Raw genomic sequence first — 54,493 nt, 5'->3', positions numbered from 1 at the left:
CCCACGAGCGGCGTGCGACCGACCGAGTCGATCAGGGAGTCAAAGCGCATGGTGTACAGCTTCCGCTTCGGCGTTCACAGGGATCTGGATGTGACATGACGAATCGTGCCACGAGGCTTCTGACGTCCGCCCGCCGGGCGGCGACCCGGCCGTCGTCCGGGACCGCACGGACCGCGCCGACCAACCAGGATCGGACGGCCGGCCCGCACCGATCTGACGTGGCCGGAAGGCTCGGTGGCCGGCGGCACCGATCTGACGGGGTCGGACGGCTCGGTGGCCGGGCCGGCTCGGGAGACTGATCGGCGTGCCGGCTCCGGGAGTGGGCGGCACGGCCTGACGGCCTGACCCGGCCGCCGCCCGAGCGCTTCCCCCGGAGGGAACGGGCCTCAGCAGGGTGCGCCGTTCCGTCAGGTGTGCCTACCGGTCGTTCCACCGGGTCGGCCGGGCGGAGCCCTCCGGCCCGGATCGGGAGGAACGGAGCCGGTTCGGCCCGGACCAGGCCGGACGAGACCGTTCGGCGCGAGCGAGAGGCGACCGGGCTGGCGCGGAGCGTTAGCGCGAGCCGCCCGCGACGGCCGGGAGCACGGTCACGGTGTCGCCGTCCGAGACGGGCGTCTCGAGCCCGCCGAGGAAGCGGACGTCCTCGTCGTTCAGGTACACGTTCACGAAACGGCGCAGCGCGCCCTGGTCGACCAGGCGCTCCTTGATGCCCGGGTGCCGGGCCTCCAGGTTGCTGATCAGCTCGTCGAGCGTGGCGCCCTCGGCGTCGACGGCCTTGGCGCCGTCGGTGTAGTTGCGCAGGATGGTCGGGATGCGAACCTCGATGGCCATCGCGGGTCAGTCTCCTCGTTCAAGTCGTCGTCCACCGGGCAAACACCGGTGCGGGATCTGGGATTCCGTGAAACCGCCGGTCAGCGACAGTCGTAGACGACGACGGACGGAGTGTGCGCGAAGAGGAAGCTCTGCACAGGCCGGACCGTCATGGACAGCAGTGTACCCACGGCGCGGATCGCCACGGTTCGCCGTCTCACGTGATGGTCACCTCTTCCTCGGTGATCACCCCGTCGACGATGCGGTACGAGCGGAGCTCGGGCTGGTCGCCGAGTTCCTCCCTGGTCGAGACGAGGACGTAGTGCGCGTTCGGCTCGGAGGCGTAGGACACGTCGGTGCGCGAGGGATAGGCCTCGGTGGAGGTGTGGGAGTGGTAGATCACGACGGGCTCCTCGTCGCGGTCGTCCATCTCCCGCCACACCTTCAGCTGCTCGATCGAGTCGAAGCGGTAGAAGGTGGGTGAGCGCTCGGCGTTCTCCATCGGGACGAACCGCTCAGGAACGCCGTCACGACCGGCGATCACCCCGCACGCCTCGTCGGGGTGATCGGCACGGGCGTGCGCAATGATCTTGTCGACAAGATCCTGCGAGATCGTCAGCATGCTGCAGAGATTACCCGGGCCGTCACGAGCCGCTCGACCCCGGAGGGGCGCTCCGGCGCGCGGTCCCGCCAGACGGGAAACAGGGGAGACGGGGTCAGCAGGAAGGCGGGAGGCGGACGGGAGTCACCAGAGCGCGCGGACGAGGGTGTCCTGGAGGTAGGTCAGCCAGTCGTAGGTCACGAACGCCGGGTACCGGGGATCGTCCTCCGACATCGCGGCGATCTCCTCGTGCACCTCCTCCGTCACCTCCAGCCGCGTGCCCAGCGCCAGCCGTAGGTCGTTGAGGGAGCGCAGCCACGCCTGCGCCTGCTCGGCCGTGAGCTCCGTGCGCCCGGGGCGGGCGGTGTCGAGCATGGTCTGCGCGTCGGCCCGCTTGCCCTCCCGCAACGTCGCCTCGGTGTAGCGGCGGAACTCCCCCGCCGCGGCGTCGTCGGCGTACGCCGAGGGGAACAGCCGGGCCAGCACCGGATCGGTGGGCTTCTCGGCCGCGCCGATGCCCAGCGCGCGCTCCAGCGGGTCGTCGCCGGTCTGACCGGGCGTGACCAGGCCGAGCACCTGCGTCACCATCGAGCGCAGGATCGAGACCTCGGCGGCCTCGAACTGCGCGATGACGCCGCCGCCGTGGCGGGATCTGAAACCCGAACTCACCCGTACCACCTCACGAGAGCGAGTCCGACTGGAGTGTCGCCCACAGGCCGTAGGAGTGAAGAATCTGCACATCGCGTTCCATCTCTTCACGCGTGCCACTCGACACGACGGCCTTGCCCTTGTGGTGGACGTCCATCATGAGCTTCTCGGCCTTCGTCTTGGAGTAGCCGAACACGGTCTGGAACACGTAGGTCACATAGGACATCAGGTTGACCGGGTCGTTCCAGACGATCGTGACCCATGGCAGATCGGGCCGGACGTCCGTTGAAGGACGCTCGACGGCGATTGGAGCGGTGCTACCCACATCCCCGAGTCTGCCCTATCTGGGCCGTAGTCTCGAACTCGTGAGTATGACCATGAGCACTGCGTTGCTTACAGATCACTATGAGCTGACGATGTTGCAGGCGGCCCTGCGGAGCGGGGCGGCGGGCCGGCGGGCGGTCTTCGAAGTGTTCGCCCGCCATTTGCCCGGAGGACGGCGGTATGGGGTGGTCGCCGGCACCGGCCGGGTGCTGGATGAGCTCGAGCACTTCCGTTTCGGTGAGGATGAACTCACCTTTCTCCGGGAGCACGGCATCGTGGACGAGCCGACTCTGGAGTTTCTCGCCGATTACCGATTTTCCGGGAGCGTGTACGGCTACCGCGAGGGCGACCTCTACTTCCCCGGCTCGCCGATCATGGTCGTGGAGGGCACCTTCGCCGAGGCCGTCGTGCTCGAGACGCTCATCCTGTCCGTCCTGAACCACGACTGCGCGATCGCCTCCGCGGCCTCCCGCATGGCCAACGCGGCGGGCACCAGGCCTCTCATCGAGATGGGCTCCCGCCGTACGCACGAGCGGGCCGCGGTCGCCGCCGCGCGCGCGGCCTACATCGCCGGGTTCTCCTCGACGTCGAACCTGATGGCGGGGCGCGAGTACGGCATCCCGACCAGGGGCACGGCCGCGCACGCCTTCACCCTGCTGCACGACAGCGAGCGGGCCGCCTTCGCGGCCCAGATCGCCTCGCTCGGCAAGGGCACGACGCTGCTGGTCGACACCTATGACGTCGCCGAGGCCGTGCGGACGGCGGTGGAGCTGGCGGGCACCGACCTCGGCGCGGTCCGCATCGACTCCGGCGACCTGGCGGCGGCCGCGCAGGAGGTGCGCGAGCAGCTCGACGCGCTCGGCGCCTTCAAGACCCGCATCCTGGTCACCTCCGACCTCGACGAGTACGCCATCGCGGCGCTCGCCGCGGCGCCCGTCGACGGCTACGGCGTGGGCACTTCGCTCGTGACGGGCTCGGGCGTGCCCACGGCCGCGCTCGTCTACAAGATGGTGTCCAGGGAGACGGCCGAGGGGACGCTGGAGCCCGTCGCCAAGCGGTCGGTCGGCAAGCCGTCGCGCGGCGGGCGCAAGCATGCCTTCCGCCTGCTCGACGAGCGCGGGCACTACGAGACCGAGCTGGTGACCACCTCCGGCTCGGTACCGGAGGACGGCGTCGCGCTGTTGCACCAGCTGGTGCGCGACGGCGAGATCGTCGGCAGGGAGCCGTTGGACGCGGCGCGCGACCGGCACCGCGGGGCCGTCGCGCGGCTGCCGCTGGAGGCGCTGCACCTCGGCAGGGGGTACGCGGCGATCCCGACCGAGTTCGCCTGAGCCCCCCTGATCTGGACAGGCCCCCGCCGCCCGGGCAGAAGCGGCACGTCGTGAGTAGGCTCGATAGTGTGAGCACCGCATTGATCATCGTGGACGTGCAGAACGACTTCTGCGAGGGCGGCAGCCTTCCGGTGCAGGGTGGCGCCGCAGTCGCCAAGGCGATCAGCGAGCACGTCGCAGCGCATCGTTACGACCACGTGGTGGCCACGCGCGACTACCACGTCGACCCCGGGGTCCACTTCGCGGACGAGCCCAACTACGCCACCACCTGGCCCCCGCACTGCGTCGCGGGCACGAGCGGCGCCGACTTCCACCCCAGCTTCGACACCTCGAAGGTGGAGGAGGTCTTCAGCAAGGGCGCGGGCGCGGCGGCCTACAGCGGTTTCGAGGGCGCCTCCGAGTCGGGTGTCCCGCTGGCCACGTGGCTGGCCGAGCGCGGCGTGCACGCGGTCGACGTCGTCGGCATCGCCACCGACCACTGCGTGCGCGCCACGGCGCTCGACGCGGTCGAGCACGGGCTGGCGGTGCGGGTGCTGCTGGGCCTGACGGCGGGCGTGTCCAGGAACACCACGCAGGCGGCGCTGGGACAGCTGAAGGACGCGGGCGCCGTGCTGAGCGGCGCCCCGATGGTCAGCTGACGCCACGCCGGGTAGACAGCGCGCAACCGCCCGATGATGTGATAGTCAAGGCGATGAGAACTCTCCGCTGCCGCGCTACTACGGAGAGCTAGCAAGCTCACCCGACGCGTAGAGGACGTCCCATGCTGTCCATCGCTCTCGGCCTCGCCTGGCTCGTGCTGTCGCCGCTGTGCCTATGGATCGTCTTCCGCGGCCGCGTCACGGCCAGGATCGGCGCCCTGCTCACGCTGGCCGCGCTGGAGGGGGCGACGGTGGTGCTGAGCCCCGGCCACGAGGTTTCCGACGTCGTCGCGCACGACGTCCCCGCTCCCCCGCGGCCGATCGCGGCGCAGTGCCCGGCGCGGGCGCCCGTCCCGCAGACGGCACGGCTGGCCAGGGACCACCAGCGCCTGGAGCTGTTCTGGTCGGCGCGGCCCGACGAGTGCCAGACCGCCAAGGTCGTCCTGCGCCCGAAGGGAGGCCAGTTGCGGGTCTGGGTGCACGAAGGTCCCTGGGACAGCCGGCCCAAGGGGGCGCGCACCGTCCCCGTCCACGTCGCGGGCGACACGGCATGGCTGCGGATGGCCATCGAGGTGCCGCAGCGCACCCGCTACCAGCCGGTCGACGGGCGCACCGGACGCGACATCGCCGATCGGCCGGATCCCTGACGCCCTCCCGGCAGGCTCCGCGCCGCGCGTCCGTACGGCCGCGCCACGGACTCCTCGCCGTCAGCGCCACGACGACGAAGCGGCCACCGGGTGCACCCTGGTGGCCGCTTCGTCGTCAGCGGGTCAGCGGGATCGTTGCGTCGCCCACTGGCGGATCTTGTCGATGCGCTCCTGCACCTGCTCGCCCGTCGCCTGCGCGATCGGCGGACCGCCGCACGAGCGGCGCAGCTCGGAGTGGATCACCCCGTGGGGCTGCCCGGTGCGGTGGTTCCAGGCACCCACCAGGCCGTTGAGCTCCTTGCGCAGCTCGGCCAGCCGCTCGTGGGGCGACAGCTCCGGCTCGGCGGGCTTGGCCGCGCGCCGCTTGGCGGCCTGCTGGTCGGCCTGGCGCTTGCGCAGCAGCGAGGCGACCTGGTCGGGCTCCAGCAGCCCCGGCAGGCCGAGGAAGTCCTCCTCCTCGGCCGAGCCGACCGCGGCGCCCGTGCCGAACTCGCCGCCGTCGAACAGCACCCGGTCGAAGGTCGCCGAGGTCTCCATCGTCTCGAACGGCAGCTCGTCGCCGAGGACGTCGGGGCTGTCCTTCCTGCGGTTGGCGTCGTCGAGCAGGCTGTCGTCGAGGCCGTCCTCCGGCGGGCGCTTGTTGAGGACGTGGTCGCGCTCGACCTCCATCTCGTTGGCCAGCCCCATGAGGGTCGGCACCGAGGGCAGGAAGACCGAGGCGGTCTCGCCGCGCTTGCGGGCCCGGACGAAGCGTCCGACCGCCTGGGCGAAGAACAGCGGGGTGGAGGTCGAGGTGGCGTAGACGCCGACGCACAGGCGCGGGATGTCGACGCCCTCGGAGACCATGCGGACGGCGACCAGCCAGCGGTCCTGGGAGGCGGCGAACTGCTTGATCTTCTTGGACGCGCCTGGGTCGTCGGAGAGCACGACCGTGGCGCCCTCGCCGGTGATGTTGCGCAGGTGGCGGGCGTAGGCGCGGGCCGCCTCATGGTCGGTGGCGATGACCAGGCCGCCCGCGTCGGGCACGCCGCGCCGTACCTCGGTCAGGCGGCGGTCGGCGGCCTGCATGACCTGCCGGATCCAGTCGCCCTTCGGGTCGAGGGCGGCCCGCCAGGCCTGGGAGAGCTGGTCCTTGGTCAGCGGGGTGCCGAGCGTGGCGGCGATCTCGTCGCCCGCGCGGGTGCGCCACTTCATCTCGCCCGAGTAGGCCAGGAAGATGACGGGGCGGACGACGCCGTCGGCGAGGGCAGGGCCGTAGCCGTAGGAGTAGTCGGAGACGCTGCGCTTGAAGCCCTCGGCGTCGTCGGCGTACTCGACGAAGGGGATCGGGCTGTCGTCGGAGCGGAACGGCGTGCCGGTCAGGTGCAGGCGCCGGGTGGCGGGCTCGAAGGCCTCACGGATGCCGTCGCCCCACGACTTGGCGTCACCTGCGTGGTGGACCTCGTCGAAGATGACGAGGGTCTTGCGCGCCTCGGTGCGGGCCCGGTGGAGCGCGGGGTGCATGGCGACCTGGGCGTAGGTGACCGCGACACCGGTGTAGTCGCGGGAGGTGGTGCCCTGGCTGTTCTTGAACTCGGGGTCGATCGCGATGCCGACCCGCCCGGCGGCGTCGGCCCACTGACGCTTCAGGTGCTCGGTCGGCGTGACGATGGTGATCGCCCTGATCACGTTCTGCGCGAGCAGTTCGCTGGCGATGCGCAGCGCGTAGGTCGTCTTGCCCGCCCCCGGGGTCGCCACGGTCATGAAGTCCCGTGGCTCGCGTCTGAAATAGAGGTCGAAGGCCTCCTGCTGCCACGCGCGCAGCTTGGTCGCCGTGCCCCATGCGGCCCGGTCGGGATAGGAGGGCGACAGGTGGGATGCCGCGAACGTACTCACGCCATCACCTCTGGGACTCGTGTGCTTCGCTCTCTCACAGTGACCCAAGGGTAATCGGGGGCACCGACAGGACGTGCCGTGCTAAGGGGATCCTGGCCAAGCTCACCTCTGCGTGCTAGGGGGTTTGTCGCACGCTCGTCATCACCGCGTCGAGCGCGTGCCTGCTGGCGGTTTCGTCGGGTTGTAGCAGGCCGACGACGACCACGCTGCTGCCCGGCTTCGTGAGAAGCATCACTCGAAGATACGCCGGTCGGTTCACCACGTCCTTGTACTCCGCGCGCAGCGAACGCGTGTGCCCATCGTACGGGCCGACGGTGATGCGCCGGTCATCGACGACGGTCACCGTGTCGCCGTGCAGCAGCAGGCGCGCGTAGAGCGTGGCCGCCTCGGCGGTCGCCTTCGCCGCGGGAGCCAGGGCCGACCCGGCGGCGGCGGGCGGGTCGCTGGGCCGCGCCATCACCAGCGCCCCGCCCGCCGAGCGCGCGGCCGACGTGAAGCCCGTCACCGGCGGCAGGGGGTCCTGCCGCCACCCCTCGGGCAGCGGGATCGCGACGCCGGCCGCCGCGTCGACCAGCCGCGCCGCCGGCGCCTGTTCGGGTACGGTCTGCCGCAGCGCCATCACGACGAGCCCGGTCCCCAGCCCGCCCGCGACCGCCAGCGCGAGCACCGCCCCCACCCTGGAACGCCACCGGCCGACGGCCCTCCGCGGCGCGGCGGGGGCGCCGTACAGGCGGGCCGACGGCGGCAGCGACTCGGGCCGCGGCTCCGGGTCCGATCGCCGCGCCGTGCGCCTGAGCTGAGGGTTCCAGGGCGGCTCCGGGTCGCGGGAGCCGGGGGGCCACACCCGGCGATCGTCGTCCATGGCGCCGTCTTACCACTCCTTCGCGCGGCCATCAGCGGATTCGTGATCGCTGGGGCGCGAGGGGGAAATGAGTTCAGGCCCTGATCCTGGGGGCGACGGTCAGGGCCGTCAGCGCGACGGCGCCCATGAGGAGCGCGATCACCACGAAGCCGGTGCTGATCTCGGCGGGCGCGTGGCCGATCAGGTTGATCAGCGCGCCGCCGACGCCGATGGCCAGCGCGGAGCCGAGGGTGTCCATGACCTGCAGGGCCGCGGAGTTCTTGCCCTGCTCGGCCTCCGGCGACTGCCGCATCATGGTCACGCTGACCGTGGTGACGGAGATGCCCATGCCGAGGCCGGCCATGATCCAGGCGGGCACGGCGATCCAGCCGCTGAAGGCGGGCAGCGCCGTCAGCATCGTGGCCAGCACGCCGAGCAGGACCGCCACGGCGCCGGTACGCAGCAGCTTCTCCGGAGGGAAGGCGCGCTTGCTCTGCAGGTAGGAGCCGGCCGACCAGCCGAGAGCGCCCGTGGTGAGCGCGATGCCCGCCTGGGCGGTGCCGAAGTGCTGGACCTGGGTGAGGACGAGCGGGATGAAGGAGTTGACGCCGAAGAAGGCCGCGGAGTACATGCCGCGCAGCATGATCGTGGTGGGCAGTCCGCGGGCCAGCCTGAGCGCGCCAGGCGGCAGCAGCCTCGGCAGCCCGAACGCCAGCAGGCCCGCGCCGCCCAGGGTCGCCAGCGCGCCGATGACGGCGGACCTGTGCATCTGGTCGACGCCGAACAGCAGCACTCCCGCGCCCGCCGCGGTGGCCCCGGCCGACAGGATCCGCAGCGCCGCGCCCGAGCCGGACTCGGCGCCGTCGTGGACGCTCTGCCTGAGCGCCGGCAGCAGCATGACCAGCGCGGGCACGACCAGCGGGCAGATGCCGTAGAAGACCCAGCGCCAGCCGACGGAGTCTGCCACCAGCCCCGCGACCGCGGGGCCCACCATCGCGGGCACCACCCACGCGGCCGAGAGCCCCGCGAAGACCCTGGGCCTGACCTCCGGCGGGTAGACACGGGCGATCATGACGTAGATGGCGACGATGGCGGCGCCGCCACCCAGCCCCTGCACCACCCTGGCCAGGACGAACAGCTCCTTGGTGGTCGCCGCGCCGGCCAGCGCCATGCCGACGACGAAGAGCGCGACACCGGCCACGAACGGCAGCGCGTGGCCCTTGCGGTCCGACCACAGCCCGGCCACGACGTTGGCGAACAGCCCCGCGATGAGGAAGGCGGAGAAGCTCATGCCGTACAGGTCGAGGGCGTCGAGCTCGCGTGAGATCGCGGGCATCACGACGCCGACGGACATCCCCTCGAAGGCGACGAGAGTCACGCAGAGCAGGATGCCGATGGTCGCCGTGCGGTACTCAGGACCGAAGATACGAGGAGGTGCGTATGGAGTGTCGAGACTCTTCGGTGCTGTCACCCCAACATCCTAGTTGCACCGGAATCACACCTTGTCGCCGCCTCAGCGGCCCCTGACGGGGGTGACCTTCCTCGGCTTGATGCGCACCGGCCTGCCCGCCATCGGCCCGTCGGGCAGGACGTCCATCATGACCGGCACGATCGGGAAGTCTTCGGAGTCAGGGCCGGGCTGAGCCGGGGAGCCGGCAGGCGCGCCGCCCGCGGCCGCCGTACCGGGCTGGGCACCGGGCTGGGCGCCCCCGGAAGCCGGAGCCCCCTGTTGGGCGCCCGCGGAAGCAGGGGCGGGCTGCTGGCCCGAGGGAGCCGCAGCGGGCGCCTGGGATCCCGCGGCGGCCGGTGCGGGTTGCTGGCCCCCTGAAGCGGGGGCGGGCTGCGGGGAGCCCGCCGAGGCCGGGGCCGGTTGCTGCCCCACGGCGGCCGGCGCCGGTTGCTGCCCCACGACTGCGGGCGGAGCAGGCTGCTGGGCGCCCGTGGCAGCCGGGGCCGGCTGGGCGGCAGTCCCGGCCGGGGTGACGGCCTGGGAGCCGGCCTGCGCCGGGGTGATGGTCTGGGAGCCGGCCTGCGCCGGGGCGAGCTGGGCGCCCGCCGAGGCCGCCTCCGACCGCAGCGCCCGGTAGGCCGCCCACATCTCGTGCATGCGGACCGCCTGTCCCTGGGTGAACTCCGTCATGCACCCGTCGTAGCTGTAATCCATGTAGTTGTGGATCGGGTCGAGACCCGGCTGGGCGCAGGTGTCCTTGCCCTCGGGGCAGCCCGCGGTCGGCTGCGCCTGCGGCGGCGTGTCGTCCACTCCGTCGCCGGTCCCCGTGCAGCCGTTCTCGAAGGTGTGGAACAGCCCGAGCCAGTGCCCGATCTCGTGGACGGCGGTGCGCCCGCCGTTGAAGTTGGCCAGCGAGCCGCCCGGCAGGCTGCGCCAGTCGACCACGACGCCGTCGGTGCGCGGCATGGTCTGGTACCAGAACGGATAGGTCGAGTAGCCGAGCATCAGGGGGGTGAGCTGGCCGATGTACAGGTTGAGCGTGTCGGACCCGCCCCGCCGGAGCTCCGTCTTGATCGCCGTGTCGTTGGCCAGCGGGTTGGCGAACCACTGCGGCCGGTTCGTGATGGTCACGCCGTCGAGACGGAAGCGTATGCCGGTGTCGGCGCCGCCGTACGAGCCCGCGTAGGCCGCGTTGATGATGGCCACCTGGCTGGCGACCGCCTCGTCGGTGGGCCGCAGGTTGCCGTCGGTCAGCACGTGCACCCACAGCGGCACGGTGACCGAGGCCGCCGGGCCCGCCGACCGCCCGCGCAGCCGCTCCTGAAGGTCGGCGAGCACGTCATCGACGGGTTCGTGGTGGTCGGGCTCGGCGCGGCCACCCGCGGCATGCCCGTGGGCGTCCTGTATGGCGGGCCGGCAGCCCTCAGGTGTGGTCGCGGAGGCTTCCGCGGGTGGTACGGCGACGTGCCCGACAGCGAGCAGGCACATCAGAGCAGCGGCAGACACGCGCCGAGCCATGCAATCCCCCGATACGGCATGAGCTGGTCAACATCGCGACCTTAGCTGCACCGTGGGGCGATCACCCGTGATCGACACTCACTATTTGTTACTGCTTGTTACTGCTTGTTGTCATCCCCGTCTCCGCCCTTGGGGAGACCCCCATAGATTTCCTTGCATTCAGGGCAGACGGGGTACTTCTTGGGGTCGCGGCTGGGCACCCATACCTTGCCGCACAGGGCGCGGATCGGCGTGCCGGTCACCATGCTTTCGGTGATCTTGTGCTTGTCGGCGTAGTGGGCGAACCGCTCGTGGTCGCCGTCGCCATGCGAGAGCCGCGGCGTGGTTTCCTGCTCAGGAAGGATCTTCGTGCTCACGCCAACGAGTCTATGCGGATCCGGGGCCCGTCCAGGAAAAGGCCCGGCTCCCGCCGCTCGGGGTCGGGAGCCGGGCTTTCGCGCACGGTGTGTCGTCAGCCGACGTGGACGGGCGCGCCCTCGGTCGACTGGCTGCCGCGCTTGACGAACAGCGCCAGGATCGCGGTGAGGATGGCGACGCAGGTGCTCACCAGGAAGGCCAGGTGCATGCCGTCCATGAACGAGCTGTGGACGGCGTTGGTGATCACCTGGGCGACCTGGTCCGGCAGGCCCTGGGTGGGTGCCGTGCCGAAGGCGGCCGCCTGCTCCAGCAGGTGCATCTTGTCCGCCGGGATGTCCTTGGCGACCGGGCCGAGGTAACCGGGCAGCCTGTCGGCGATCTCGCCGGCCATGACCGCGCCGAGGATCGCGGTGCCGAGCGCGCCGCCGACCTGCATGGCCGACTGCTGCACGCCACCGGCCACACCGGCGTACTGGGGTTCGACGTTGCCCACGATGATCTCGGTGGCGCCGACGAAGACCGGGGAGAGGCCGAAGGCCAGCACCAGGAACGGGATGCCGCTCTCGACGAAGGAGGCGTCGACACCCAGGCGGGACATCAGGAACATCGCCAGAGCGGTGATCACCAGACCGGCCGCCATCGTGATCTTCGGACCCAGCTTGCCGATCGCCATGCCCGCCAGCGGCGAGGCGATGATCATGCCGGCGCTCATCGGGAGCATCCGCAGGCCGGCCTCGAGCGGCGTCAGGCCGTGCACGCCCTGGAAGAAGAAGCCCAGGAAGAACATGGCGCCGAACATCGCGAAGGCGACCATCATCATCAGGCCGACACCGATGGAGACCGAGGGGTTCTTGAAGATCGACAGCGGCACCAGCGGCTGGCGCGCCATGGCCTGCCATGCGATGAACAGCCCCGCCAGCACCGCGAAGCCGATCAGGAAGCCGATGGTCTTGATGTCGCCCCAGCCCCACTCGGGAGCCTTGATGATCGACCAGACCAGCGCGAACATCGCCCCGGACAGCAGCACCACGCCCAGCCAGTCGACCTTCGACATCAGCTGGGACCTGTTCTCCTTGATGATCACCACGCCCATGATCAGCGCCAGCAGGCCGACGGGGCCGTTGATGAAGAACACCGACTGCCAGCTGACGTTCTCCACCAGCAGGCCGCCCACGATCGGGCCCGCCGCGCTGGACAGGCCGATGATGGCACCCCACGCGCCCATCGCCTGGTTCAGCTTCGGCCCCGGGAAGGCGCCGCGGAGCAGGGCGAGCGCGGCCGGCTGCAGCAGCGCGCCGAACAGGCCCTGGAGCACACGGAAGAAGATCAGCGCGGTGATCGAGCCGGTGAAGCCGATCGCCAGCGACGTCACGGTGAAGCCCGCGACACCGATCAGGAAGATCCGCTTGTGGCCGAAGAGGTCACCCAGCTTGCCCGCGGTGATCAGGAAGACCGCCAGCGCCAGCAGGTAGCCGCTGGTCACCCACTGCAGGTCGGACAGGGACGCGCGCAGTTCCGCGCCGATCACCGGGTTGGCGATGCCGACCACGGTGCCGTCGAGCATCACCATGATCACACCCAGCGACACCGCCAGAAGTGTCAGCCATGGACTGCCCTTCGCACCTCCCTCCGCCTCTGACGGCGTCGGCGCCGCCACCGTCTTGGCTTGAGCCATGGGAGCCCCCTCAGTACGGACGAATCGTTAGCCCGAGCAATTTATGACACAGACTGACAAATGACAAATGGTTTTGTTTGCCAGCACCTGACTTATGGCACACTGTGACAGGGAGGTTGCCATGGGCCTACGAGAACGTAAAAAGGAGAAGACGCGCCTGGCGATCATCGACGCGGCGGTCGACCTGTTCCTCGAACAAGGATACGAGGCGACCACCGTCGAGCAGATCGCGGGTGCGGTCGAGATCTCGGCTCGCACGTTCTTCCGCTACTTCACCAGCAAGGAGCACGTCGTCCTGTGGTTCCACGACCACAGCGAAGGGATCGTCAGCGAGGCGCTCGCGTGCCGTCCCGGTGATGAGCCCCCCTTCGTCTCGCTCCTGCAGGCGCTGCGGGTCATGTTGCACGAGTTCACCGGGGCAACGTCCGAGGACACCGCGAGGTTCCTGAAGATGCGGCAGCTCATGCAGGCCAACCCCGCACTCGCGGGCAAGAGCGTGGCCCGCGGGGTCGAGACCGAGCGGCGGCTGGCCGTCGAGATCGCCAGGCGCCAGGGCCGCGACGCCGAGACCGACCAGCTCCCCCACCTGGTCGTCGCCTACGCCATGGCGACGGTACGCGTCGGCTTCGAGTGCCCGCGCCCCCAGGAGATCGAGAACGACCTGCCGGCGATGTTCGAGCGCGTGGAGGAGGCGCTCGTCCTCGCCGAGCGGAGCTTCCGGCCCGGCTGGGACCTGGGCGGCTAGTTCAGGGTCGGATCGTCGGGGTGGGTGGCGACGAAGGCCAGCTCGCCGCGCTGCCTGCGCAGGACGGTCCGCCACAGGCCACTGGGATCGGCGTTGAAGGTGTCGCCCGCCTCCGAGTCGACGACGTACCACGCGCCTTCGGCGATCTCGCTCTCCAGCTGGCCCGACGTCCAGCCCGCGTAGCCCGCGAAGATCCGCATCTGGGCGATCTCGCCCGCCAGGATCTCCGGCGGCGCGTCCAGGTCGACGGTGCCGAGCCTGGCCACCGACGGCGTGCCGGCGTGGAGCCGCCGCCACCCCAGGGGCTCCTCCCCGCTGGGCACCGCGGCCAGCGCAAGCGCGCTGTCGGTCTGCACGGGACCACCCTCGAACAGGACGGCGGGCCCGCTCACCAGGGTGTCCCAGACCGGCAGCACCTGGGTGACGGCGATCTCGCTCGGCCGGTTCAGCACGACGCCGAGGGTGCCGCCGTCGACGTCGTGTTCGAGGATCAGCACCACGCTGCGCCGGAAGTTGGGGTCGTCGAGCAGTGGCGTCGCCACCAACAGCCCGCCGACGTAGATCGCCTCCGCCATGCCTCCATCATGACCGGTGTACACGGCATCTCGCGCCCCCAGGTTCGCGATGTTACGGAGCGCATACATATGGGCACTGTAGGTAGCAAAGATCGCTTTCTCGTGTGCTCAGGAGGAGCCATGACCGCCGGACGCCGACTCGCCCTTCTCGTGGCGACCGCACCGCTCGGGGCGATCCTCCTGCTGCCGTCGGCCGCCTCCGCGTGGAAGGCGGAGGAGGGCGAGCCGTTCACCATGTCGCTGCGCAGGACCTCCTGCGACACGAACATGGCCGCCGTGGTCCTGAGGAGCACCAGCGACCACCCGTCGGGGTACGCCGTCGCGAAGGACGACCGGCTGGTGGAGCAGGGCACGCTGCGGCCGCACAGGAGCACGACGGTCTACGTGCCGGTGCCGCGCGGCCGTTCGGCGGGGCTCGAGGTCAGCTACACCGCCGACGGCCAGGACGGCAAGGTGGTCGACACGCGGCGCCTGTTCAACGGCTGCCCCCAGCACGGCGACCAGGGCCGCGGACAGGGCGGCGAACACGGCGGCGAACAGGGCCAGGCCCGCTGGGCGCTGTTCGGCGACGACGACGGGCCCGGGGGGCTCTGGGACCGCGACAAGCCCCTGGGCGACTGGGGCGCCGACGGCCCCTGGTCGAACGGGGGCGACGACAGGCCCGGCGAGTGGGGCGGCGACGGGCCAGGCGCGGACGGGGACGACGACGGCCGCCTGGCGGGGTGGGGACAGGACTGGGGCCACGGCCGCTGGGCGAACTGGCATGACCGCGACGGGCGCCTGCCGCACACCGGGCCGCCCGCGGACCTGCTGGGCAAGCTGGCGACCGGGGCCGGGCTGGTGGTGATGGGCGCGATCGTGTGGTGGTACGGCTCCATCTGGCCGCGCCAGACGCCCGACGGGCCGCTGGTCACCACTCTCACGCCGCGCCGCCGCCACCCGGACCCCGAGCGGTAGGGCGCCGGGAGCTCACCGGACGAAGGCGCCCGCCCTCGCGGCGGCGAGGGCCGCCCTGACCGCCCGCTCGGCCACCCGCTCGTCCACCGGCTCGCGGGTGACCAGCAGCCGGTAGTAGATCGGGGCCGAGACCGCCCGCACCACGTCCATCCCGTCGGTCCCCTCGGGCAGCTCCCCCCTGGCCACGGCCAGGTCGACCACCGCCGCCCACTCCCGCACCCGCCGCAGGTAGAACTCCCGCAGCGCGACCTCCGCCTGCTCGTCGCAGGTGGCCGCCGCGATCACGGCCTGCAGTGTCGCCCCCAGCCGCTCGTCGGTGACCGCGCCCAGCACGCCGGTCGCGTTCGCCATCAGGTCGCCCTCCACCGACCCCGTGTCCGCGTGCGGCGCCGACTGGTCGGCCAGCTCCGTCATGAGGTCGATCACCAGCCCCGCCGGCCCGCCCCAGCGCCGGTAGACGGTGGTCTTGCCGACGCCCGCCCGGGCCGCCACCTGGTCCATGGCCAGTCCGTGGAAGCCCCGCTCCACCAGCTCGTCCTGGGTGGCCTCCAGCACCGCGGCGCGCACCCTCGCCGTACGGCCGCCGGGCCGTACCGTTCCCGCCAAATGGGTCTGCTGTTCCATTAAAGCCTCCCATCGTGCTACTGTCTGTCTCATCTTAAAGGAACTTGCGACCCATTAAGGGGCTGTCCATGACCGCGTTGGACGTGTCCGCGCCCGCCACCACCATGACGGGCCGGCAGAAACTGACCCTGACCCTCCTGCTCGGCGCCCAGTTCATGCTCGCCGTCGACTTCTCGATCCTGAACGTCGCCCTGCCCGTCATCGGCCAGGGCCTGGATTTCGCGCTGTCGGAGCTGCAGTGGATCGCCACCGCCTTCGCCCTGGCCGCCGCCGGCTTCACGCTGCTGTTCGGCCGCATCGCGGACCTGTTCGGCAGGCGCCGGCTCTTCCTGGCCGGCATGGCGCTGCTCGGCGTGTCGTCCCTGGCCGGCGGGCTGGCCACCTCGCCCGGCATGCTGCTGGTCGCCAGGGTCGCCCAGGGCCTGGCCACCGCGATCGTGACCCCCGCAGGCCTGTCGCTGCTGACCACCTCCTTCCCTGAGGGATCCCTGCGCGACCGGGCGCTCGGCCTGAACGGCGCGCTGATGTCGGCGGGCTTCACCTCGGGCGCCGTCCTGGGCGGCCTGCTGACCGATCTGCTGAGCTGGCGGTGGGCCTTCTTCGTCAACGTGCCCGTCGCGCTCGCCGTCCTGGTCGCGGCGCCCGCCGTCCTGGCCGAGAGCCGGCACGAGCGGCGGCCGGCGATGGACGTCCTCGGCGCGGTGACCGTGACCACGGGACTGCTCGCGCTGGTCTTCGGCCTCACCCAGGCCGGCGAGTACGGCTTCGCCGCGCCGGTCGCGCTCGGCGCGCTCGCCGCCGGGGCGGTGCTGCTGGTGGCGTTCTGGTTCGCCGAACGCAGGGCCGTCGCACCCCTCGTGCCCGTCGCCGTCCTCAAGCGGCCGAGCGTCAAGTGGGGCAACCTGGCCGGGCTGATCGCCTTCGCCACCGAGACGTCGCTGGTCTTCCTCATGACGCTCTACCTGCAGAAGGTGCTCGGTTACTCGGCGCTGGCCACGGGGCTCGCGTTCGGCGTGCTCGGCCTGGGCACGGTCGTGGGCGGCGTCGGCGCTTCCCGCGTCATCGCCCGCCTCGGCAGCCGCGCCACGCTGATCGCCGGCTTCGCCGTCCAGGCCGCCGCGACGGCCGCGCTGGCGCTGCTCGGCACCTCGCCCGGGTGGATCTGGCTGCTGCTGGTGGCCACCTTCATCGGCGGTGTCGGCAACATGCTGGCGATCGTCGGCTTCATGGTGACCGCCACCTCGGGCCTGCCCGACTCCGAGCAGGGCCTGGCCACCGGCCTGGCCACCGGCCTGGCCACGATGACGCAGCAGGTGGGGATCACGATGGGCATCCCGGTCATGAGCGCGGTCGTCACGGCGGCGATGGCGACGGGGGCCGACGTGCTGGGCGGGGTGCGGACCGCCGTTCTGGTCAACGCGGCGCTCGTCGTGCTGGGCGCCCTGGTGAGCGCCGTGCTGCGCCCGAAGCCCACCACGGAGTGACCGCCGCGCGACGCGACAGTGGCCGCTCTCCCGGACCCGTCGGGTCCGGGAGAGCGGCCACTGTCGCGAAGGGAGCCGCGCGGGTCAGGCCTCGGTGAAGCCGCGCGCCCGGCCACCGGCCGACTCGCGGACGGCCGCGGCGACGGCGGTCGAGACGTCGGGGTGGAAGACGCTGGGGATGATGTAGTTGGGGCCGAGCTCCTCCGGCGTCACCACCGCGGCCAGCGCGCCCGCCGCCGCCAGCAGCATCTGCTGGGTGACCTCCTTGGCCTGGGCGTCGAGCAGGCCGCGGAACACGCCGGGAAAGGCCAGCACGTTGTTGATCTGGTTGGGGTAGTCGGAGCGCCCCGTGGCCACGACGGCCGCGTGCTCGCGCGCGTCGTCGGGCGAGACCTCGGGCTCGGGGTTGGCCAGGGCGAACACCACCGCGTTCGGGGCCATGGTGGCGATGTCGTCGCCGTTGAGGATGCCGGGAGCCGACACGCCCACGAAGACGTCGGCGCCCTTGACCGCGCCGCGCAGGTCGCCGGAGTAGCCCTCGGCGTTGGTGTGCTCGGCGATCCAGCGCAGGGAGTCGTCGAGGTCGTCGCGGCCCTGGTGGACGGCGCCGAGATAGTCGCAGACGACCACGTTGCGCGCGCCCGCGGCCAGCAGCAGGCGCAGGACGGCGGTGCCGGCGGCGCCCGCGCCCGCCATCGTGATGCGCACGTCCTCGAGGCGCTTGTCGACGACGCGCAGGGCGTTGGTCAGCGCGGCCAGCACGCAGATGGCGGTGCCGTGCTGGTCGTCGTGGAAGACGGGGATGTCGAGCAGGTCGCGCAGGCGGGCCTCGACCTCGAAGCAGCGCGGCGCGGAGATGTCCTCCAGGTTGATGCCGCCGAAGCCGGGCGCGATGGCGCGGACGATGGAGACGATCTCGTCGACGTCCTGCGTGTCGAGGCAGATCGGCCAGGCGTCGATGCCCGCGAACCGTTTGAACAGCGCCGCCTTGCCCTCCATGACGGGCAGTGCGGCGGCGGGGCCGATGTTGCCGAGGCCGAGCACGGCCGAGCCGTCGGTGACGACCGCCACGCTGTTGCGCTTGATGGTGAGGCGGCGGGCGTCCTCGGGGTTGCGGGCGATGGCCATGGAGACGCGGGCGACGCCCGGCGTGTACGCCATGGACAGCTCGTCGCGGTTGCGCAGCGGCACCTTCGACTTCATCTCGATCTTGCCGCCGAGGTGCATGAGGAAGGTGCGGTCGGAGACCTTGTGGATGACGACGCCCTCGACCGCCTCCAGCTGGTCGACGATCTGCTGGGCGTGGTCGGTGTCCCTGGCCGCGCAGGTGACGTCGATGCGCAGCTTCTCATGACCCGCGTTGGTGACGTCGAGCGCGGTCACCACGCCACCCGCCGACTCTACGGCGTGGGTCAGCTGGCTGACCGCCTTGCCTCCGGCGGGCACCTCGAGCCGCACGGTGATGGAGTAGGACACGCTCGGGACGGTGGCCACGTCTATCGCTCCTTTGCGCCTGACCAAGGATGCATCCATGGTGCCACCTCCCACGAGTCCTCTCGACAGCCACCTTTACGGGCGTGTTTACGGACATTTCCGAAAAGGGAGAACTCTTTCTTGATCGGGTGTTCACCGCCTCCGGCGACCGTCGGAGGCGCCCCCACGAACCCCTCGAGGAGCCGCATGCCCCGCCTCACCGCCCTGCTCGCCGCGACCGCGCTGGCCGTCCTCACCTCGGCGGCACCGGCCGTCGGCACCACCGGCAGGTCCGACGTCAGGATCAACCAGATCCAGACGATCGCCACCCACAACAGCTACCACCGCGAGCTGACCGATGCCGAGAAGGACGTCCAGCGCAGGACCGACGCCAACTGGTGGAACCTGCAGTACTCCCATCCGGCCATCCCGCACCAGTTCGGCACGCAGCGGGTGCGCGGGATCGAGCTCGACGTCTTCCCCGACCCGCAGGGCGGCCTCTACACCAAGCCTCTGGTGCGCAGGGACGCCGGGCTGCCGCCGCTGCAGGACCCGGGCCTGGCCGCGCCGGGCTTCAAGGTGCTGCACTGGGCCGACCACGACTACGCCACCAACTGCTCGACGCTGGTGGCCTGCCTGCGCCAGGTGCGCGACTGGTCGGACGCCAACCCGGGTCACGTCCCGCTGACCATCCTGACCGAGCTCAAGCGCACCGACCCGGCCAAGGAGGCCATGGGCGGCGCCAAGAGCCCCACCTGGGACGCGGCCCTGCTCGACGCCCTCGACGCGGAGATCCGCGGCGTCTTCTCCGACGACCGGCTCATCACCGCCGACGACCTGCGCAGGCCCGGCCTCTCGCTGGAGCAGAGCGTGCTGAAGTACGGCTGGCCGCGCCTGGAGTCCGCGCGCGGCAAGGTGATGTTCTTCATGGACAACTCAGGGGCCGACGTCCAGACGCCCTACCTGACCGGCCACCCCAACCTGGAGGGCAGGGTGCTGTTCACCAACTCCAGGCCGGGCCGTCCCGACGCCGCCTTCATCGGCTGGAACGACCCGCTGGGCGCCAACACCGCCCAGATCCAGGACTTCGTGCGGCGCGGCTACTACGTCCGCACCCGCTCGGACGTGCCGTTCACCGAGGCCAGGTCGGGCGACACCACCCGGCTGAAGGCGGCGCTCGACAGCGGCGCCCAGATGATCAGCACCGACTTCCCCGTCGTCGGCCTGTCGGCGCGCAACGGCAGCGACTACGTGGCCGAGTTGCCCGGCGGCGCGACCGCGCGCTGCAACCCGGTCAGCGCGGAGCGCGGCTGCCGCGACCACACGCTGGAGCCTCGCCTCAGGACAGCGCCTCAGCAGCCGTGACGACGAGCTCGACACAGACCCGCACCGGGATCGTGGTGCTGTCGATGACGAGCTGGTAGTGCTGCGGATCGGCCGGGTCGGCCCGGTAGAAATGCCGGACATATGCCGACCTGGCCCGATCGTTGTCCTCGACCACCCTGCGCGCCTCGCGCTCGGACACCTCCGCGAGCGCCGCCGTCTGCAGCACCCGCCTGCGCAGCGGCGCGTCGAGGCGCACGTGCAGGGCGCCCGGATGGTCGGCCAGCACCAGCGCGCCCGCACGGCCGAGGAACACCCCGCCCGTGGCCCGCGCCGTCTCCTTGATCATGCGTTCGGTGCGGTTGACGAACTCCTCAGGCGCCAGGGGCATCGAGCCCGGCAGGTACATGTCGACTCCCCCGAAGGTGACCGTCGGCAGCCGCATCGCCCCTGAGAGCAGCCGTCCGAGGCCGTGTTCCGCCCTGTCGTCGTGGACCAGCGCCTCTTCCAGGGAGCAGCCGAGCTCCTGGGCCACGGCGCTGGGAATCGCCCGGTCGACGAAGGGGACGCCAAGGCGCTCGGCGACGGCCGGGCCGATGACGCTCCCAGCCGTGCCGTATGTCGCCGAAATGGTGACGACCCGCATGGCTCCAGGCTAGAACAGCGCGCTCGAAAGCGCCCTACGTCCTTTCACCAGAGCCGGGTCGTCGCCGGGCAGCGCCTCGAACAGACCGAGCAGGTGCTTGCGCACGGTGTCGCGCTCCTCGCCCGAGGTGCGCTTGACCACCCCGACCAGCCTGCTGAAGGCCTCGTCGACGTTGCCCGCGAGCATCTCGAGGTCGGCGGCGAGCAGCTGCGCCTCGATGTCGGCGGGATCCTGCATGCGGCGCTGCACCTCGGCGGGGTCGACCCCGGCGGTGCGCTTGATGAGGCCCACACCGGCCAGGCCCATCCGGGCGTCCTCGTCGCCGGGCGAGCGGGCCAGCAGGCGCTCGTAGGCGTCGGCGGCCGCGTCGAGGTCGCCCTCGTCGATGGCCTTCTCGGCGGCCGCGAGGTCGGGGTCGAGGGGCGCCGCCTCGGGCGCGGGAGCGCCGTCCTCGACGGCGGACGGCCTGGCGTCCGGGTTGGCCTGGTAGAACTGCTCGACCGCGCCCATCAGCTCGTCGAGCCAGCGGCGTACCTCGGGCTCGGGCAGCACCTGCTGGAACCCGGTCACCGCCTGGCCCTGGAAGATGGCCAGCACGGTCGGCACGGCCTGCACGCGCAGCGCCTGGGCGACCTGCGGGCTGGTGTCGACGTTGACCTTGGCCAGCGTGACCCTGCCGCCGAAGTCGGAGACGACCTTCTCCAGGACGGGGGTGAGCTGGGCGCTGCCGGGGGCGCGCGGAGACCACAGGTCGAGGATGACGGGCACGCTCATCGACCGGTCGATGACGTCGGTCGTGAACGTCTCGTCGGTGACGTCGACCACCGAGGCAGCCGCCTGGGGACCCGCGGCCTCCCGCCGGGCCTGTGCCTCGAGTGCCTGCTTCCTGGCGCCCAGATCCACCGCTCCGTAGAGCGATCCGGGCCGAGAGATGTCCGCCATGCTCCTCATCTTGCCGCATCTTGGTGACTGAAGGCGCAGGAGCCCGCCACGAGCCGGGCCGGGCGCGGCCCTCTGAGGCCGAGCCGCGGGAGCCCGCAACCGGCCGCGGGCGGGCGCGACCCTCAGCCGCCGAAGTCGCCCGAGGCCACCCTGAGCGTGCGGAGCAGGTCGAACATCTCGCGTAGTTCGTCCTCGCCGTACATGGTCATGCCGAAGTCAGCGTTCATCAGGTCGCCGGTCGCGGCGGCCACGATCTCCCTCCCCTTGTCGGTGATCTCGGCGAGGACCCCGCGGCCGTCGCGCGGATTGCGCAGACGAACGACCAGACCCGCCTTCTCCAGGCGATCGACGGTGTTGGTGACGCTGGTGGGATGCACCATCAGGCGCTCACCGATCTTGGACAGCGGGAGGGCGCCGGTTCTGCTGAAGGTCAACAACACGAGCGCTTCGTATCTGGCGAAGGTCAAGTCATACGGCTTGAGGAGCGAGTCCAGTTGCGACAGCAGGATCTGGTGCGCTCTCATGATCGAAGTGACCGCGGCCATGGCGGAGGACGGCCCGAAGTGAACGCGCCAGGTCTCAGCAGCGCGCTCGATCGGATCGAACGGCAGGTTGAGCGACACACCGTTACGTTAGCGTGCCCTCGTCCTGGTTCGTATGATTACTCAGCGCAACCAGATTCACCGCTTGACCAAGAACCCGGGCGCTAATCATCACGCTCAGTTATGGTTCTCGCACGAAACGGTGACGCGGAGCCCAGGGGACGGCCATGAGCCGGTGTTCCGCGGTCGCTGATGGGGCACGGGGGGTGCTTGATGTATTTCAGCGGGGGGTTTCGCCGTGCGTGAGCACGCCGGCGTCACGCGCGAGGAACTGAAGCAGAGCGCGGCCGTCACGACGGCCGTGCTCTTGGCGCTGGGCCTGGTGGCCGCCTGGAGCGTCCTGATCCCGGGCGTCGACGCGTGGGAGAACATCGTGGTCGCGGTGATCGGGTCGCTGAAGCTGACCGGTCCCGTGGCGGCTGCGTTCGCGGCGTGGGTGGCCGTGCGCAAGCGGCGCGCGCTGCGGGGCAGGACCGTGTCGACGTGGATCGCGCTGAAGGCGCCGCTGGCCATCGTGGTCGTGGTGGTGGGCTCGTTCGCGGCCACCGTGCTGGTGCTGGCGGTCAAGACGGTGCTGACCGAGCAGGCCGGGCGGCTCAACCTGGCGGGCCTGGGCATGGGCATGGCGGGGCTGGCGCTCTACGCCGTCATCGGCTGGGTGGCCGGCTGGCTCGTGCCGCGGGCGATGACGCCACTGGCGGCGGGGCTGGGCTGCTACGCGCTGTTCACCTGGCTGGCCGACGGCAAGACGTGGGTCGACAAGCTCGCTCCCGGCACCGGCGAGCCGTACGACCTGTTCCAGGGGCTGGCCGCCGCCGCCTTCCTCGACCAGACGCTGTGGCTGCTCGGCGTCGCACTGGCCCTGCTGCTCGGCTGGGCCGCGGTGGTGACCAGGCAGGCCCTGGTACTGGCCTTCGCGCTGATGGCGGTCCTCGCCGCCGGCACCGGGGTGGCCAGGCTGGTGACCGAGCCCAAGGCGGCCAGCGCGCTGCCCCTGGTCTACAGCTGTCAGGAGTGGCCGATCACGGTGTGCCTGCACCCCGGCATGCGGGGCGGGCTGACCGAGGTGGGCGACACGTTCACCAAGATCGCTTCGAAGCTGTCGGGCACTCCCGCCGCCTTCACCAGGGTCGAGCAGCGGCCGCTGGGCGAGAGCCTGCGCGCCTCGACGGGCATCGTGCCGATCCACGTGCCCGACCTGTCGACGGGCTTCGCCGACCAGGCCGCCTACGACTTCGTCGAGAGCCTGGCCGCCGACTGCTCGGGCACGACCGCCGACGGCTACCGGGAGATCGTGACGGCGTGGCTGCGCGGCGAGCCGCTGCCCGGCGGGCCGCTGCCGCAGCACCAGTACGCCGCGGCGTGGTTCTCCGGCCTGAGCGAGCACCAGCGCCGCGAGTGGCTGCGCATGTTCTACACCGACTTCCAGTCGTGCCAGCTGTCGGCCAGGCACTTCGGCGGCGGGCCTGCGCTCGCCTCGCCCGTCCCCAGCGTCAGCCAGAGCTATCCGGTCTATCCCACCTCGAGCGGCGCGAGCCAGGGTCCGGAGATGTCACCGCAGAGCTGGCGTTGATCATGTAGACACTGGTTGTATGAGGGCAGTGGTGTCTGCATGAATGTTCAGACGGCGGCCACGCGCAGGCGATGGCGATACGTGGCGGGACTGCTGGTGCTGGCGGTCCTGGTGGTGGTGGGCGCCCGGCTGGCCTGGACCTGGCTCAACCCCTTCGACGAGCGGACCGTGGACCGCAGCCAGCCGGTGCTGCTGCAGTCAATCCACGATCTGTCCAGGTTCGAGGCGGCCACCGGGTCCTTCCAGGTCGTCGTCGACCTGGAGAAGGACGCCCCGTTCCTGCCCGACGCGGTCAAGGGCTCGCGGACCCTGTTCGTCGGCGCCGGCAACGTCGACGCCTACGTCGACTTCGGGTCGCTGGCCAAGGACGCGGTGACCGTCAACGCCGACCGCACCGAGGTCACCGTACGCCTGCCCGCCGCCCAGCTGGAGAAGCCCAACCTCGACAACAGGCGCTCCTACGTCTTCGCCCACCAGCGCGGGCTGATCGACAGGGTGCAGGGCTTCCTGTCGTCGTCGCCGGACAACCAGCAGGAGCTGTACGTCCTGTCCGAGAAGAAGATCTCCGAGGCCGCGGTCGCCAGCGACCTGCGGACCCGCGCCGACGCCAACACCAAGGCGATGCTGGAGGGGCTGCTGAAGTCGCTCGGCTTCAGCAAGGTGACGGTGACCTCGACGGCCGCCTCCTAGCCCCGCTCCGCCAGGCGGTCGGCCTCCTCGAGGTGGTCGGTGAGGCCGAGCAGCTCCCAGCGCTGGAGGGCGAGCGGCACGTTGCCCTCCAGCCAGAGCCGGTCATGGAAGGCGCCGAGGTCGAACGCCTCGCCCCGGCGGCGCGACGCGGTGGCCAGCAGGTCGAGCACCTGCAGCTTGCCGATCTGGTAGCTCAGCCCCTGTCCCGGGTTGCCGGAGAAGAACACCGCCTCCTCCCACGCCGTCGCCCGGTCCATCGGCACCGCCTCGGCCAGCACGTCCGCCGCCTGGTCCAGCGTCAGGTCGCCGAGCGCGAGGGCGATGTCCACCTCGACGCGCAGCGCCCGCAACCGCATGGCGTTGGCCACGAACACGGCGCTGTGCGGGGCGTCGTCGAACAGCCCCGACTGCAGCATCAGCTCCTCGTGGTAGAAGGCGATGCCCTCGTTGGCCGCCGAGTCGTAGTAGCGGCGCCGTACGGGATCAGGGTGCCGCCACGACAGCGCCAGCTGCTGGGCGTGCACGCCCTCGTGGGCGAGCTGGGCGCGCGGGTCGCGGGCGGCGGCCAGCTCGAAGTACGGCAGGCCCGGCCGGGGCGGCTCGACATACCTGACGGCGTCGGCGTCGGGACTCGACTCGACACCGATCTCGTGCGGGACGCCGAGCCACGCCAGAGGCGCCAGGTAGGCGGGCATCTCGGCGAAGCGGTAGTGGCGCAGGGTGGCGGGCTGGCCCAGCAGTCCCCTGTCCACGTAGAAGGCGCGCAGCGCGAGCTCGTCGGCCGCCTCCCGGGTGACGAGGGCCGCGGCGTCGGCCGGGAGGACGGGGTCGGGCGCGTCGCGGTGGCGGTGCCGCAGCGTCGCCTCCATCGCCACCGCCCTGTCCCATTCCTGGCGCCCCATGGCGCGCAGCCGCTCGGCCCCGTACGGCAGCAGCGCCACCCTGTGGAGGAAGAAGGCCAGCCCCTCGGGCCCGACGGCCGTCTCGTCGGCGAACGACGACATCCGCTCGTCCAGCCACGCGGCGAAGCCGTCGAGCGCCCGCACGGCCGCCTCCGTCGCCTCCCCCAGCCCCTCGTCGGACGGCAGCAGCGGCGCGAGGGCCGACATCGCGGTGCGCAGGGCCGTCCCCGCGCCGTCGAGCAGCGTCATCGCCGAGCGGGCGAACGGCGCGGCGGCGTGGCCCTCCAGGTTCTCGCGGCCCTGGGCGAGCACCGAGGGGATCGCGCCCAGCACCGTGACGATCGAGGCGGCCCGCTCGGCGGTGAACGGCGGCGGGGGCAGCAGCCGGTTGTAGACGGCCACCAGGGCCTGGTCGACGTAGAAGCAGGGGTTGCGCCGCCACGAGCGCAGCACGTCCAGCTCCCACCGCACCCTGGCCAGCGCCGAGCCCAGCAGCCTGGCGTCGACCCTGACCTCGACGGGCGCTTCGGCCAGGTCGAGCGCGCGCAGCTCGGCGTCGAAGGCGCGCCACGCCTCCCGCCTGGCAGCCACCGCGGCGGCCGACCAGTCGGGGACCCAGCCGGGCGGACGCTCCACCCTGGTGATGTCGTCGGAGGTGTCGGGAGCGGTCGCCATCCGCCACTCCCACAAGCGCTCCGCCAGCTCCCCGAGCACGCCGCCCGCGTCCGCCATCCCGCACCTACCTCCCGATCCCCGCATGCCTAGGCATCGCTCACCCCGCCTTAGGCGTCCTGTGCCGCTACCTCAGGCAGGACATAGGGCATCCGTCCGATGTGGCGGGGCGGGCCTTAGCCCGAATCTAGAGAGTGTCAGGGAAAAACACGACATCACGGGAGACCCGGATGAACCCCGAAATCAACTACGAGATCATGCGGAGCCGGATCGGCGAGCTCCACACCGTGGCCGCGGAGGAGCGGCTGGCGAGGCAGGCGCGCAGGTCGCCGCATGCCGAGCGCCGGCACCGCTCGCTCTTCGCCCGCCTCCGCGCCGCATGATCCCCGTCCGACAGCCCGGCCGCCATCACCTCTGCGGCCGGGCTTTCTCGTCGTCCTGACCGATCCGTTTCCTGACCGATCCGCTTCTGGCCGATCCGTTCCCTGACCGATCCGCTTTCTGGCCGATCAGCCGTTCTGCGGCACGCGGATGATGAGGGCGTCGCCCTGGCCGCCGCCTCCGCACAGCCCCGCCGCGCCGAGCCCGCCGCCGCGCCGCTTCAGCTCGTGCGCCAGCGTCAGCACGATCCGCGCGCCCGAGGCGCCGATCGGGTGCCCCAGCGCGATGCCGCCGCCGTTGACGTTCACCTTCTCGTACGGCAGGCCGAGCTCCTTGGCCGACTGGATCACCACGCTGGCGAACGCCTCGTTGATCTCCACCAGGTCGAGGTCGTCCACCGACAGCCCCTGCTTGGCGAGCGCGTGCTTGATCGCGTTGGCCGGCTGCGACTGCAGCGAGGCGTCGGGCCCGGCGACGTTGCCGTGGCGGCCGATCTCGGCCAGCCAGGGCAGCCCCAGCTCCTCCGCCTTCGCCCTGGACATGACCACCACGGCGCACGCGCCGTCGGAGATCTGCGAGGCGGACCCGGCGGTGATGGTCCCGTCGGCGGCGAAGGCGGGCCGCAGCTTGGCCAGCGTCTCCACGGTCGTGTCGCCGCGCACGCCCTCGTCGTCCTTGACGACCACGGGCTCGCCGCGCCGCTGGGGGATCTCGACGGGGACGATCTCGTCGTCGAACACGCCGTTCTTGATGGCGGCGGCGGCCAGCTGGTGGGAGCGGGCCGAGAACTCGTCCTGCTCGGCCCTGCCGATGCCGAGCCCGGCGTTGTAGCGCTCGGTCGACTCGCCCATGGCGCACTGGTCGAAGGCGCAGAACAGGCCGTCGTGCGCCATCGAGTCGACGATCTGCGAGCCGCCGTACTTGACGCCCTTGCGCAGGGCGGGCAGCAGGTGCGGGGCGTTGGTCATGGACTCCATGCCGCCCGCGACGACGATGTCGAACTCGCCCGCGCGGATCAGCTGGTCGGCCATCGCGATGGCGTCCAGGCCCGACAGGCAGACCTTGTTGATGGTCACCGACGGCACGGTCATCGGGATGCCGGCCTTGACCGCGGCCTGGCGAGAGGGGATCTGCCCGGCGCCGGCCTGCAGCACCTGGCCCATGATGACGTACTCGACCTGCTCGGGGGAGACTCCGGCGCGCTCGAGCGCGGCCTTGATCGCCAGACCGCCCAGGTCGACGGCCTGCTGGCCGGACAGGGCGCCGAGCAGGCGTCCAATGGGAGTGCGAGCTCCGGCGACGATGACGGAACCAGACATGGCAGCGGGCCTCCTGTGCACGCGAGGGGACGTTTGACACGATACCCATCGGCGTGGAACGCATCCCAGGGGGCCACTCCCCCTGGGAAGTCCATTCCATCCGGCACAGCCGAGCGACCACCATGGAGGCGGATCACACGTGTTTATGCGCATCGACCACATCGGGATCGCCTGCCACGATCTGGAGGAGAAGATCGCGCTGTTCGAGCGGACGTTCGAGCTGACTGTCGTGGCGCGCGAGACGAACGAGGAGCAGGGCGTCAAGGAGGCGATGCTGCACATCGCCGACGGTGAGGGTGGCGGCTCCTACATTCAGCTGCTCGAGCCGCTGTCGCCGGACTCCCCGGTCGGGAAGTTTCTCGCCAAGCGCGGCGAAGGCGTCCATCACGTGGCATTCGGTGTCCCGGACGTAGCGGACGCCATGCAACAAATCAGCGCGAAAGGCGTCAGGCTGCTGGACGAGCGGCCTCGACATGGATCAATGGGTTCCTCGATCGCGTTTCTGCACCCCAAGGACGTGGGAGGAATGCTCACGGAGCTGGTTCAGGCAACTGGCTCCCGGTAAACGCAAAAAAGGTTCATATGTAACTAGTAACGCAGATAGTTGGACGGGGCCTCCAAGGCGGCAACAGCGGAGTACGCTGGCCTACCACCGGACATGGAGCCTGCTGCCAGGAGCAGGCTCCAGACTCGGATGTCCCGAACCCCCCGTCCGGCCCGTGTAGCCGTCTCGACAACCCAGGATCGAGCCTCCATGCAGTCCGACATCGACGCCCAGCTCAACAACTTCTTCGAGGACGCCCCAGCGCGCGAGTTCGACGTGGTGCTCCGTGGTTACGACCGGCACCAGGTCCACGACCACCTCAAGCAGCTCGACAACGAGCTGCGCCAGTCCCGCGAGCAGGTCACCAGCCTGCAGCGCGACCTGTCCGACTCCCAGCGGCAGCTGCAGGAGCAGGAGCGCCCCACCTACTCGGGTCTCGGCGCCCGCATCGAGCAGCTCCTGCGCCTTGCCGAGGAGCAGGCCACCGAGCTCGTCCAGGCCGCCAGGTCCGAGGCCAACGAGATCAAGGCCCACGCCAAGGTCGAGGCCGCCGACCTGCGCGCCGCCGCCGAGAGCGAGGCGGCCGAGAAGCGCGCCCAGGCCACCCGGGAGGCCGACGACCTGCGCACCACCGCCGAGCGCGAGGCCGAGGAGATCCGTTCGACGGCCCGCCGCGAGGCCGAGGAGCTGACCAACACCACCGAGCGCGAGGCCGCCAAGCTGCGTGCCACCGCCGACCACGAGGTGGCCGAGAAGCGCGCCGACGCCGAGCGCGAGATCGCCAAGCTGCGCACGACCACCGAGCGCGAGGTCGCCCAGCTGCGCGCCTCGACCAAGCGGGAGCGCGACGAGGTCCTCACCACCGCCAAGCGCCAGGCCGACGAGATGCGCGCCCAGGCCCAGCGGGTGCTGGAGGAGTCCGAGGCGAAGCGGGCCCAGGACGAAGCCGAGTTCGAGATCCAGCTCGCCTCCCGCCGCGAGGAGGCCGAGCGCCAGGAGGCCGAGCGCCACGCGACCGCGCAGGCCGCCACCCAGAAGCTGGTGGCCGAGGCCGAGCAGCGGGCGGCGACCGCCGAGTCCCGCGCCACCAAGGCCACCCAGCAGGCCGAGCAGACCCGCCGCGAGGCCGACACCCACGCCAAGCAGCTGGTCGCCAACGCCCGCAAGAACGCCGACCAGGTCGCGTCCGAGGCCAAGGCCAGCGCCGAGCACATCGTCAGCGAGGCCAAGGCCGAGGCCGAGCGCATCCGCACCAGCATGCAGCGCCAGGTCGACGAGCTGACCAGGCAGCGTGACAGCATCACCAGCCACCTCGCGCAGCTGCGCCAGCTTCTCGGCGGCGCGCCCCTTCCTGGCATGGACCCCGAGCCGGCCGTCACCGCCGCCCCGCCGAAGCCGGCCCTGGCGCCTTCGGCGTCCAACGGCAGCGAGAAGCCGGCGCCCGCGCCCGCGCCCGCACCCGCCGCTGCGGCCGCCAAGCCGCAGGCCGCGGACGACGACTCGGAGTGGTGGCAGGAGTAGCCCGATCCGGAGGCTGATCGACGGCTGAAGAGAGCCTGGTGACCTTGGGTCGCTAGGCTCTCTTGTTGTCCGTGTACGGCTTGACCGGATCCCCCCACTTCCCTGGAGCCATCGTGACCGCCGACGTCGAGGAACCCGCGTCCCCCGAGCAGGGCCCCCCGGCGGCGGAGCAGACCACGACGGTCGCGGGGGACCCGGCGGCGGAGCAGACCACGACAGCCGCGGCGAGCCCGGCGGCGGAACCGACCACAGCACCCGCGGCGAGCCCGGCCACGACGGTCGCGGGGGACCCGGGGGCGCCCCAGGCCGGGGGGTGGAGCCAGGTCGACGGCGCGCTGCCGTACGGGATGCCGGGCAAGCCGCTGGCCCGGGGACCCTTCCTGTTCGGTCTCGTGGGCGGGCTCGGCGTGCTGACCGCGATCGCCATCGGTCATCTGATCACCAACTCGCTGAGCGTGATCATTCTCATCGTGGTGGCGATGTTCCTGGCGGCGGGGCTCAATCCGGCCGTCGAGGCGCTGCAGCGGCGCCGCATGAAGCGGCGCACGTCCATCTCGATCGTCTTCGCCGGCGTCATCGTCCTGTTCGCGCTGTTCGGCCTGGCCATCGTGCCGCCGGTGAGCCAGGAGTCGGCCGACTTCATCGCCGCCGTGCCCGGCTACTTCGACCAGCTCATCGCCAACCCGACGCTCAGGCAGCTGGACGCCGACTACCAGCTCCTGCCGAAGCTGGCGGCGTTCGTCACCGACACGCTCGCGCCCTCGCTGGCCGGCGGGCTGGTCGGCGCGGGCCTGGTGGTCCTGGACGGGGTGTTCACCGGCGTGACGTTGCTGGTGCTGATGCTCTACTTCCTCGGCTCCCTGCACTCGATCAAGGAGTACCTGCTCAAGCTCGTGCCGGCCTCGCGCCGTACCAGGACCGCCGCCATCACCGAGGAGATCCTCGACGGCATCGGCGGCTACGTGGCGGGCAACATCCTCATCTCCGTCATCGCGGGCGTGCTGAGCTGGGCGTTCCTGACCGTCGCGGGGGCGCGCTACGCCCTGGCGCTGGCCCTGGTGATCGCGCTCACCGACCTGATCCCGCTGGTCGGCGCGACGATCGGCGCGGTGCTGGTGAGCGGCGTGGCGTTCCTGCAGTCGGTGCCGCTCGGCATCGCGTGCGCGATCTTCTTCCTCGTCTACCAGCAGGTCGAGAACTACCTCATCTACCCGCGCGTCATGAAGCGCTCGGTGGACGTGGCCCCCGCCGTGACCGTGATCGCGGCGCTGTTCGGCGGCGCCCTGCTGGGCATCGTCGGCGCCCTGCTGGCCATCCCGGTGGCCGCCGCGATCGCGCTGATCATCCGCGAGATCGTGCTGCCTCGCCAAGCTCGGAGCTGACGAACGCGGCCACGGCCGCGTTGAAGGCCTCCGGCTGCTCGACCGCGCTCAGGTGGCCGGCCCGCTCGATCACCGTCAACCGCCCGTCCGGTACGGCCCGCAGCATCGCCTCGGCGTCGTCGCGGGTGGTGAGCCGGTCCTCCTCACCGACGATCACCAGGGCGGGGGCCTTGAGCGCGGCCAGGGTGTCGAAGGAGTCGGGCCGTCCCGCCATGGCCCGCTGCGCCCACGCCACCGCGCCTGGCGGCGCCGACTGGACGAGCCCCCGGACCCTGCCGGAGACCATCGCCCTGCGCTCCTTCGTGGTCGAGCCGATGAGGCCGGGCAGGACCTCCTCGATCAGCACGCCCGTGCCGCCGGACTCCACCTGCCGCGCGATGCGCTCCCTGGTGTCCTTGGCCTGGTCGGTGTCCTGGCTCGCCTTGGTGTCGGCGAGGATCACGCCGAGCACGCGGTCGGGGTGACGCCTGCAGAAGGCCATCGTCACGTAGCCGCCCATCGACTGCCCGCCGATCACGGCCCGCTCGATCCCCTCGCCGTCGAGCATGGCGGCGACGTCGTCGGCCATGAGGTCGAGGGAGGGCTCGTCGTCGCCCAGCCTTGAGCCGCCGAACCCGCGCAGGTCGGGGGTGACGACCCGGCAGGTGGCGGCCAGGCCTTCGCGCTGGGCCAGCCACATCGCCGAGGAGAGCGGGAAGGCGTGGAGCAGGACGACGGGGACGCCGGTCCCCGCTGATCTCGTGTAGAGCTGCACGCACCTCACGGTAACCCGGTTCCCCCCGACAATCACCGTGCGGCATGTGCCGATATGCGGCCAAGGGTCTGACCGCTTCTCCTGTGGCGTCAGATCGTCCTCGCCGTGACCGAACGAGAGCGGGGCGCGCGGAAGCCTCAGTCCGCCAGATCGGTGGGCAGCGGGTAGGCCGCCGGGTTGACCCGCTTGACGATCTCGTTCAGCACGATCCGCACGTACGGCTCGCCGACCCACAGGTGCTTGGCCCCGTCGACCCCGATGACCTCGGCCCCCGGCACCCTGGCGAACCTCTCCTTGGCCTCCTCGGGACGCAGGTAGTCGTCGAACTCCGGCACCAGCGCCACCAGCGGACGCCCGAAGGCGGCCCAGGCGTCGAGATCGTCGTCCGTGGCCCGCTTGAGCGGCGGCGACAGCAGGATCGCGCCCTCCACCAGCGGATCGTGCGCCCACTTCAGCGTCAGCTCGGTGCCGAAGGACCAGCCGACCACCCACACGCGGGGCAGGTCGTGGAACTCGGCGTACTCCAGCGCCGCCGCCACGTCGTAGCGCTCCCCCTCGCCGCCGTCGAAGGCGCCCTGCGAGGTGCCGCGTTCGGAGGAGGTGCCCCTGGTGTTGAAGCGCAGGACCGCCAGGTCGGCCAGCGCGGGCAGCCGGTTGGCCGCCTTCTTGTAGACGTGGCTGTCCATGAACCCGCCGTGGGTGGGCAGCGGGTGCAGGGTCACCAGCGTCGCGACCGGCGGCCTGTCCGCGGGCAGGGCCAGCTCGCCGACCAGGGTCAGCCCGTCGGCGGTGTGCAGCTCGATCGGCTCGCGCCTGGCGGGCAGGACGGTGGCCGCGCGGATCTCCACAGCAGTTCTCCTCGATTCCCTCAGTACCTGCTGCGCCCCGGGCCCCGGTCGAGCCGCTTGCGCCAGCAGGTGGTGTGCCAATGGCGGCGTTCACTGTCGCCGCCCGTCCAGTTGGGCCAGCTCACGATATGCGCAAGACCCGGCCGGATCTCCTGGTCGCAGCCGGGACAGCGGTAGTTCTTGCCCGAGGAGGCGCCGCTGAGCATGCGGACCTTCCACTCCCCGTCGGGCCACTCCTCCACCCGGTCCGTCGAGCTGGCGAAGCCGATCGGGCGGGAGGACTCCTTCCGGCGGGCGCGTCGAGGGCTCATGGGCGGGGGAAGCGCGTCAACCCGGCGGTGACGAGGTGGTCGAGCAGCGGGGCGGGGGCGAGGGAGGGCGAGCGCCGCTCGGCGTAGAGGGCGCGCAGGCCGTCGCGTACCGTGGCCAGGCCGGCGGACTCCAGCAGCTCGAAGGGCCCCGCGGGGTAGCCGCAGCCCAGCCGCATCGCCGCGTCGATGTCACCGATGGCGGCGTAGCCGGACTCGTACATGCCGACCGCGTCGTTCAGGTGGGCGAACAGGAGGGCGTCGATCACCAGGCCGGCCCTGTCCCTGCACGGCACCGGCGTGTACCCGGCGATCTTCAGCAGGTCGCGGGCGCCGAGCACGGCCTCCTGCGCGGTCAGGACGGAGGTGGCCAGCTGCGCCACCTGCCCGGTCAGCTGGACGCGGACGGTCCTGGGCGAGCCGGGGTCGGCGCCGCCCGCCACGAGGATCACATCGGGGTCGTCGCTGTCCTTGAACCCGGCCGCGGCGAGCCGGTCGGCCAGCTCGGGCAGGCCGACGACGCGGACGGTCCGCGCGGCGGCCTTCTCGGGCTGACCGTCGGCAGGGCCGCCGTGAAAGCCCCTGCCCGACTTGCGCCCGAGCAGCCCGGCGTCGACGTAGGAGCGCAGCAGGGGCGAGGGCACGTGCCGGTCGGAGCGCGACTCCTCGAACAGCACTCCCATGATCTCGCAGGCGGTGTCGAGGCCGATCAGGTCGAGCAGCTCGAACGGCCCCATCGGCAGGCCGACGCCGAGCTTCATCGCGTTGTCGATGTCGTCGCGGCCGGCCACGCCGTGGTCCAGCAGGGTCACCGCGTGGTTGAGGTACGGCAGCAGCAGCCGGTTGACCACGAAGCCGGCCCGGTCGCCCACCGTGACCGGTGTCTTGCCCAGCCGTACGGCGAGGTCGGCGATCTCGGAGACGAGGCAGGGGGCGGTGACCACGGTGCCGACCACCTCGACCAGTCCCATGACCGGGGCGGGGTTGAAGAAGTGCATGCCGACCACCCGGTCGGGGCGTGAGGTGGCGGCGGCCAGCGCCGTGACCGACAGCGAGGAGGTGTTGGTGGCCAGGACGGTGGAGGGCTTGCAGAGACCGTCGAGCTCGGTGAACAGCGCGACCTTGACGTCCATGCGCTCCGGGACGGCCTCGATCACCAGGTCGGCGTCGCGCAGGCCGGCGCGCGAGGTGGTCAGCGTGACCCTGCCGAGAATCTCCGCACGCTCGGCCGGGGTCAGCTTCCCCTTCTGGAGCGCCCTTCCCGTGGACCTGTCCAGGTGGTCGCGCCCCCTGGCGAGCGCCTGCTCGTCGGCCTCGACGCCGGTCACCCGGATGCCCGCCCGGGCGAAGACCTCCGCTATCCCGGCCCCCATCGTGCCGAGGCCGACCACACCCACCATTTCGAACGCCATGCGACCAGTTTTCCAGAGCCGGTAGGGTTGGCCGTCATGCGGCTGGTCATCGCGCGATGCAGCGTGGATTACATGGGGCGGCTCACGGCACACCTGCCGATGGCGCCGCGGCTGGTGCTCATCAAGGCGGACGGAAGCGTGAGCATCCACGCCGACGACCGCGCGTTCAAGCCGCTCAACTGGATGAACCCGCCGTGCAAGCTCAAGGAGGACGGCGAGGTCTGGACCGTCACCCACGGCAAGACCGGCGAGAAGCTGGTGCTGACGATGGAGGAGATCCTGCACGACTCCTCCCACGAGCTGGGCGTCGACCCCGGGCTGATCAAGGACGGCGTCGAGGCGCACCTGCAGGAGCTGCTGGCCGAGCACATCAGCACGCTGGGCGAGGGCTACACGCTGATCCGCAGGGAGTACATGACGGCGATCGGGCCGGTCGACATCCTGTGCCGTGACGCGGCGGGCGCGACGGTCGCCGTGGAGATCAAGCGGCGCGGCGAGATCGACGGGGTCGAGCAGCTGACCCGCTACCTCGAACTCCTCAACCGCGACCCGCTCATCGCCCCGGTGCGGGGCGTCTTCGCCGCCCAGGAGATCAAACCGCAGGCCCGCGTGCTGGCGGGCGACCGCGGCATCGACTGCGTCACCCTCGACTACGACGCCCTCCGGGGCATCGAGCCCGAGAACCCGACCCTGTTCTAGTCCGTTCCAGTCCTGCTGTCCGGTCCTCCCGTACGGCAAGCCGGGCCGAGGCCACCGTGGTCACCGGTGGCCGCCCGTCCATCACGCGTGCTCCGGCAGGACTTCGGCGGGCCGCCGAACGCAGACGCCGGCCGCTCTGCACCTCAGGCCGCCGGCCGAGCCGTCCCACCGGGGGACCGGCAAGCCGGTGGACGACGCCGCCCGCCGACCCCGGGATGCGCGACGCCCGGGCGGGCTCATGCGCGGCGGCGCGACCGCGACCAACGCGGTGATCTCCCTCCGACCTCCTTCAGCCGCCACCCTGACGATCTTGAGCGACTGATCAGGATGATGACCTTTTTGCATGGCCGACGTAAGCGCTAATGTAAACGCTCTTTCCCGATTGCGATCATCCATCCATAATTGTGTGCTCTGGGGGCTCACGATCATGTAGGAATGGGTGAAAAGTGAACCGGTCTTACCGGGGAATGTCGGCCGAGCAAAGGCTGGCTGACAGACGGGAGCGGCTGATGGCGGCCGCGTACACGCTCTACGCGAAACCGGGGTTCGCCGCCACGACGATCGAAAGGCTGTGTACGGAGGCGCGCATCTCCAACCGCGCCTTCTACGAGTGTTTCGGCGGCAGGGAGGAACTCCTCCAAGCCCTGCACGAGCGCTGCGTCGACGAGGCCCTGGCCGCGGTCTCGAAGGCACTTCAGGACGCCCCGCCCCAGCTCGAGGCCCGCATCAGCGCCGGGATCACCACCTATATCGGCTTCGCCACGGCCGACTGGCGGCGAGCCCGCATCATGCATGTGGAGGTCCGGCGGTCGGGCGACGTTCTGACCGCCTCGCGACAACGGGCGATAGACTCCTTCGCGCGCATCGTCGAGGACGTGACGCAACCGTTTCCGGCTTCGGCTCCCCTCGATCGGCACCTGCTCGCGCTCGGGCTGATTGGAGCGCTGCAGGAGCTCCTCATCGAATGGGTGCTGGCCGATCAACCCCCCGAGACGGACGAGCTTGTGCGCACAGCTGTCCATATCTTCCAGCGATCGATTTCCGGTCTTTCCTAATCATTCATTGGCACCTTCCGGATTATCCGGAACGGCGGACATGAGGGAGGGCAGAGCGCGGCTGATCGCGCTCCACCCTCCGATATGGTGTGGCCTCCGGCGTACTCCCGATCCCGCCGGATGTCATCTCAGGCCACCGCGGCCGCCGGCGCTTCCACGCGGAGCACTCGATTCAGCCGAGTCACCGCAAGCACCCGCATGATCCGCGGCGGCACCCCCCGGAGAACGAGGCGGCGATCCGCGCTCAGCGCGCGGCGATGCGTGCCGACGAGAACGCCAAGGCCGGTGGCATCGATCATCTCCAACCGGGAGAGGTCGACGATCAGGTCACCGCGACCCGAGTCGACCGCGCCATGCAGACGCGGCCGGACCCCTGACACGGTCCCCACGTCGAGCCGCTGCCCGACGTACACCACCTGAGCTCCAGGCGTACCCTTGACCCGCATGCCACCTCCTCAGGTCACGCTGCCATCTAATCACGCAACGTGGTCATGCTCTCTCTCGGGGTGATAATCGGCACACCAACCATCAGTACGGTTACCCGGTCAGAGCCAACCCATGTCCCGAGCCATCCGAATTGCGGTGATTCGGTTGCTCGCACCGAGTTTGGTGATCGCGCTCGACAGGTAGTTGCGGACCGTTCCCTCCGTCAGGTGCATGGCCGCGGCGATCTCGCTGACCGGCGACCCGGCGGCCGCCAGCTCGAGCGCCCGGCGCTCCCGATCGGTCAGCGGGTTCCCCCCCGCCATCATCGCCGAGGCCGCCATCTCCGGGTCGAGGTAGCGCCCGCCGTCACGCACCTTCCTGATCGCCGCCGCCAGCTCGCTGGCCGAGGCGTCCTTGGGGATGAACCCGCGCACCCCCGCCGCCAGCGCCCTGCGCAGATAGCCGGGACGGCCGAAGCTGGTGAGGATCACGATGGCCTGCCCCGGCAGCGCCTCGGCGACGCTCAGGCCGTCCATGCCGGGCATCTCGATGTCGAGGACGATCACGTCGGGCCGGTGCGCGCGGACCGCGGTCACCACCTGGTCGCCCCTGCCGACCTGGGTGACCACCTCGATGTCCGGTTCGAGGCCGAGCAGCGTGGCCAGCGCCTCACGGATGAGGTGCTCGTCGTCGGCCAGCAGCACCTTGATCATGCGGGGATCCTCGCCCTCACCACGAACTCTCCCTTGCTCTCCCCTGCCGTCAGCACGCCGCCGAGCGCGGCCACCCGCTCGCTCATCCCGGTGAGGCCGGTGCCGGCCGTACCCCTGGACGGTTTGGGGTTGTCGTTGCTCACGGTCAGCTCCACCTCCCCGGCTCCGGCCGCCACCCTGATCCGGCAGGCGGTCGCGGCGCTGTGGCGCAGCACGTTCGTGCTGCTCTCGCGTACCAGCCAGGCCAGCAGCGTGCTGACCTCCTCGCTCAGGCCGTCCTGCGGCAGTTCGAGGGCGCAGCTGATGCCCGCCGCCTCCAGGACGGCTCTGACGCTGCGCAGCTCGGCGCCGAGATCGACCGTACGGTAGCCGCGCACCACCGCGCGGATCTCCTTGAGCGAGTCCCTGGCCAGCCGCCTGACCTCCATCATCTCCTTGGCCGCCTCCCCTGTGGCCAGTCGGGCGGCCAGCTCGCTCTTGACCGCGATGGCCGAGAGGCTGTGGCCGACGATGTCGTGCATGTCGCGCGAGAAGCGCAGCCGCTCCTCGGTGACGGCGAGCTTGGTCAGGGCCTCCCTGCCGTCATGGGCGGCCTTGACCACCGTCCAGAACCAGAACTGGAAGCGGCTCAGCCAGCCCACCACCCCGCCCATCAGCGCGTAGAAGAACACCCCCATCGGCACGATCGCACTGCAGACCGCGACCGCGCCCAGCCCGATCAGGACCGCCCGCAGCTTGGACACGCGCAGGACGGCCAGCGCCACCCACGCGACGGGAATCCCCGCGGCGGGGATGAACTGCTCGCGGATGAGCACGAAGGCGATCAGCCCGAGCACCGCGGTGATGAGCACCTCACGGCGGGGGTACTCACCCTGGACCACCGTCCTGGCGCCGCGCACGTAGCAGACGGTGAAGACGACCAGGAGGAGCGCGACCGCCACCAGCCGCCACACGGCGGGCCGGGCGGGATCACCCACCGCCCCCACCAGGCTCAACCAGGGCAGGGTGGCGCCCCCGGCGACGCTCCACAGGGTGGCTCGCCGGAGGCGCTGGTAGTCGGTGCTGATATCGGTCATCTCGCAGCAAACCTAGCTGTGCCGGGGATCCCATCGGAACAGCCACCTGACCAGCAGCACCGCGATGCCGAGCCAGACGACCAGCGCTCCGATCCACGGCAGCGCGTCCACCCACGATCCGCCGACGTAGCCCATCCGCATCATCTCGGTGATGGGCGTGGTCGGCACCAGCCGCGCGGCGAAGGGCATGTGCTCCAACGGCACCATGAGCGGCGCGCCCAGCAGCGCGACCAGCAGCACCGGCACCACCGCCACCTGGGCGAACTCCGCGTTCGGCGTGATCCCCGAGAACGCGGCGGCCAGCAGCGCGAACACCGCCGTCCCCAGGACGGCCGCCACCAGCATCATGGGCACGTTCCGCGGCAGCCCGCCGCCCGAGCGGTCGATCCACACGCTCAGCAACGCCACCTGGCCCGCGTACACCGCCAGCCCCGACAGCGCCGCGCCGCCGAAGATGGCCGCGGGCGAGCTCTGGCCGCCGCGCAGCCGCTTGAGCACCAGCTCCTCGCGACGCGCGGTGAAGGAGTTGACCAGGTTGATGAAGACCGCGAACACCACCATCAGCCCCGGCAGCCCGGTGAGCACGAACGTCTGGTCGCCGTTCTGCGAGAACATCAGGCCGAACAGGAACGGCAGCAGCACCACGTTGACCATCGCGGTCGTGTTGCGGCCCAGCAGCTTCAGATCCATCCTGGCCAGCCGTACGGCATGCAGAGCGTCGGTCCTCATCGCCTGTCTCCCACCACGCGCAGGAACGCGTCCTCGAGGGTGCCCCTGCGCACCTCGAGCCGCTCGAGAATGACACCGTGACCGTCGGCCCAGGCCAGCAGGGTCCGCAGGGCCGGGTGCGCCTCGCCCGCCAGGCTGTAGACGACCTGACTGCCGGTGACGACGGGAGCCGCGCCGGGCAGGAACGGCGGCTCGGCGGGCTCCGGCAGCCTGAAGGTGATCTGGTCGCCCGTGGTGCTCACGACCTCGTCGACCGTGCCGTAGGTGCGGATCACGCCCTCGTGCATGATGGCCAGCCGGTCGGCCAGGCGCTCGGCCTCCTCCAGGTAGTGCGTGGTCAGCAGCACCGTGGTCCCGGCGGCTCTGAGGCCCCTGATGACCTCCCAGGTGGCCTGCCGGGCCTCCGGGTCCATGCCGGTGGTGGGCTCGTCCAGGAAGAGCACCTCGGGGCGGGACAGCAGCGCCAGCGCCAGGTCCAGCCTGCGCTTCTGCCCTCCCGACAGCTGGCGGACCCTGGTCTTGGCCTTGGCGGCCAGGTCGACGGTCTCCAGCACGTCCGCCTCGAGGGGCGGACGGCCGGCGTCGGCGCTCATGCCCTTCCAGACCGCGACCGTCTCCGCGACGGTCAGGTCGCCGAGGAAACCGGCCTCCTGCAACATGATCCCGATGCGCGGGCGCAGCGCCCTGCGCTGGCGGACCGGGTCCAGGCCGAGGACCCGCACACGGCCCTCGCTCGCCCTGGTGAAGCCCTCCAGGACCTCCATCGTGGTGGTCTTGCCGGCGCCGTTGGTGCCGAGCAGCGCGAACAGCTCGGCCGGGTGCACCTCGAAGGAGATGCCGCGCACCGCCTCGAAGCTCCCGTACCGCTGCCGCAGACCCGCGACCTCGATCGCCGGTCCGTCCGCCGTCGTGGGGGCGACGGGGTCCCGCGTCTCTATCGTCCTCATGCCCATAAGGCTGTCGTTTCGGGATTCGCCGCTGTAGTCGCCGATATCACCGGCCTGCCATGAAGATCGCGCCGAACCCTCATGACATCTGTCACCTCCACCGGCGACCGTCCCGGCCGGCGCCTCGACCGGTCACCAGGAGATCAGCAGCGCCGGCCGTCGCGGCCGGGGCGTCTGCGATGCTGGGGGCATGACGCGCGCAGACAAGGACAAGCCAGTCGTCCTCTCCACGATCTACACCCGCACCGGCGACGACGGCACGACCGCGCTCAGCGACCTGAGCCGCACGTCCAAGACCGACCCCAGACTCGCCGCGTACGCCGACGCCGAGGAGGCCAACGCCGCCATCGGCCTCGCCCTCTCGTACGGCACGCTCGCCCCCGAGATCGCCGAGGTCCTGCGCCGGGTCCAGAACGAGCTGTTCGACCTGGGCGCCGACCTGGCCACCCCGCTCGTCGACAACCCCGAGTTCCCGCCGCTGCGCGTCGAGCCCTCCTACATCGAGTGGCTCGAATCTCAGTGCGACCGCTTCAACGCCGACCTCGAGCCGCTGCGCAGCTTCATCCTGCCCGGCGGCGACCCGGCCACGGCGCAGCTCCACGTGGCCCGGGTGACGGTGCGCCGCGCCGAGCGTTCGGCCTGGGCGGCCCTGGAGGCGCACGAGGACGTCAGCCCGCTGCCGGCCAAGTATCTCAACCGCCTGTCCGACCTGCTGTTCATCCTGTGCCGCACCTCGCACGACGGCGGCGAGATCCTGTGGAAGCCGGGAGGTACCCGGTAGACGTGACGGCGACCGGCCGGAGTCGCGCTGGAGTGGCGTGATGGACGGGCGGCCACCGGGTGACCGCAGTGGCCGTGACCCGGCTTGCCGTACCGGAGGCCCTTGAACGGCGGAGAACCGCAGCCCGGGGCAGGAAGCCCGCCGCCCGAAGCAGAGAGGCCCGGCGCAGGAAGCTCGAAGCGGGGCGCACGGAGCCCGAAGAAGACGGCGACCCGGAAGGAACCCGAGCCGGACGAACCGGTCGCGAAGCCGGGTGGGTCAGGCGACGTCGAGGTAGGCGCTGGGTGGGGCGGATTCGAGCCACGCCAGGAAACCCGTCAGCGCGTCCTCCGACATCGCCAGCGACACCTCGCCGCAGTCGACCGCCCACAGGCCGCCGCCGAGCTGCTGCCTGGCGGAAACAGTCAGGCCGCGCCTCGCGATCGCGTGGCGCGGCCTGAACAGCACACCCATGAGCGGGATCCAGTGGAGCTCCCCGTCGGCATAGCGGGCTACACCGCTGCGCCAGCCTCCGGGACCCGTGATGGACCCTACCTTGAGTCGACACGGCACGCTCCCGCGGGAACGTGCCAGCGCGAAACCGCGGATCATCATGAGAGCCGCGAGCAGCAGGGCAGCGAGCAGCGCGTCCGTGAGAATCGTCAGCATCGCCGCCCCCGCATGTTGTGAAAGATCAGACGTCCTCGCCGGCCGCGCGCAGCCGTGCCCGAGCCCGCTTGGCCTCGAGCGCCGCGTCGGCGTCCTCCTGGTCCGCCTCGATCGAGGCCTGGGCCCGCTCGAGAGCGTCGCGGGCAGCCGCGACGTCCACCTCGGACCCGAGCTCGGCCGCCTCGGCCAGCACGGACACCTCGTTGTCGGCCACGGAGATGAACCCGCCGTGCACCGCGGCGATGAGGTCCTCCTCGCCGCCGCCGCGCTTCACACGCAGGACCCCGCCCTCGACGAGCACGCCGAGCACCGGTGCGTGTTGAGGCATAATACCGATCTCGCCGTCCACGGTCTTGGCAATCACCATGTCGGCCTCGCCCGACCAGATCTCACGCTCCGGTGAGACGACCCCTACGCGTAGCTTCGCCACTTGTGTAGGTTCCTTTCCGATCAGATGCCAGGTGCGGCACTTGCGTCGCCGCACCTGGCACCGAAGGCGATTACTTGGAGAGTTCCTTGGCCTTGGCGATGGCCTGCTCGATGCCGCCGACCATGAAGAAGGCCTGCTCGGGCAGGTGGTCGTACTCACCCTCGCACAGCCCCTTGAACGAGGCGATCGTCTCGTCCAGCGGCACGAACTCACCCGGCTGGCCGGTGAACGCCTCGGCGGCGTACATCGGGTGCGACAGGAAGCGCTCGATGCGGCGGGCCCGGTTGACGGTCACCTTGTCCTCTTCGGACAGCTCGTCGATACCGAGGATCGCGATGATGTCCTGGAGCTCGCGGTACTTCTGCAGGATCCGCTTGGTCTCCTGGGCCACCCGGTAGTGCTCCTCGCCCACGATCTGCGGGTCGAGGATGCGGGAGGAGGAGTCGAGCGGGTCCACCGCGGGGTAGATGCCCTTCTCCGAGATCGGCCGCGAGAGAACGGTCTGCGCGTCGAGGTGCGCGAACGCGTTGTGCGGGGCCGGGTCGGTGATGTCGTCCGCGGGCACGTAGATCGCCTGCATGGAGGTGATCGAGTGGCCACGCGTCGAGGTGATGCGCTCCTGGAGCACACCCATCTCGTCGGCCAGCGTGGGCTGGTAACCCACGGCGGACGGCATACGGCCGAGCAGGGTGGAGACCTCGGAACCGGCCTGGGTGAAACGGAAGATGTTGTCGATGAACAGAAGCACGTCCTGCTTCTGCACGTCGCGGAAGTACTCCGCCATGGTCAGCGCGGAGAGCGCGACACGCAGACGGGTGCCCGGCGGCTCGTCCATCTGACCGAAGACGAGGGCGGTGTCCTTGAGAACGCCCGCCTCATCCATCTCCAGCCAGAGGTCGTTGCCCTCACGGGTACGCTCGCCGACGCCCGCGAACACCGAGGTGCCCGAGAACTTCAGCGCGACTCGGCGGATCATCTCCTGGATCAGAACGGTCTTGCCGACACCGGCGCCACCGAACAGACCGATCTTTCCACCCTTCACGTACGGCGTCAGCAGGTCGATGACCTTGATGCCGGTGGGCAGCATCTCGGTACGCGACTCGAGCTGGTCGAACGCGGGGGACGGACGGTGGATGCCCCACTTCTCGCTGACCTTGAGGGAGGCGGTCGGCACGTCGAGCGACTCGCCGAGCGCGTTCCACACGTGGCCCTTGACGATGTCGCCGACGGGCACCGAGATCGGGTTGCCGGAGTCGGCGACCGCCGCACCGCGGGTCAGGCCGTCGGTGGGCTGCATCGAGATGGCGCGGACCAGGTTGTCACCCAGGTGCTGGGCGACCTCGAGGGTCAGCGTCTTGGTCTCCTCGCCGAGGATCACCTCGACGGTGAGGGCGTTGTAGATGTCGGGCATCGCCTCGACGGGGAACTCCACGTCGACGACGGGACCCGTGACGCGAGCCACGCGGCCCGTGCCGGTCGTGGTCTCAACAGTCTCTGCAGTCATTTCACTCTTTCCCCGCTGCGGCGTCAGCCAGCGCGTTGGCGCCACCGACGATCTCGCTGATTTCCTGGGTGATCTCGGCCTGGCGAGCCTGGTTCATCTGCTGGGTCAGGACCCGCCTGAGCTCGGTGGCGTTGTCCGTCGCGGACTTCATGGCGCGGCGGCGCGCGGCCTCCTCGGAGGCCGCGGACTGGAGCAGCGCGCTGAAGATGCGCGACTCCACGTACCGCGGCAGCAGCGAGTCCAGAACGTCACCCGCGGTCGGCTCGAACTCGAAGTACGGCGGGATCGTCTCGGTCGCCGTCGCCTCCGACTCCTCGATCTCGAGCGGCAGGACGCGCTTGACCACCACGTTCTGGGTCAGCATCGAGACGAACTCGGTCGAGACGATGTGGATCTCGTCGATCCCGTTCTCGTCCTTGAACGCCTCGATCAGCTCGTTGGCGATCTCCTTGGCGTTGGCGTAGGACGGCCTGCGGGAGAACCCGACCCACTCGCCGGCCATCTCGCGACCGCGGAAGGAGTGCCAGGTGACACCCTTGCGCCCGCTGACGAACGGCTTGACCTGGAGACCCCGCCCTTCGAGGTGACCACGCAGCGCCTCGGCCTCACGCAGCACGTTGGCGTTGAAGCCGCCGCAGAAGCCGCTGTCGCTGGTGACGATGAGCACGCCCGCCGTCTGCGGCTGGTCCTTCTCCACGGTCAGCGGATGGTCGACGCTCGCCGCGTTGCTGACGACGCCCGTGACGGCGCGGGTGATCTCCCGCTCGTACGGCACCGCCGCCTGCATCCGCTGCTGCGCCCGCACGATCCGTGACGAGGCGATGAGCTCCTGGGCGCGCGTGATCTTGGCGGTCGACTCGACCGACTTGATCCGCCGCCGCAGCAGCCTTAGCTGGGCACCCATCGGCTACTTCTTCTCCGCCGGGCGGACGACCTTGCGGATCTTCTCCTGGCCGACCTCGTCGGCGTCCAGCGGCGCGACGGGCTCGTCCTTGACGAGCAGCTCACCCGAAGAGGTGGTGAAGCCCTTCTTGAACTCGGTGATGGCGTCCTTGAGGGCGGTCACCGTGTCGTCGCTGAGGTCCCTGGTCTCGGCGATGCTGGTGAAGACGCCCTTGTGGGAGCTCTGGATGTAGTCGAGGAACTCGCCCTCGAAGCGGCGGATGTCCTCGACCGGAACCTCGTCGAGCTCACCGGTGGTGCCGGCCCAGACCGAGACGACCTCGCGCTCCAGGGAGAACGGGCTGTACTGCGGCTGCTTGAGCAGCTCGACCAGGCGCAGACCACGCTCGAGCTGAGCCTTGGAGGCGGCGTCGAGGTCGGAGGCGAACGAGGCGAACGCCTCGAGGTCACGGTACTGCGACAGGGCCAGACGGAGCGTGCCCGCGACCTTGCGCATCGCCTTGGCCTGCGCCGAACCACCGACTCGGGAGACGGAGATACCGACGTTGATGGCGGGGCGCACACCGGCGTTGAACAGGTCGGTCTCGAGGAAGACCTGGCCGTCGGTGATGGAGATGACGTTGGTCGGGATGAAGGCCGACACGTCGTTGCCCTTGGTCTCGATGATCGGCAGACCGGTCATCGAGCCACCGCCCATCTCGTTGGAGAGCTTGGCGCAGCGCTCCAGCAGGCGGGAGTGGAGGTAGAAGACGTCGCCGGGGAAGGCCTCACGGCCCGGCGGGCGACGCAGCAGCAGGGAGACGGCGCGGTAGGCGTCGGCCTGCTTGGTCAGGTCGTCGAAGACGATCAGGACGTGCTTGCCCTGGTACATCCAGTGCTGCCCGATGGCGGAACCGGTGTAGGGGGCGATGTACTTGTAGCCGGCCGGGTCGGAGGCGGGGGCGGCGACGATGGTGGTGTACTCCATCGCGCCCGCCTCCTCGAGGCGGCCACGGACCTGCGCGATCGTCGAGCCCTTCTGGCCGACGGCGACGTAGATGCAGCGCACCTGCTTCGCCGGGTCGCCGGACAGCCAGTTGTCGCGCTGGTTGAGGATGGTGTCGACGGCGATCGCGGTCTTGCCGGTGCCACGGTCACCGATGATCAGCTGGCGCTGACCACGGCCGATCGCGGTCATGGCGTCGATCGCCTTGATGCCGGTGGCGAGGGACTCCTTCACCGGCTGGCGCTGCACGACGGAGGGGGCCTGCAGCTCGAGGGCACGCAGGCCCTCAGCCTCGATGGCGCCCTTGCCGTCGAGCGGGTTGCCCAGGGGGTCGACGACGCGACCGAGGAAGTTGTCGCCGACCGGCACCGACAGGACCTCGCCGGTCCTGCGGACCGACTGGCCCTCTTCGATCTTGCTGAAGTCGCCGAGGATAACGACACCGATCTCGCGGGTGTCGAGGTTCAGTGCCAGGCCGCGCGTGCCGTCCTCGAACTCGAGCAGCTCGTTCGCCATCGCCGAGGGAAGGCCGGAGACATGGGCGATGCCGTCGCCACAGTCGACGACGGTCCCGATCTCCTCGCGCGCGGCGCCTTCCGGTTCGTACGCCTGGACGAAGCGCTCAAGCGCGTCCCGGATCTCGTCCGGCCGGATCGTAAGCTCCGCCATCTCTTCTCTGTCTCCCTATTCGCCTAGCCGGCCAACCGGCGGCGGACTTCTTCGATTCGTCCCGCGATCGTGCTGTCGATGACCTCGTCGCCGATGCGAACCGAGAAACCACCCTGCACTCGCGGGTCCACCTCGACGTTCACGTGAACGTCACGGCCATAGGAGGTGCGCAGCCACGCACCCAGACGCTGCCGCTGCACGTCGGTCAGCGCCACTGCGCTGCGAACCACCGCCACCAGACGCTGGCGCTGCTCCGCGACGAGCCAGGAGTACTCCTCCAGGCCCGTCTCCAGGCTACGTCCTCTCGGACGAACTGCCAGCTGCGTGATGAGACGCTGGCTCGCAGCGGCGACCTTGTCACCGATCAGCTCCGTCAGCAGCCGCTCCTTGCCCTCGGCGGGCGCGGCCGGGTCGGCGAGCGCGCGTCGCAGGTCGGGGTTGGCGGCGATGATGCGGCTGAACCGGAAGAGCTCGTCCTCCACGTCGTCCAGCCGGCTCTCGGACTCGGCCTGAGCGGCCGAGGCGATCACGCTGAGCCGCTCGAGCGCGTCGGTCAGGTCACTGGCGCGCGACCACTTGGCCTCGACCGCCGCGGCGGCGGTCTCCAGCGCGGCCTCGCTGACCTTGCCCTCGAGCAGCGTGCGGATGACCTGGGCCTTCTGGGGTGCGGGCCGCGCCGGATCCGAAAGGTTCCGGCGCAGGCCGTGCTCGCGGTCGAGCAGGTCCACGATGGCGCTCAGGTCGTCGGCCAGGCGCCCCAAGTCCGCCGAGGCCGCCACCGTGTTGAAGCGCTCCTCAACAGCGGCCAGCGAACTCCTGCTCAAGCCTCTCATCAGCGCACCGCCTGCGCAGAGGAGCTCTCCAGCTCGTCAAGGAACCGGTCGACGATGCGGCGCTGACGCGCCTCGTCCTCGAGGGACTCGCCGACGATGCGGGCGGCGAGGTCGGTCGACAGCCGACCGATCTCGGTGCGCAGCTGACCGAACGCCTGCTGGCGGTCGGCCTCGATCTGCGCGTGCGCCGCCTCGACGATGCGGCGCGCTTCGACCTGAGCCTCCTCGCGGAGCTCGGCCTTGATCTGGGCGCCCTGCTCGCGAGCCTCCTCGCGCAGCCTGGCGGCCTCGTGCCTGGCCTCGGCCAGCTGGTCGCGGTACTGCTTGAGCAGCGCCTGCGCCTCGGCCTGGGCGTCCTCCGCCCTCTTGATGCCGCCCTCGATCGCGTCGGTCCGCTCGGCCAGAGTCTTCTGGATGCGCGGAGTGAGGATCTTACCGACGACGAGGAGGACGGCGAAGAACGCGAAGATGCCCACGACCAGCTCGTACACGTGCGGAATGAGCGGGTTGGCGCCGCCCTCCGACGCGAGGAGCGAAGCTGCCGTATTCATGGATGCAGCCTTTCAGTCAGGGTGGTCTTCGGTCTTACAGGTTCGCGAAAATGAACGGCGCGACCAGACCGATCAGGGCCAGAGCCTCGGTCAGAACGAAGCCGAGGAGCATGTTCTGGCGGATCAGGCCGTAAGCCTCGGGCTGACGCGCGATGGCCTGCACGCCCTGACCGAAGATGATGCCGACGCCGATGCCGGGGCCGATGGCGGCGAGACCGTAGCCGATGGCGGTGACGTTGCCGGAGACCTCAGCGAGAAGGCTCATTGATGTTTTCCTTTACTTGGTCGGCCGGTGATGCGGTGTATCACCGGTCTGGATATACCGCTAGGTGGTTCTAGTGCTCCGGGTGCAGGCTGTTGCCGATGTACATCGCAGCCAGCATCGCGAAGAGGAACGCCTGCAGGAACTGGATGAACATCTCGAAGCCGGTCATGATGACGGTCATCAGGACGCCGAGGACGCCGATCGGCGCACCGAGAGGGGTCAGTTTCTCGAAAAGGAACCAGAAGCCGACCGCGCTGAAGAAGGCAAGGAGCATGTGGCCGGCGAACATGTTGGCGAAGAGTCGCACCGCGTGCGTGAAGGGCGCGATGATCATGTTCGAGAGGAACTCGATCGGCGCCAGCAGCGCGTAGATGCCCTTCGGAAGCCCGGGCGGGAACATCATGTTCTTGAAGTAGCCGCCGACGCCCTGGGTCTTGAAGCCGAGGTAGAGCTTCAGCACGTAGATCGAGACGGCGAGCACGATCGGGAAGGCGATGTGCGAGGCGACGGGGAACTGGGCGAGCGGGATGACACCCATCACGTTCCAGACCCAGATCACGAAGAACATGCTGAGGAGCAGGCCCATGAACCGGTCGGCGTCCTTGCCCAGGAAGGGCCGGGCGACCTGGTCACGCACGAACATGTAGCCCATCTCGGCGATGTTCTGGATGCCCCTGGGCACGATCTTCGGATTGGAGAACGCCGCCCAGACGAAGGCGAGCACGATGATCGAGCTGAGGATCGCCAGCAGCACCGGCTTGGTGAACCAGTCGACCCCCGGAATGATCGGAGGAAGTTCGAACAGCTCTTCCGGCGTCGGAGCCTGGAACTGATCAGGATCGGCGAGGAGCGTCAGCGCGATCACGCGGCGTTCCCTTCAGCGTGGTAGGTGGTCACAACAAAGGTGCTTCGGCGGGTGGTACCGCCGCGCGGAGTTAGCGGCCGTGCTTCCGGTAGACCAGGTAGACGGCGAGCACTGTCCCCAGGACGATGCCTATGGGGAAGAACGCGGACGTGTCGAGGTACCGGTCCAGCAACCAGCCAGCACCGCCGTAGACAACCATCCCGGAGATCAGGGAGCTGGGAATCGACCACGCGGCGTTGGCGAAGTCGCGACCGTCGTCCTCGGGCCGGCGTTTCTCTTCGCTCATCGCGCGCCCGACGATAGCAGGCACAGGCAGGACTAGTCATATCGGGCCCGGTTACTTTACCGGGGTTCATGACAGGTCCCGCCCGGGCACCTTGGCCTCGGGGTCCACGTAAAGCATCTTGGTCTTGATGAAGGCGCGCACTTCACCGGCGGTCCACGCGATGGTGCCGAGCACGACGGTCCAGGCGAAGGCCTTCGGCTCCCACGCGGTCGTGTCGCCGAAGGCGTTCAGCATCGCGAGGATGACGAGCACCTTGACGACGTAGCTGAGCATGGCGGCGATGGCCATCATCTGCGGGGAGACGCGGGCGGCGTAGGACACCGCCACCACGCTGATGCTGAAGAAGACAGCCACCAGCGCGAGACCGACGAGGGCGCCGAGGACGCCCTTACCGCCGGCGAGAACGAAAGCCACGATGACAGCGACGGCACCCACCACCACCGTGGGTAGCGCGGCGCTCTTGAGGACGCGCACGTCGTTTGCCTGCATCGGTGCTCCATAAGTCAGTTAACAAGCGAGCGATTGCTACCCCATGAGCCGTACTCTATGAGGGCCTGCTCGTGAAAGATATCACAAGCTCGCCGACGACCGCCTTTACCTGCCCTTTCTAGTTCGCGATCAAGGCGAACGGGCGGGAAACGCGGGGAGAACGTGGGAGTCATCACTGACCTGGCTCATCGAGGTGACATCGGCGCTGATGGGAGGCATCGGACCGGTAGGCGGACCATCGTCCTCATCGTCCGGTTTGCCCTTACGTTTGGCGGAATGCGAGCCGCCCCTTCCGCGCCAGCGCGGCAGCGCCATCAGCACCAGCACACCGATCGCCAGCGCGATGACGATCGGGAAGAACACGACGGGCACACCGGTGACCGACATGCCGACCAGGCCGAGCGCGAACAGCGACGTCCACGCGTACATGATCAGTACGGTGCGCCGGTGCGAGTGGCCGATGTCGAGCAGGCGGTGGTGCAGGTGGCCCCGGTCGGGCGCGAACGGCGACAGGCCCATCGACGTGCGCCGGATGACCGCGCTTATCAGGTCGATGAGCGGCAGCACCATCACCGCGGCGGGCAGCAGGATCGGCATCAGCGCGCCGAACCTGTTCATGCCCTCGATCACGTCGGCGTCGACGGGCGTGACGGTGATCAGCGACGCGGCCAGGACCAGGCCGAGAAGCATCGCCCCGGTGTCGCCCATGAAGATCCTGGCGGGGTGGAAGTTGTGCGGCAGGAAGCCCAGGCACATGCCGATCAGGATCGCGGTGATGGCCGCCGTGGTGTTGATCCTGTTCTGCTCGATGTTCTGGTCGAGGAAGATGGCGTAGACCCAGGTGGCCGCGGCGGCGATGCCGACGATGCCGGCGGCCAGGCCGTCCAGGCCGTCGACGAAGTTGACCGCGTTGATGGAGATCACCACGACCAGGATCGTGATGATCGCGCTCAGATCCGGCGCGAGGCCGATGCTCTCGCCGCTGACCCAGGGGATCCACGGCAGGTACAGCCCGAAATAGACCAGCACGCCCGCCGCGCCGATCTGGCCGCCCAGCTTGATGAAGGCGTCCATGCCCCACCAGTCGTCGAGGAAGCCGGTCAGTGTGATGAGCCCGCCCGCGACGATGAGCGCGAGGACGGTGCTGTCCTGGGCGAGGACGCCGCCGGTCTTGTCGAGCTGGGTCGCCGTCAGCAGTCCTGCGACCAGCCCGCCGTACATCGCGAGCCCGCCGAGACGCGGAGTCGGAGTGGTGTGCACGTCGCGATCGCGAACCTCGGGCATGGCTCCGATACGGATGGCGAAACGCCGGACCAGCGGGACGAGCAGGTACGTCACCGCCGCTGCTGCCAGCGCCATGAAGAGGTATTCGCGCACGGACCTAGTTTCCCGGATACCCCGGCCAGCTGTGACCGGAAATCGACACAGATCACCTTATAATTCACTGAGATAAGGCTGATGTTCCGCCGCCAGCTCGGTGACGCGTTCCCGCACTTCATCCACTGTTTCGGGATATCTCACCGCGCGCGACACCAGCGTTCCCACCTCCTTCATGTGCTCGGTTCCCATGCCCTGCGCCGTGAGGCACGGCGTGCCCACCCGCAGCCCCGACGTGACAGCCGGTGGCTCAGGATCGTAAGGGATGGCGTTGCGGTTCAGCGTGATGCCGGCCGCGGCACACCGCCGCTCGGCCTCCACCCCCGTCACCCCGCACCCGCGCAGGTCCACCAGCGCCAGATGCGTGTCGGTGCCACCGGACACCGGCCGCATGCCCTCGAGCGCCTCGCACAGCGCGCGGGCGTTGTCGACCACCGCCCGCGCGTAGCCGGCGAACTCCGGCCGCGCCGCCTCGCCGAACGCCACCGCCTTCGCCGCGACCGCGTGCATGAGCGGACCGCCCTGTACGAACGGGAAGACCGCCCTGTCGACCCGTGCCGCCAGCTCCGCCGTGCACAGGATGGCGCCGCCGCGCGGCCCACGCAGCGTCTTGTGCGTGGTGAAGGTGACGACGTCCGCGTACGGCACGGCCGAGGGGATCGCGCCACCGGCCATCAGGCCGATCGTGTGCGCGACGTCGGCCAGCAACCACGCGCCCACCTCGTCGGCGATGCCGCGGAAGACACCGAAGTCGATCAGCCTCGGATAGGCCGTCGCCCCGCACACGATGAGCTTGGGCCGGCGCCGCAGCGCCAGATCGCGCACCTCGTCGTAGTCGATCAGCTCGGTGTCGCGGCGCACCCCGTACGACACCACGTCGAACCAGCGGCCGGAGAAGTTGACCCGCGAACCGTGGGTGAGGTGACCGCCGTGCGGCAGCGCCATGGCCAGCATCGTGTCGCCTGGCTGGAGCAGCGCGGCGTAGGCGGCCAGGTTCGCGCTGGCGCCCGAATGCGGCTGCACGTTGGCGTGCTCGGCGCCGAACAGCCGCTTGGCGCGCTCCGTCGCCAGCAGTTCGGCCCGGTCGACGACCTCGCAACCGCCGTAGTAGCGCCGGCCTGGGTAGCCCTCGGCGTACTTGTTGGTGAGCGTCGATCCCAGCGCGGCCAGCACCGCGGGAGAGGTGAAGTTCTCGCTGGCGATCAGCTGCAGGCCGCCCCGCACCCGATCCAGCTCGTCGAGCAGCACCTGCGCGATCTCAGGGTCCTCCCGCTGGAGAACCCCGAAGTCCGGGCCGTAATGGGGTGCGTAGCCCATCTCACCACTGTAAACCCACAATCACGAGAAGGCATGGGGAGCGCCGACCGCGGCCGGAACCCACCGCGGTGTGTCGGCCGCCTGGTCGCTGATCGCCGTGAGCACCGCCTGCCGGTACAACGCCAGCCTGTTCCGCCATTCACCCAGATCCTCGACATACCGGGCACCGACCGGCGCGTCCCACGTCTGGGGGCTGCGCGCCAGCCCGTACGCCTTGTCCAGGCTGGCCGTCAGCGTCTCCAGCATGGGCAGAACGGCCTGCCAGGCGGTCACCAGGCGCTGGTAGTCGGGATTGAACTCCCAGGCCCGCGGTTGGCCGTCCAGGGGGCTTCCCGAGCCGGTCGCGGGCGGCTGCTCGCCCGGCTGGCGCGGCTGCGGGGCCGGTGGATCGACGTACATGCGACACTTCCTCTCAGCTGCCCGGCATGCTCCTCGTTGCCCGGCGTGCGCTCAGCTCAGCTGCCCGGCATGCTCTTCGTTGCCCGGCGTGCGCTCAGCTGCCGGGCGGCACGATCGGCCTGCCGGGCGCGTTCGGCTCCACCCGGCCCGGCTCGCCGTCCGGCCCGACGTCATCGGCGACCCAGACCCCCTTGCCCCACTCCCCCGGCGGGACGTGCACGCCGGGCATCTCCATCGGCTCGATGTCGCTCGCGTTGTCCATCAACGCTTCCAGGGCCGCGGCCGACGGGGGCTTCGCGTCCACGGACACGACGTCGCTGCCGTCGTTCGCCCACTTTCCAGGCCCGTCGCCGTCCAGCACCGCGTCCGCACCGGCAGCCATAGAACTCGCGCCGGTCGTCGTCGGGCTCGTACTGGCCGCCGTGGGACCCGCGCCGGTCGCCGGACGCGGGTCGCCGGTGTGCGAGGAAGGCTGCCCGTTCCCGCCCTCGGCGGCCGCGGAGGGCCGGCCGCCGGGATCCTGCGCGTGCGGGGCCGGGCCGGCGGGTTCCACCGAGCCCGCGGGGCCGTCGGGCTGGATGCTCTCCGGAACCCAGACCCCCTTGCCCCACTCCCCCGGCGGGACGTGCACGCCGGGCATCTCCATCGGCTCGATGTCGCTCGCGTTGTCCATCAACGCTTCCAGGGCCGCGGCCGACGGGGGCTTCGCGTCCACGGACACGACGTCGCTACCGTCGTTCGCCCATCTCGCGACGCCGTCACCGACAGGTCCCATCGGTGACGGATCTTCCGCGTAGGCGGCCGGAGCACCGTGAACGGCCCCGGTCGTGCCTTCGGCAGGTCGTGGGCCGCCTGCTGGCGGCGGTTCAGACACCTGGGGGCCGGGCTCCGGCCGCCCTTCGGCATGGCGCGGCGCGGCGTCGTGGGCGGCTCCGGAGACCTGGCCGTTCGCTGCGCGGGCGTCCGCCGGAGGCTGACCGGTGGAGTCCTGACCCTGCGGCACCGGCCCGCCCGGATCCACCAAGCCCGTGGGGCCGTCGGGGCGGAAGTGCTCAGGAACCGCCGGTCTGCCCCACTCCCCCGTGGGCAGCTGCACGCCCGGCATCTCCTTCGGCGTGATCGTGCTCGCGTTGTCCACGAGCGACTTCACCGCCCCGTCCGACGGCGGCCTGGCCTGCGCCGACACGACGTCGCTGCCGTCGTTCGCCCAGGTGGCGTGGGTAGCGCCGGTGGCATCCGAGCTCCCCGTACGGCCTGCCGTACCCTCCGGCGCCCCGGCGGAGTCCCTCGCGCCCTCGACAGCGGGAAGATCGGCAGGCTGGACGGCGTCAGCGTGCTCCAGCAGGTCGGCGACCTCGCGAGCCGTCGGCGGGTCGAGCGGGATCTGCAGGACCTTGACCCCGTCCACCTCGACGACCTGCGGTTTGCCGGGGTCGGCCTGGTCGGCGTCGTCGGGGTGGTCCTTGCCCGGAGTGTCGAGGACGTGCTGGCCGGATCGGCCGGGATCGGTCACCCGGTCGTGACGGCTGTCCCTCCCGCCGTCCTTGGGGTCGTCCGCGCGGGGCTGCGGCTGCTCCGAGCCGTCCTTGGGGTCGTCCGTGCGAGGCTGCGGCTGCTCCGAGCCGTCCTTGGGGTCGTCCGCGCGGGGCTGCGGCTGCTCCGGGCCGTCCTTCGGCCGGTCAGACGTGGCGGAGTCGTCTCTCGGCTGGTCGGGCCGGGTGGCGTCTGGATGCCCGGACCTGGTGGAGTCGTCCCTTGGCTGGTCGGGCCTGCTCGGCGTCTCGTCCTTCGGCTGCTCCGGCCTGCGGGGGGTGTCGTCGTTGTTCGGCTCGTGCGCCCTGGCAGGGGGATGCGGCTGGTCGTTCCCGGGCGGGTCGGCGGGCGTCGTGTCCCGGGGCGTCTCGCTCCTCGGGGTGGGGTCCGGCGGAGCGGGGTCCCGCTTCGGCTGCGGTTCGGGGGGCGTCGTCTCGCGGGGGTTGGCCGTGCGCGAGGCCCTGTCGTCGTCACGCTGGTCCTTCGGCGTCTCCTTGGGCTCCTGGAAGAGCTCGCGCGACTCCTTCGAACTCTCCCGTGACTCCTTGGCGACGTCACGCGTCTCTTTCGGGTCCTCCCGCGGCTCCCTGCCGACGTCACGCGTCTCTTTCGGGTCCTCCC

58 protein-coding genes and 1 pseudogene (1 of these 59 cut by a window edge) are annotated in these 54,493 nt (G+C 70.5%); 16 read left to right on the top strand and 43 right to left on the bottom strand.

Going from position 1 to position 54,493, the window contains the following annotated elements; genetic code table 11:
* The 5 genes from ACWENQ_RS28265 to clpS form a co-directional block, all read right to left on the bottom strand.
* Nucleotides 1–50, bottom strand: the start of a protein-coding gene (locus ACWENQ_RS28265; RefSeq protein WP_452416947.1) for a PLP-dependent cysteine synthase family protein. It extends 898 nt beyond the left edge of the window; the window shows 50 of its 948 coding nt (coding positions 1–50); the start codon lies at nt 48–50; the stop codon falls past the left edge of the window.
* A 502-nt stretch (nt 51–552) separates the two neighbouring features.
* The gene (locus tag ACWENQ_RS28260; RefSeq protein ID WP_449926527.1) at nt 553–831 is read right to left on the bottom strand and encodes a MoaD/ThiS family protein; all 279 of its coding nucleotides are present in this window, start codon (nt 829–831) and stop codon (nt 553–555) included.
* Nucleotides 832–1,027: 196 nt separating this feature from the next.
* Nucleotides 1,028–1,432 carry a M67 family metallopeptidase gene (locus tag ACWENQ_RS28255; protein WP_354917387.1) on the bottom strand — a complete coding sequence of 135 codons (405 nt, stop codon included), beginning with the start codon at nt 1,430–1,432 and terminating at the stop codon, nt 1,028–1,030.
* 123 nt (nt 1,433–1,555) lie between these two features.
* Nucleotides 1,556–2,080, bottom strand: a complete 525-nt coding sequence (locus ACWENQ_RS28250; protein WP_449926531.1) for a DUF2017 domain-containing protein — start codon at nt 2,078–2,080, stop codon at nt 1,556–1,558.
* 10 nt (nt 2,081–2,090) lie between these two features.
* On the bottom strand, nt 2,091–2,384 hold the full coding sequence (clpS, locus tag ACWENQ_RS28245; RefSeq protein ID WP_354917382.1) for an ATP-dependent Clp protease adapter ClpS: 294 nt from the start codon (nt 2,382–2,384) through the stop codon (nt 2,091–2,093).
* Nucleotides 2,385–2,424: 40 nt separating this feature from the next.
* Between clpS and ACWENQ_RS28240 the strand changes: the two genes are divergently transcribed.
* The 3 genes from ACWENQ_RS28240 to ACWENQ_RS28230 all read left to right on the top strand — a co-directional run bounded on the left by ACWENQ_RS28240 (nt 2,425) and on the right by ACWENQ_RS28230 (nt 4,999).
* Complete coding sequence (locus ACWENQ_RS28240; RefSeq protein ID WP_452416946.1) at nt 2,425–3,714, top strand: nicotinate phosphoribosyltransferase; 1,290 nt, start codon at nt 2,425–2,427, stop codon at nt 3,712–3,714.
* A gap of 68 nt (nt 3,715–3,782) precedes the next feature.
* Nucleotides 3,783–4,352, top strand: a complete 570-nt coding sequence (locus tag ACWENQ_RS28235) for a nicotinamidase (RefSeq protein ID WP_354917376.1) — start codon at nt 3,783–3,785, stop codon at nt 4,350–4,352.
* Between the two features lie 122 nt (nt 4,353–4,474).
* Nucleotides 4,475–4,999 carry a hypothetical protein gene (locus tag ACWENQ_RS28230; RefSeq protein ID WP_452416944.1) on the top strand — a complete coding sequence of 175 codons (525 nt, stop codon included), beginning with the start codon at nt 4,475–4,477 and terminating at the stop codon, nt 4,997–4,999.
* A gap of 123 nt (nt 5,000–5,122) precedes the next feature.
* Here the strand turns inward: ACWENQ_RS28230 and ACWENQ_RS28225 are convergent, their stop codons facing one another.
* The 6 genes from ACWENQ_RS28225 to ACWENQ_RS28200 form a co-directional block, all read right to left on the bottom strand.
* Nucleotides 5,123–6,874, bottom strand: coding sequence for a DEAD/DEAH box helicase (locus ACWENQ_RS28225; protein ID WP_354917369.1), 1,752 nt, complete (start codon nt 6,872–6,874; stop codon nt 5,123–5,125).
* A 115-nt stretch (nt 6,875–6,989) separates the two neighbouring features.
* Complete coding sequence (locus tag ACWENQ_RS28220) at nt 6,990–7,736, bottom strand: hypothetical protein (protein WP_452416943.1); 747 nt, start codon at nt 7,734–7,736, stop codon at nt 6,990–6,992.
* A gap of 73 nt (nt 7,737–7,809) precedes the next feature.
* Complete coding sequence (locus ACWENQ_RS28215; protein ID WP_449926544.1) at nt 7,810–9,093, bottom strand: MFS transporter; 1,284 nt, start codon at nt 9,091–9,093, stop codon at nt 7,810–7,812.
* Between the two features lie 135 nt (nt 9,094–9,228).
* On the bottom strand, nt 9,229–10,671 hold the full coding sequence (locus ACWENQ_RS28210) for a M43 family zinc metalloprotease (RefSeq protein WP_452416941.1): 1,443 nt from the start codon (nt 10,669–10,671) through the stop codon (nt 9,229–9,231).
* A gap of 110 nt (nt 10,672–10,781) precedes the next feature.
* Complete coding sequence (locus tag ACWENQ_RS28205; RefSeq protein ID WP_354917359.1) at nt 10,782–11,039, bottom strand: DUF3039 domain-containing protein; 258 nt, start codon at nt 11,037–11,039, stop codon at nt 10,782–10,784.
* Nucleotides 11,040–11,134: 95 nt separating this feature from the next.
* Nucleotides 11,135–12,715 carry an MFS transporter gene (locus tag ACWENQ_RS28200; RefSeq protein ID WP_452416939.1) on the bottom strand — a complete coding sequence of 527 codons (1,581 nt, stop codon included), beginning with the start codon at nt 12,713–12,715 and terminating at the stop codon, nt 11,135–11,137.
* Between the two features lie 121 nt (nt 12,716–12,836).
* Here ACWENQ_RS28200 and ACWENQ_RS28195 point away from each other — a divergent pair, with 121 nt between their 5' ends.
* Nucleotides 12,837–13,460 (top strand): TetR family transcriptional regulator, encoded by a 624-nt coding sequence (locus ACWENQ_RS28195; protein WP_449926554.1) that lies wholly within the window; start codon nt 12,837–12,839, stop codon nt 13,458–13,460.
* Here the strand turns inward: ACWENQ_RS28195 and ACWENQ_RS28190 are convergent.
* Nucleotides 13,457–14,035, bottom strand: coding sequence for a YqgE/AlgH family protein (locus ACWENQ_RS28190; RefSeq protein WP_449926556.1), 579 nt, complete (start codon nt 14,033–14,035; stop codon nt 13,457–13,459). The genes ACWENQ_RS28195 and ACWENQ_RS28190 overlap by 4 nt on opposite strands.
* Nucleotides 14,036–14,155: 120 nt before the next feature.
* Between ACWENQ_RS28190 and ACWENQ_RS28185 the strand changes: the two genes are divergently transcribed.
* Entirely contained in the window at nt 14,156–14,992 is an 837-nt protein-coding gene (locus tag ACWENQ_RS28185) for a hypothetical protein (RefSeq protein ID WP_452416938.1), read from the top strand.
* 12 nt (nt 14,993–15,004) lie between these two features.
* On the opposite strand, the gene ACWENQ_RS28180 is transcribed toward ACWENQ_RS28185, so the two are convergent.
* On the bottom strand, nt 15,005–15,616 hold the full coding sequence (locus tag ACWENQ_RS28180; protein ID WP_449926562.1) for a TetR/AcrR family transcriptional regulator: 612 nt from the start codon (nt 15,614–15,616) through the stop codon (nt 15,005–15,007).
* A 68-nt stretch (nt 15,617–15,684) separates the two neighbouring features.
* Here ACWENQ_RS28180 and ACWENQ_RS28175 point away from each other — a divergent pair, with 68 nt between their 5' ends.
* Complete coding sequence (locus ACWENQ_RS28175) at nt 15,685–17,100, top strand: MFS transporter (RefSeq protein ID WP_452416937.1); 1,416 nt, start codon at nt 15,685–15,687, stop codon at nt 17,098–17,100.
* A gap of 84 nt (nt 17,101–17,184) precedes the next feature.
* Here ACWENQ_RS28175 and ACWENQ_RS28170 read toward each other — a convergent pair whose 3' ends face one another.
* Nucleotides 17,185–18,594 (bottom strand): malic enzyme-like NAD(P)-binding protein, encoded by a 1,410-nt coding sequence (locus tag ACWENQ_RS28170; RefSeq protein WP_449927074.1) that lies wholly within the window; start codon nt 18,592–18,594, stop codon nt 17,185–17,187.
* A 186-nt stretch (nt 18,595–18,780) separates the two neighbouring features.
* Between ACWENQ_RS28170 and ACWENQ_RS28165 the strand changes: the two genes are divergently transcribed.
* On the top strand, nt 18,781–19,938 hold the full coding sequence (locus tag ACWENQ_RS28165; protein WP_452416935.1) for a phosphatidylinositol-specific phospholipase C1-like protein: 1,158 nt from the start codon (nt 18,781–18,783) through the stop codon (nt 19,936–19,938).
* Here the strand turns inward: ACWENQ_RS28165 and ACWENQ_RS28160 are convergent.
* From ACWENQ_RS28160 to ACWENQ_RS28150, 3 genes are all read right to left on the bottom strand, one after another.
* Nucleotides 19,913–20,542 carry a cytidylate kinase-like family protein gene (locus ACWENQ_RS28160; RefSeq protein WP_449926570.1) on the bottom strand — a complete coding sequence of 210 codons (630 nt, stop codon included), beginning with the start codon at nt 20,540–20,542 and terminating at the stop codon, nt 19,913–19,915. The genes ACWENQ_RS28165 and ACWENQ_RS28160 overlap by 26 nt on opposite strands.
* A gap of 9 nt (nt 20,543–20,551) precedes the next feature.
* Nucleotides 20,552–21,484: a tetratricopeptide repeat protein gene (locus tag ACWENQ_RS28155; protein ID WP_449926573.1), complete on the bottom strand. Its 933-nt coding sequence runs from the start codon at nt 21,482–21,484 to the stop codon at nt 20,552–20,554.
* A 122-nt stretch (nt 21,485–21,606) separates the two neighbouring features.
* Nucleotides 21,607–22,107, bottom strand: a complete 501-nt coding sequence (locus ACWENQ_RS28150) for a MarR family winged helix-turn-helix transcriptional regulator (protein WP_354917329.1) — start codon at nt 22,105–22,107, stop codon at nt 21,607–21,609.
* Nucleotides 22,108–22,324: 217 nt separating this feature from the next.
* Between ACWENQ_RS28150 and ACWENQ_RS28145 the strand changes: the two genes are divergently transcribed.
* Together ACWENQ_RS28145 and ACWENQ_RS28140 are read left to right on the top strand one after the other, a co-directional pair.
* The gene (locus tag ACWENQ_RS28145; protein WP_449926577.1) at nt 22,325–23,659 is read left to right on the top strand and encodes a hypothetical protein; all 1,335 of its coding nucleotides are present in this window, start codon (nt 22,325–22,327) and stop codon (nt 23,657–23,659) included.
* 39 nt (nt 23,660–23,698) lie between these two features.
* Nucleotides 23,699–24,349, top strand: coding sequence for a DUF4230 domain-containing protein (locus ACWENQ_RS28140; RefSeq protein ID WP_452416933.1), 651 nt, complete (start codon nt 23,699–23,701; stop codon nt 24,347–24,349).
* On the opposite strand, the gene ACWENQ_RS28135 is transcribed toward ACWENQ_RS28140, so the two are convergent.
* Nucleotides 24,346–25,983 carry a DUF885 family protein gene (locus tag ACWENQ_RS28135; RefSeq protein ID WP_452416932.1) on the bottom strand — a complete coding sequence of 546 codons (1,638 nt, stop codon included), beginning with the start codon at nt 25,981–25,983 and terminating at the stop codon, nt 24,346–24,348. The two genes, ACWENQ_RS28140 and ACWENQ_RS28135, sit on opposite strands and share 4 nt — an antisense overlap.
* Nucleotides 25,984–26,153: 170 nt before the next feature.
* Here ACWENQ_RS28135 and ACWENQ_RS28130 point away from each other — a divergent pair, with 170 nt between their 5' ends.
* A complete protein-coding gene (locus ACWENQ_RS28130) occupies nt 26,154–26,306 on the top strand; it encodes a hypothetical protein (protein ID WP_354917317.1) in 153 nt (50 codons plus the stop codon).
* 126 nt (nt 26,307–26,432) lie between these two features.
* On the opposite strand, the gene ACWENQ_RS28125 is transcribed toward ACWENQ_RS28130, so the two are convergent.
* Complete coding sequence (locus ACWENQ_RS28125; RefSeq protein WP_354917314.1) at nt 26,433–27,623, bottom strand: acetyl-CoA C-acetyltransferase; 1,191 nt, start codon at nt 27,621–27,623, stop codon at nt 26,433–26,435.
* A 139-nt stretch (nt 27,624–27,762) separates the two neighbouring features.
* Here ACWENQ_RS28125 and mce point away from each other — a divergent pair, with 139 nt between their 5' ends.
* From mce to ACWENQ_RS28110, 3 genes are all read left to right on the top strand, one after another.
* Nucleotides 27,763–28,188, top strand: a complete 426-nt coding sequence (gene mce / locus ACWENQ_RS28120; protein WP_354917310.1) for a methylmalonyl-CoA epimerase — start codon at nt 27,763–27,765, stop codon at nt 28,186–28,188.
* A 189-nt stretch (nt 28,189–28,377) separates the two neighbouring features.
* Entirely contained in the window at nt 28,378–29,688 is a 1,311-nt protein-coding gene (locus tag ACWENQ_RS28115) for a DivIVA domain-containing protein (RefSeq protein ID WP_354917307.1), read from the top strand.
* 113 nt (nt 29,689–29,801) lie between these two features.
* A complete protein-coding gene (locus ACWENQ_RS28110; RefSeq protein ID WP_452416931.1) occupies nt 29,802–31,070 on the top strand; it encodes an AI-2E family transporter in 1,269 nt (422 codons plus the stop codon).
* Here the strand turns inward: ACWENQ_RS28110 and ACWENQ_RS28105 are convergent.
* The 4 genes from ACWENQ_RS28105 to ACWENQ_RS28090 form a co-directional block, all read right to left on the bottom strand.
* Nucleotides 31,030–31,824: an alpha/beta fold hydrolase gene (locus ACWENQ_RS28105; RefSeq protein ID WP_452416929.1), complete on the bottom strand. Its 795-nt coding sequence runs from the start codon at nt 31,822–31,824 to the stop codon at nt 31,030–31,032. The two genes, ACWENQ_RS28110 and ACWENQ_RS28105, sit on opposite strands and share 41 nt — an antisense overlap.
* A 137-nt stretch (nt 31,825–31,961) precedes the next feature.
* Entirely contained in the window at nt 31,962–32,672 is a 711-nt protein-coding gene (locus tag ACWENQ_RS28100; RefSeq protein WP_452416927.1) for an alpha/beta hydrolase, read from the bottom strand.
* 20 nt (nt 32,673–32,692) lie between these two features.
* On the bottom strand, nt 32,693–32,983 hold the full coding sequence (locus tag ACWENQ_RS28095) for an ATP/GTP-binding protein (RefSeq protein WP_449926599.1): 291 nt from the start codon (nt 32,981–32,983) through the stop codon (nt 32,693–32,695).
* The gene (locus ACWENQ_RS28090) at nt 32,980–34,392 is read right to left on the bottom strand and encodes a 3-hydroxyacyl-CoA dehydrogenase (protein WP_449926602.1); all 1,413 of its coding nucleotides are present in this window, start codon (nt 34,390–34,392) and stop codon (nt 32,980–32,982) included. Before ACWENQ_RS28090 ends, ACWENQ_RS28095 begins: the two co-directional genes overlap by 4 nt.
* A 36-nt stretch (nt 34,393–34,428) precedes the next feature.
* On the opposite strand from ACWENQ_RS28090, the gene nucS reads away from it, so the two are divergent.
* Both nucS and ACWENQ_RS28080 read left to right on the top strand, forming a co-directional pair.
* A complete protein-coding gene (nucS, locus tag ACWENQ_RS28085; RefSeq protein WP_449926605.1) occupies nt 34,429–35,091 on the top strand; it encodes an endonuclease NucS in 663 nt (220 codons plus the stop codon).
* Between the two features lie 509 nt (nt 35,092–35,600).
* A complete protein-coding gene (locus ACWENQ_RS28080) occupies nt 35,601–36,146 on the top strand; it encodes a TetR/AcrR family transcriptional regulator (RefSeq protein WP_354917287.1) in 546 nt (181 codons plus the stop codon).
* Between the two features lie 128 nt (nt 36,147–36,274).
* Here ACWENQ_RS28080 and ACWENQ_RS28075 read toward each other — a convergent pair whose 3' ends face one another.
* From ACWENQ_RS28075 to ACWENQ_RS28055, 5 genes are all read right to left on the bottom strand, one after another.
* Nucleotides 36,275–36,592, bottom strand: a complete 318-nt coding sequence (locus tag ACWENQ_RS28075) for an STAS domain-containing protein (RefSeq protein ID WP_452416926.1) — start codon at nt 36,590–36,592, stop codon at nt 36,275–36,277.
* Between the two features lie 99 nt (nt 36,593–36,691).
* Nucleotides 36,692–37,285 carry a response regulator transcription factor gene (locus ACWENQ_RS28070; protein ID WP_452416924.1) on the bottom strand — a complete coding sequence of 198 codons (594 nt, stop codon included), beginning with the start codon at nt 37,283–37,285 and terminating at the stop codon, nt 36,692–36,694.
* Nucleotides 37,282–38,361 carry a sensor histidine kinase gene (locus tag ACWENQ_RS28065; protein WP_449926612.1) on the bottom strand — a complete coding sequence of 360 codons (1,080 nt, stop codon included), beginning with the start codon at nt 38,359–38,361 and terminating at the stop codon, nt 37,282–37,284. Before ACWENQ_RS28065 ends, ACWENQ_RS28070 begins: the two co-directional genes overlap by 4 nt.
* 12 nt (nt 38,362–38,373) lie before the next feature.
* The gene (locus ACWENQ_RS28060; RefSeq protein WP_449926614.1) at nt 38,374–39,090 is read right to left on the bottom strand and encodes an ABC transporter permease; all 717 of its coding nucleotides are present in this window, start codon (nt 39,088–39,090) and stop codon (nt 38,374–38,376) included.
* A complete protein-coding gene (locus tag ACWENQ_RS28055) occupies nt 39,087–40,037 on the bottom strand; it encodes an ABC transporter ATP-binding protein (RefSeq protein WP_452416923.1) in 951 nt (316 codons plus the stop codon). Before ACWENQ_RS28055 ends, ACWENQ_RS28060 begins: the two co-directional genes overlap by 4 nt.
* A 190-nt stretch (nt 40,038–40,227) precedes the next feature.
* On the opposite strand from ACWENQ_RS28055, the gene ACWENQ_RS28050 reads away from it, so the two are divergent.
* Nucleotides 40,228–40,818: a cob(I)yrinic acid a,c-diamide adenosyltransferase gene (locus tag ACWENQ_RS28050; protein ID WP_452416922.1), complete on the top strand. Its 591-nt coding sequence runs from the start codon at nt 40,228–40,230 to the stop codon at nt 40,816–40,818.
* Between the two features lie 258 nt (nt 40,819–41,076).
* Here ACWENQ_RS28050 and ACWENQ_RS28045 read toward each other — a convergent pair whose 3' ends face one another.
* From ACWENQ_RS28045 to ACWENQ_RS27975, 15 genes and pseudogenes are all read right to left on the bottom strand, one after another.
* Entirely contained in the window at nt 41,077–41,466 is a 390-nt protein-coding gene (locus ACWENQ_RS28045) for a DUF2550 domain-containing protein (protein ID WP_354917265.1), read from the bottom strand.
* A gap of 25 nt (nt 41,467–41,491) precedes the next feature.
* Nucleotides 41,492–41,896, bottom strand: coding sequence for a F0F1 ATP synthase subunit epsilon (locus tag ACWENQ_RS28040; protein ID WP_354917262.1), 405 nt, complete (start codon nt 41,894–41,896; stop codon nt 41,492–41,494).
* A 70-nt stretch (nt 41,897–41,966) separates the two neighbouring features.
* Nucleotides 41,967–43,400, bottom strand: coding sequence for a F0F1 ATP synthase subunit beta (gene atpD, locus ACWENQ_RS28035; RefSeq protein ID WP_354917259.1), 1,434 nt, complete (start codon nt 43,398–43,400; stop codon nt 41,967–41,969).
* Between the two features lies 1 nt (nt 43,401).
* Nucleotides 43,402–44,304 carry a F0F1 ATP synthase subunit gamma gene (locus tag ACWENQ_RS28030; RefSeq protein ID WP_354917256.1) on the bottom strand — a complete coding sequence of 301 codons (903 nt, stop codon included), beginning with the start codon at nt 44,302–44,304 and terminating at the stop codon, nt 43,402–43,404.
* A 3-nt stretch (nt 44,305–44,307) separates the two neighbouring features.
* Nucleotides 44,308–45,957, bottom strand: a complete 1,650-nt coding sequence (atpA, locus tag ACWENQ_RS28025; RefSeq protein WP_354917253.1) for a F0F1 ATP synthase subunit alpha — start codon at nt 45,955–45,957, stop codon at nt 44,308–44,310.
* Between the two features lie 23 nt (nt 45,958–45,980).
* Nucleotides 45,981–46,790 carry a F0F1 ATP synthase subunit delta gene (locus tag ACWENQ_RS28020; RefSeq protein WP_449926627.1) on the bottom strand — a complete coding sequence of 270 codons (810 nt, stop codon included), beginning with the start codon at nt 46,788–46,790 and terminating at the stop codon, nt 45,981–45,983.
* On the bottom strand, nt 46,790–47,341 hold the full coding sequence (locus ACWENQ_RS28015; protein ID WP_354917247.1) for a F0F1 ATP synthase subunit B: 552 nt from the start codon (nt 47,339–47,341) through the stop codon (nt 46,790–46,792). The genes ACWENQ_RS28020 and ACWENQ_RS28015 overlap by 1 nt, the downstream gene beginning before the upstream one ends.
* Nucleotides 47,342–47,375: 34 nt before the next feature.
* Nucleotides 47,376–47,606, bottom strand: a complete 231-nt coding sequence (atpE, locus tag ACWENQ_RS28010; protein WP_354917244.1) for an ATP synthase F0 subunit C — start codon at nt 47,604–47,606, stop codon at nt 47,376–47,378.
* Between the two features lie 70 nt (nt 47,607–47,676).
* Nucleotides 47,677–48,471 carry a F0F1 ATP synthase subunit A gene (gene atpB / locus ACWENQ_RS28005; RefSeq protein ID WP_452416921.1) on the bottom strand — a complete coding sequence of 265 codons (795 nt, stop codon included), beginning with the start codon at nt 48,469–48,471 and terminating at the stop codon, nt 47,677–47,679.
* A 70-nt stretch (nt 48,472–48,541) separates the two neighbouring features.
* Nucleotides 48,542–48,757: an AtpZ/AtpI family protein gene (locus tag ACWENQ_RS28000; protein ID WP_354917238.1), complete on the bottom strand. Its 216-nt coding sequence runs from the start codon at nt 48,755–48,757 to the stop codon at nt 48,542–48,544.
* Nucleotides 48,758–48,823: 66 nt separating this feature from the next.
* Nucleotides 48,824–49,246, bottom strand: coding sequence for a hypothetical protein (locus ACWENQ_RS27995; protein WP_354917235.1), 423 nt, complete (start codon nt 49,244–49,246; stop codon nt 48,824–48,826).
* 129 nt (nt 49,247–49,375) lie between these two features.
* The gene (locus tag ACWENQ_RS27990; protein WP_354917233.1) at nt 49,376–50,623 is read right to left on the bottom strand and encodes a glycosyltransferase family 4 protein; all 1,248 of its coding nucleotides are present in this window, start codon (nt 50,621–50,623) and stop codon (nt 49,376–49,378) included.
* Between the two features lie 57 nt (nt 50,624–50,680).
* Complete coding sequence (locus ACWENQ_RS27985) at nt 50,681–51,940, bottom strand: serine hydroxymethyltransferase (protein ID WP_354917230.1); 1,260 nt, start codon at nt 51,938–51,940, stop codon at nt 50,681–50,683.
* 21 nt (nt 51,941–51,961) lie between these two features.
* Nucleotides 51,962–52,339 carry a hypothetical protein gene (locus ACWENQ_RS27980; protein ID WP_452416919.1) on the bottom strand — a complete coding sequence of 126 codons (378 nt, stop codon included), beginning with the start codon at nt 52,337–52,339 and terminating at the stop codon, nt 51,962–51,964.
* Nucleotides 52,340–52,433: 94 nt separating this feature from the next.
* Nucleotides 52,434–54,493 (bottom strand): annotated as a pseudogene (locus ACWENQ_RS27975) (hypothetical protein); the annotation flags it as partial.

It is taken from the genome of Nonomuraea sp. NPDC004354, from assembly GCF_053602555.1.
The sequence above is the reverse complement of the archived record's forward strand: the minus strand, read 5'-3'. Positions and strand labels throughout refer to the sequence as shown.

What these genes read in the sequence shown, in the direction of transcription:
- ACWENQ_RS28260 (WP_449926527.1), bottom strand. Translation starts at nt 831, where the DNA reads ATGGCCATCGAGGTTCGCATCCCGACCATCCTGCGCAACTACACCGAC.
- ACWENQ_RS28255 (WP_354917387.1), bottom strand. Translation starts at nt 1,432, where the DNA reads ATGCTGACGATCTCGCAGGATCTTGTCGACAAGATCATTGCGCACGCC.
- ACWENQ_RS28230 (WP_452416944.1), top strand. Translation starts at nt 4,475, where the DNA reads ATGCTGTCCATCGCTCTCGGCCTCGCCTGGCTCGTGCTGTCGCCGCTG.
- ACWENQ_RS28220 (WP_452416943.1), bottom strand. Translation starts at nt 7,736, where the DNA reads ATGGACGACGATCGCCGGGTGTGGCCCCCCGGCTCCCGCGACCCGGAG.
- ACWENQ_RS28200 (WP_452416939.1), bottom strand. Translation starts at nt 12,715, where the DNA reads ATGGCTCAAGCCAAGACGGTGGCGGCGCCGACGCCGTCAGAGGCGGAG.
- ACWENQ_RS28195 (WP_449926554.1), top strand. Translation starts at nt 12,837, where the DNA reads ATGGGCCTACGAGAACGTAAAAAGGAGAAGACGCGCCTGGCGATCATC.
- ACWENQ_RS28190 (WP_449926556.1), bottom strand. Translation starts at nt 14,035, where the DNA reads ATGGCGGAGGCGATCTACGTCGGCGGGCTGTTGGTGGCGACGCCACTG.
- ACWENQ_RS28185 (WP_452416938.1), top strand. Translation starts at nt 14,156, where the DNA reads ATGACCGCCGGACGCCGACTCGCCCTTCTCGTGGCGACCGCACCGCTC.
- ACWENQ_RS28180 (WP_449926562.1), bottom strand. Translation starts at nt 15,616, where the DNA reads ATGGAACAGCAGACCCATTTGGCGGGAACGGTACGGCCCGGCGGCCGT.
- ACWENQ_RS28175 (WP_452416937.1), top strand. Translation starts at nt 15,685, where the DNA reads ATGACCGCGTTGGACGTGTCCGCGCCCGCCACCACCATGACGGGCCGG.
- ACWENQ_RS28165 (WP_452416935.1), top strand. Translation starts at nt 18,781, where the DNA reads ATGCCCCGCCTCACCGCCCTGCTCGCCGCGACCGCGCTGGCCGTCCTC.
- ACWENQ_RS28160 (WP_449926570.1), bottom strand. Translation starts at nt 20,542, where the DNA reads ATGCGGGTCGTCACCATTTCGGCGACATACGGCACGGCTGGGAGCGTC.
- ACWENQ_RS28155 (WP_449926573.1), bottom strand. Translation starts at nt 21,484, where the DNA reads ATGGCGGACATCTCTCGGCCCGGATCGCTCTACGGAGCGGTGGATCTG.
- ACWENQ_RS28140 (WP_452416933.1), top strand. Translation starts at nt 23,699, where the DNA reads ATGAATGTTCAGACGGCGGCCACGCGCAGGCGATGGCGATACGTGGCG.
- ACWENQ_RS28135 (WP_452416932.1), bottom strand. Translation starts at nt 25,983, where the DNA reads ATGGCGGACGCGGGCGGCGTGCTCGGGGAGCTGGCGGAGCGCTTGTGG.
- ACWENQ_RS28130 (WP_354917317.1), top strand. Translation starts at nt 26,154, where the DNA reads ATGAACCCCGAAATCAACTACGAGATCATGCGGAGCCGGATCGGCGAG.
- ACWENQ_RS28125 (WP_354917314.1), bottom strand. Translation starts at nt 27,623, where the DNA reads ATGTCTGGTTCCGTCATCGTCGCCGGAGCTCGCACTCCCATTGGACGC.
- ACWENQ_RS28115 (WP_354917307.1), top strand. Translation starts at nt 28,378, where the DNA reads ATGCAGTCCGACATCGACGCCCAGCTCAACAACTTCTTCGAGGACGCC.
- ACWENQ_RS28095 (WP_449926599.1), bottom strand. Translation starts at nt 32,983, where the DNA reads ATGAGCCCTCGACGCGCCCGCCGGAAGGAGTCCTCCCGCCCGATCGGC.
- ACWENQ_RS28090 (WP_449926602.1), bottom strand. Translation starts at nt 34,392, where the DNA reads ATGGCGTTCGAAATGGTGGGTGTGGTCGGCCTCGGCACGATGGGGGCC.
- nucS (WP_449926605.1), top strand. Translation starts at nt 34,429, where the DNA reads ATGCGGCTGGTCATCGCGCGATGCAGCGTGGATTACATGGGGCGGCTC.
- ACWENQ_RS28080 (WP_354917287.1), top strand. Translation starts at nt 35,601, where the DNA reads ATGGCGGCCGCGTACACGCTCTACGCGAAACCGGGGTTCGCCGCCACG.
- ACWENQ_RS28075 (WP_452416926.1), bottom strand. Translation starts at nt 36,592, where the DNA reads ATGCGGGTCAAGGGTACGCCTGGAGCTCAGGTGGTGTACGTCGGGCAG.
- ACWENQ_RS28070 (WP_452416924.1), bottom strand. Translation starts at nt 37,285, where the DNA reads ATGATCAAGGTGCTGCTGGCCGACGACGAGCACCTCATCCGTGAGGCG.
- ACWENQ_RS28065 (WP_449926612.1), bottom strand. Translation starts at nt 38,361, where the DNA reads ATGACCGATATCAGCACCGACTACCAGCGCCTCCGGCGAGCCACCCTG.
- ACWENQ_RS28060 (WP_449926614.1), bottom strand. Translation starts at nt 39,090, where the DNA reads ATGAGGACCGACGCTCTGCATGCCGTACGGCTGGCCAGGATGGATCTG.
- ACWENQ_RS28055 (WP_452416923.1), bottom strand. Translation starts at nt 40,037, where the DNA reads ATGAGGACGATAGAGACGCGGGACCCCGTCGCCCCCACGACGGCGGAC.
- ACWENQ_RS28050 (WP_452416922.1), top strand. Translation starts at nt 40,228, where the DNA reads ATGACGCGCGCAGACAAGGACAAGCCAGTCGTCCTCTCCACGATCTAC.
- ACWENQ_RS28045 (WP_354917265.1), bottom strand. Translation starts at nt 41,466, where the DNA reads ATGCTGACGATTCTCACGGACGCGCTGCTCGCTGCCCTGCTGCTCGCG.
- atpD (WP_354917259.1), bottom strand. Translation starts at nt 43,400, where the DNA reads ATGACTGCAGAGACTGTTGAGACCACGACCGGCACGGGCCGCGTGGCT.
- ACWENQ_RS28030 (WP_354917256.1), bottom strand. Translation starts at nt 44,304, where the DNA reads ATGGGTGCCCAGCTAAGGCTGCTGCGGCGGCGGATCAAGTCGGTCGAG.
- atpA (WP_354917253.1), bottom strand. Translation starts at nt 45,957, where the DNA reads ATGGCGGAGCTTACGATCCGGCCGGACGAGATCCGGGACGCGCTTGAG.
- ACWENQ_RS28020 (WP_449926627.1), bottom strand. Translation starts at nt 46,790, where the DNA reads ATGAGAGGCTTGAGCAGGAGTTCGCTGGCCGCTGTTGAGGAGCGCTTC.
- ACWENQ_RS28015 (WP_354917247.1), bottom strand. Translation starts at nt 47,341, where the DNA reads ATGAATACGGCAGCTTCGCTCCTCGCGTCGGAGGGCGGCGCCAACCCG.
- atpE (WP_354917244.1), bottom strand. Translation starts at nt 47,606, where the DNA reads ATGAGCCTTCTCGCTGAGGTCTCCGGCAACGTCACCGCCATCGGCTAC.
- ACWENQ_RS28000 (WP_354917238.1), bottom strand. Translation starts at nt 48,757, where the DNA reads ATGAGCGAAGAGAAACGCCGGCCCGAGGACGACGGTCGCGACTTCGCC.
- ACWENQ_RS27995 (WP_354917235.1), bottom strand. Translation starts at nt 49,246, where the DNA reads ATGCAGGCAAACGACGTGCGCGTCCTCAAGAGCGCCGCGCTACCCACG.
- ACWENQ_RS27985 (WP_354917230.1), bottom strand. Translation starts at nt 51,940, where the DNA reads ATGGGCTACGCACCCCATTACGGCCCGGACTTCGGGGTTCTCCAGCGG.
- ACWENQ_RS27980 (WP_452416919.1), bottom strand. Translation starts at nt 52,339, where the DNA reads ATGTACGTCGATCCACCGGCCCCGCAGCCGCGCCAGCCGGGCGAGCAG.